This window comes from Streptomyces sp. NPDC033177, assembly GCF_055577715.1.
The window spans coordinates 228,877-286,075 of sequence record NZ_JBVIPS010000012.1; the positions used below are offsets into that span (position 1 = coordinate 228,877).

Annotated in this window: 51 protein-coding genes and 1 tRNA gene (1 of these 52 cut by a window edge); 32 read left to right on the top strand and 20 right to left on the bottom strand. The window is 70.2% G+C overall.

Translation table 11 applies throughout. The features are described from left to right. Nucleotides 1-125: 125 nt before the first annotated feature. The 4 genes from ACZ5U5_RS35790 to ACZ5U5_RS35805 form a co-directional block, all read right to left on the bottom strand. Nucleotides 126-3,914, bottom strand: coding sequence for a multifunctional oxoglutarate decarboxylase/oxoglutarate dehydrogenase thiamine pyrophosphate-binding subunit/dihydrolipoyllysine-residue succinyltransferase subunit (locus tag ACZ5U5_RS35790; protein ID WP_469030296.1), 3,789 nt, complete (start codon nt 3,912-3,914; stop codon nt 126-128). 259 nt (nt 3,915-4,173) lie between these two features. Next, a complete protein-coding gene (locus ACZ5U5_RS35795; RefSeq protein ID WP_469030298.1) occupies nt 4,174-5,259 on the bottom strand; it encodes a sensor histidine kinase in 1,086 nt (361 codons plus the stop codon). 13 nt (nt 5,260-5,272) lie between these two features. Continuing rightward, nucleotides 5,273-6,013, bottom strand: a complete 741-nt coding sequence (locus tag ACZ5U5_RS35800) for a response regulator transcription factor (RefSeq protein WP_363209230.1) — start codon at nt 6,011-6,013, stop codon at nt 5,273-5,275. A 65-nt stretch (nt 6,014-6,078) separates the two neighbouring features. Continuing rightward, the gene (locus tag ACZ5U5_RS35805; RefSeq protein WP_469030302.1) at nt 6,079-6,786 is read right to left on the bottom strand and encodes a spermidine synthase family protein; all 708 of its coding nucleotides are present in this window, start codon (nt 6,784-6,786) and stop codon (nt 6,079-6,081) included. 152 nt (nt 6,787-6,938) lie between these two features. On the opposite strand from ACZ5U5_RS35805, the gene ACZ5U5_RS35810 reads away from it, so the two are divergent. Both ACZ5U5_RS35810 and lon read left to right on the top strand, forming a co-directional pair. Then, entirely contained in the window at nt 6,939-7,691 is a 753-nt protein-coding gene (locus ACZ5U5_RS35810; protein ID WP_469030305.1) for a rhomboid-like protein, read from the top strand. Nucleotides 7,692-7,787: 96 nt separating this feature from the next. Continuing rightward, on the top strand, nt 7,788-10,217 hold the full coding sequence (gene lon / locus ACZ5U5_RS35815) for an endopeptidase La (RefSeq protein ID WP_469030307.1): 2,430 nt from the start codon (nt 7,788-7,790) through the stop codon (nt 10,215-10,217). A 71-nt stretch (nt 10,218-10,288) separates the two neighbouring features. Here the strand turns inward: lon and ACZ5U5_RS35820 are convergent, their stop codons facing one another. Next, nucleotides 10,289-11,131 (bottom strand): lysozyme, encoded by an 843-nt coding sequence (locus ACZ5U5_RS35820; RefSeq protein ID WP_469030311.1) that lies wholly within the window; start codon nt 11,129-11,131, stop codon nt 10,289-10,291. Nucleotides 11,132-11,410: 279 nt separating this feature from the next. Here ACZ5U5_RS35820 and ACZ5U5_RS35825 point away from each other — a divergent pair, with 279 nt between their 5' ends. Further along, nucleotides 11,411-11,944 carry a MarR family winged helix-turn-helix transcriptional regulator gene (locus tag ACZ5U5_RS35825; RefSeq protein ID WP_469030314.1) on the top strand — a complete coding sequence of 178 codons (534 nt, stop codon included), beginning with the start codon at nt 11,411-11,413 and terminating at the stop codon, nt 11,942-11,944. 163 nt (nt 11,945-12,107) lie between these two features. On the opposite strand, the gene ACZ5U5_RS35830 is transcribed toward ACZ5U5_RS35825, so the two are convergent. Continuing rightward, on the bottom strand, nt 12,108-12,953 hold the full coding sequence (locus ACZ5U5_RS35830; RefSeq protein WP_469030317.1) for a protein phosphatase 2C domain-containing protein: 846 nt from the start codon (nt 12,951-12,953) through the stop codon (nt 12,108-12,110). Between the two features lie 368 nt (nt 12,954-13,321). On the opposite strand from ACZ5U5_RS35830, the gene ACZ5U5_RS35835 reads away from it, so the two are divergent. The 5 genes from ACZ5U5_RS35835 to ACZ5U5_RS35855 are packed head-to-tail and all read left to right on the top strand — an operon-like array spanning nt 13,322 to nt 19,010. Next, a complete protein-coding gene (locus tag ACZ5U5_RS35835; RefSeq protein ID WP_469030320.1) occupies nt 13,322-16,183 on the top strand; it encodes a sensor histidine kinase in 2,862 nt (953 codons plus the stop codon). Between the two features lie 8 nt (nt 16,184-16,191). Continuing rightward, nucleotides 16,192-16,725: a roadblock/LC7 domain-containing protein gene (locus tag ACZ5U5_RS35840; protein WP_469030323.1), complete on the top strand. Its 534-nt coding sequence runs from the start codon at nt 16,192-16,194 to the stop codon at nt 16,723-16,725. Continuing rightward, nucleotides 16,722-17,123 carry a DUF742 domain-containing protein gene (locus ACZ5U5_RS35845; RefSeq protein WP_399394845.1) on the top strand — a complete coding sequence of 134 codons (402 nt, stop codon included), beginning with the start codon at nt 16,722-16,724 and terminating at the stop codon, nt 17,121-17,123. Before ACZ5U5_RS35840 ends, ACZ5U5_RS35845 begins: the two co-directional genes overlap by 4 nt. Further along, nucleotides 17,104-17,733: a GTP-binding protein gene (locus ACZ5U5_RS35850; RefSeq protein WP_469030327.1), complete on the top strand. Its 630-nt coding sequence runs from the start codon at nt 17,104-17,106 to the stop codon at nt 17,731-17,733. Before ACZ5U5_RS35845 ends, ACZ5U5_RS35850 begins: the two co-directional genes overlap by 20 nt. Nucleotides 17,734-17,774: 41 nt before the next feature. Next, nucleotides 17,775-19,010 (top strand): styrene monooxygenase/indole monooxygenase family protein, encoded by a 1,236-nt coding sequence (locus ACZ5U5_RS35855; protein WP_469030330.1) that lies wholly within the window; start codon nt 17,775-17,777, stop codon nt 19,008-19,010. 257 nt (nt 19,011-19,267) lie between these two features. Here ACZ5U5_RS35855 and ACZ5U5_RS35860 read toward each other — a convergent pair whose 3' ends face one another. From ACZ5U5_RS35860 to ACZ5U5_RS35875, 4 genes are all read right to left on the bottom strand, one after another. Further along, nucleotides 19,268-20,446, bottom strand: coding sequence for a C40 family peptidase (locus tag ACZ5U5_RS35860; RefSeq protein WP_469030333.1), 1,179 nt, complete (start codon nt 20,444-20,446; stop codon nt 19,268-19,270). Nucleotides 20,447-20,608: 162 nt separating this feature from the next. Continuing rightward, on the bottom strand, nt 20,609-20,887 hold the full coding sequence (locus ACZ5U5_RS35865; RefSeq protein WP_469030336.1) for a hypothetical protein: 279 nt from the start codon (nt 20,885-20,887) through the stop codon (nt 20,609-20,611). A 33-nt stretch (nt 20,888-20,920) separates the two neighbouring features. Then, nucleotides 20,921-21,649, bottom strand: a complete 729-nt coding sequence (locus ACZ5U5_RS35870; protein ID WP_469030339.1) for a TetR/AcrR family transcriptional regulator — start codon at nt 21,647-21,649, stop codon at nt 20,921-20,923. 83 nt (nt 21,650-21,732) lie between these two features. Next, entirely contained in the window at nt 21,733-22,671 is a 939-nt protein-coding gene (locus ACZ5U5_RS35875; protein ID WP_469030342.1) for an AurF N-oxygenase family protein, read from the bottom strand. A 207-nt stretch (nt 22,672-22,878) separates the two neighbouring features. On the opposite strand from ACZ5U5_RS35875, the gene ACZ5U5_RS35880 reads away from it, so the two are divergent. Next, nucleotides 22,879-23,985: a ferritin-like domain-containing protein gene (locus tag ACZ5U5_RS35880; RefSeq protein WP_469030344.1), complete on the top strand. Its 1,107-nt coding sequence runs from the start codon at nt 22,879-22,881 to the stop codon at nt 23,983-23,985. A 37-nt stretch (nt 23,986-24,022) separates the two neighbouring features. Next, entirely contained in the window at nt 24,023-24,928 is a 906-nt protein-coding gene (locus tag ACZ5U5_RS35885) for an ADP-ribosylglycohydrolase family protein (protein WP_469030347.1), read from the top strand. Between the two features lie 33 nt (nt 24,929-24,961). On the opposite strand, the gene ACZ5U5_RS35890 is transcribed toward ACZ5U5_RS35885, so the two are convergent. The 7 genes from ACZ5U5_RS35890 to ACZ5U5_RS35920 all read right to left on the bottom strand — a co-directional run bounded on the left by ACZ5U5_RS35890 (nt 24,962) and on the right by ACZ5U5_RS35920 (nt 31,555). After that, the gene (locus ACZ5U5_RS35890) at nt 24,962-26,422 is read right to left on the bottom strand and encodes a penicillin-binding transpeptidase domain-containing protein (protein WP_469030350.1); all 1,461 of its coding nucleotides are present in this window, start codon (nt 26,420-26,422) and stop codon (nt 24,962-24,964) included. Beyond that, on the bottom strand, nt 26,419-27,783 hold the full coding sequence (locus ACZ5U5_RS35895; protein ID WP_469030352.1) for an FtsW/RodA/SpoVE family cell cycle protein: 1,365 nt from the start codon (nt 27,781-27,783) through the stop codon (nt 26,419-26,421). Before ACZ5U5_RS35895 ends, ACZ5U5_RS35890 begins: the two co-directional genes overlap by 4 nt. A 63-nt stretch (nt 27,784-27,846) precedes the next feature. Then, nucleotides 27,847-28,209 carry an SH3 domain-containing protein gene (locus tag ACZ5U5_RS35900; RefSeq protein WP_469030355.1) on the bottom strand — a complete coding sequence of 121 codons (363 nt, stop codon included), beginning with the start codon at nt 28,207-28,209 and terminating at the stop codon, nt 27,847-27,849. A gap of 160 nt (nt 28,210-28,369) precedes the next feature. Further along, nucleotides 28,370-29,671, bottom strand: a complete 1,302-nt coding sequence (locus tag ACZ5U5_RS35905; protein WP_469030357.1) for an ATP-binding protein — start codon at nt 29,669-29,671, stop codon at nt 28,370-28,372. Continuing rightward, complete coding sequence (locus ACZ5U5_RS35910; RefSeq protein ID WP_469030359.1) at nt 29,668-30,459, bottom strand: hypothetical protein; 792 nt, start codon at nt 30,457-30,459, stop codon at nt 29,668-29,670. Before ACZ5U5_RS35910 ends, ACZ5U5_RS35905 begins: the two co-directional genes overlap by 4 nt. Nucleotides 30,460-30,559: 100 nt before the next feature. Then, the gene (locus tag ACZ5U5_RS35915; RefSeq protein WP_469030362.1) at nt 30,560-31,234 is read right to left on the bottom strand and encodes a class F sortase; all 675 of its coding nucleotides are present in this window, start codon (nt 31,232-31,234) and stop codon (nt 30,560-30,562) included. A 36-nt stretch (nt 31,235-31,270) separates the two neighbouring features. Then, nucleotides 31,271-31,555 carry a hypothetical protein gene (locus ACZ5U5_RS35920; RefSeq protein WP_469030365.1) on the bottom strand — a complete coding sequence of 95 codons (285 nt, stop codon included), beginning with the start codon at nt 31,553-31,555 and terminating at the stop codon, nt 31,271-31,273. 234 nt (nt 31,556-31,789) lie between these two features. On the opposite strand from ACZ5U5_RS35920, the gene ACZ5U5_RS35925 reads away from it, so the two are divergent. Continuing rightward, nucleotides 31,790-32,593 carry a nuclease-related domain-containing protein gene (locus ACZ5U5_RS35925; protein WP_469030367.1) on the top strand — a complete coding sequence of 268 codons (804 nt, stop codon included), beginning with the start codon at nt 31,790-31,792 and terminating at the stop codon, nt 32,591-32,593. Nucleotides 32,594-32,611: 18 nt separating this feature from the next. On the opposite strand, the gene ligD is transcribed toward ACZ5U5_RS35925, so the two are convergent. Then, nucleotides 32,612-33,517 (bottom strand): non-homologous end-joining DNA ligase, encoded by a 906-nt coding sequence (gene ligD / locus ACZ5U5_RS35930; RefSeq protein WP_469030370.1) that lies wholly within the window; start codon nt 33,515-33,517, stop codon nt 32,612-32,614. A 69-nt stretch (nt 33,518-33,586) separates the two neighbouring features. Here ligD and ku point away from each other — a divergent pair, with 69 nt between their 5' ends. From ku to ACZ5U5_RS35945, 3 genes are all read left to right on the top strand, one after another. Further along, complete coding sequence (ku, locus tag ACZ5U5_RS35935; protein ID WP_469030372.1) at nt 33,587-34,657, top strand: non-homologous end joining protein Ku; 1,071 nt, start codon at nt 33,587-33,589, stop codon at nt 34,655-34,657. Between the two features lie 80 nt (nt 34,658-34,737). Beyond that, nucleotides 34,738-35,004, top strand: a complete 267-nt coding sequence (locus ACZ5U5_RS35940; RefSeq protein WP_451206174.1) for a type B 50S ribosomal protein L31 — start codon at nt 34,738-34,740, stop codon at nt 35,002-35,004. A gap of 167 nt (nt 35,005-35,171) precedes the next feature. Next, entirely contained in the window at nt 35,172-36,569 is a 1,398-nt protein-coding gene (locus ACZ5U5_RS35945) for a DUF1254 domain-containing protein (RefSeq protein WP_469030376.1), read from the top strand. Here the strand turns inward: ACZ5U5_RS35945 and ACZ5U5_RS35950 are convergent. Together ACZ5U5_RS35950 and ACZ5U5_RS35955 are read right to left on the bottom strand one after the other, a co-directional pair. Beyond that, entirely contained in the window at nt 36,566-37,147 is a 582-nt protein-coding gene (locus ACZ5U5_RS35950; protein WP_469030378.1) for a dihydrofolate reductase family protein, read from the bottom strand. The two genes, ACZ5U5_RS35945 and ACZ5U5_RS35950, sit on opposite strands and share 4 nt — an antisense overlap. 174 nt (nt 37,148-37,321) lie before the next feature. After that, a tRNA-Arg gene (locus ACZ5U5_RS35955) sits at nt 37,322-37,393 on the bottom strand. A gap of 165 nt (nt 37,394-37,558) precedes the next feature. On the opposite strand from ACZ5U5_RS35955, the gene ACZ5U5_RS35960 reads away from it, so the two are divergent. The 18 genes from ACZ5U5_RS35960 to atpB all read left to right on the top strand — a co-directional run. Continuing rightward, nucleotides 37,559-38,077 carry a response regulator gene (locus ACZ5U5_RS35960; RefSeq protein ID WP_469030381.1) on the top strand — a complete coding sequence of 173 codons (519 nt, stop codon included), beginning with the start codon at nt 37,559-37,561 and terminating at the stop codon, nt 38,075-38,077. Nucleotides 38,078-38,665: 588 nt separating this feature from the next. Continuing rightward, nucleotides 38,666-39,775, top strand: coding sequence for an ArgS-related anticodon-binding protein NrtL (gene nrtL / locus ACZ5U5_RS35965; RefSeq protein ID WP_469030384.1), 1,110 nt, complete (start codon nt 38,666-38,668; stop codon nt 39,773-39,775). 20 nt (nt 39,776-39,795) lie between these two features. Beyond that, nucleotides 39,796-39,918 carry a hypothetical protein gene (locus ACZ5U5_RS35970; RefSeq protein ID WP_469030387.1) on the top strand — a complete coding sequence of 41 codons (123 nt, stop codon included), beginning with the start codon at nt 39,796-39,798 and terminating at the stop codon, nt 39,916-39,918. Continuing rightward, nucleotides 39,915-41,306 (top strand): diaminopimelate decarboxylase, encoded by a 1,392-nt coding sequence (gene lysA, locus ACZ5U5_RS35975; protein ID WP_469030390.1) that lies wholly within the window; start codon nt 39,915-39,917, stop codon nt 41,304-41,306. The genes ACZ5U5_RS35970 and lysA overlap by 4 nt, the downstream gene beginning before the upstream one ends. A gap of 159 nt (nt 41,307-41,465) precedes the next feature. Beyond that, complete coding sequence (locus ACZ5U5_RS35980) at nt 41,466-42,758, top strand: homoserine dehydrogenase (protein WP_469030393.1); 1,293 nt, start codon at nt 41,466-41,468, stop codon at nt 42,756-42,758. A gap of 6 nt (nt 42,759-42,764) precedes the next feature. After that, the gene (gene thrC, locus ACZ5U5_RS35985; RefSeq protein WP_383269386.1) at nt 42,765-43,823 is read left to right on the top strand and encodes a threonine synthase; all 1,059 of its coding nucleotides are present in this window, start codon (nt 42,765-42,767) and stop codon (nt 43,821-43,823) included. Nucleotides 43,824-44,111: 288 nt separating this feature from the next. Next, on the top strand, nt 44,112-45,029 hold the full coding sequence (thrB, locus tag ACZ5U5_RS35990; protein WP_469030397.1) for a homoserine kinase: 918 nt from the start codon (nt 44,112-44,114) through the stop codon (nt 45,027-45,029). 372 nt (nt 45,030-45,401) lie between these two features. Next, nucleotides 45,402-47,456, top strand: coding sequence for a transcription termination factor Rho (rho, locus tag ACZ5U5_RS35995; protein WP_469030399.1), 2,055 nt, complete (start codon nt 45,402-45,404; stop codon nt 47,454-47,456). A gap of 328 nt (nt 47,457-47,784) precedes the next feature. Beyond that, nucleotides 47,785-48,909 (top strand): LCP family protein, encoded by a 1,125-nt coding sequence (locus ACZ5U5_RS36000; protein ID WP_469030401.1) that lies wholly within the window; start codon nt 47,785-47,787, stop codon nt 48,907-48,909. 160 nt (nt 48,910-49,069) lie between these two features. Then, a complete protein-coding gene (gene rpmE, locus ACZ5U5_RS36005; protein WP_367044975.1) occupies nt 49,070-49,288 on the top strand; it encodes a 50S ribosomal protein L31 in 219 nt (72 codons plus the stop codon). Between the two features lie 135 nt (nt 49,289-49,423). Next, nucleotides 49,424-50,500 (top strand): peptide chain release factor 1, encoded by a 1,077-nt coding sequence (gene prfA, locus ACZ5U5_RS36010; protein ID WP_365820548.1) that lies wholly within the window; start codon nt 49,424-49,426, stop codon nt 50,498-50,500. A 36-nt stretch (nt 50,501-50,536) separates the two neighbouring features. Beyond that, on the top strand, nt 50,537-51,382 hold the full coding sequence (prmC, locus tag ACZ5U5_RS36015; protein WP_160507228.1) for a peptide chain release factor N(5)-glutamine methyltransferase: 846 nt from the start codon (nt 50,537-50,539) through the stop codon (nt 51,380-51,382). Between the two features lie 47 nt (nt 51,383-51,429). Next, nucleotides 51,430-52,077: an L-threonylcarbamoyladenylate synthase gene (locus ACZ5U5_RS36020; RefSeq protein ID WP_363209285.1), complete on the top strand. Its 648-nt coding sequence runs from the start codon at nt 51,430-51,432 to the stop codon at nt 52,075-52,077. Further along, nucleotides 52,074-52,715 carry an arsenate reductase/protein-tyrosine-phosphatase family protein gene (locus ACZ5U5_RS36025; protein ID WP_363209286.1) on the top strand — a complete coding sequence of 214 codons (642 nt, stop codon included), beginning with the start codon at nt 52,074-52,076 and terminating at the stop codon, nt 52,713-52,715. Before ACZ5U5_RS36020 ends, ACZ5U5_RS36025 begins: the two co-directional genes overlap by 4 nt. 108 nt (nt 52,716-52,823) lie before the next feature. Beyond that, nucleotides 52,824-54,095, top strand: a complete 1,272-nt coding sequence (locus ACZ5U5_RS36030; RefSeq protein ID WP_469030407.1) for a serine hydroxymethyltransferase — start codon at nt 52,824-52,826, stop codon at nt 54,093-54,095. Nucleotides 54,096-54,225: 130 nt separating this feature from the next. After that, nucleotides 54,226-55,548 carry an MraY family glycosyltransferase gene (locus tag ACZ5U5_RS36035; protein WP_469030410.1) on the top strand — a complete coding sequence of 441 codons (1,323 nt, stop codon included), beginning with the start codon at nt 54,226-54,228 and terminating at the stop codon, nt 55,546-55,548. A gap of 261 nt (nt 55,549-55,809) precedes the next feature. Next, nucleotides 55,810-56,247 carry a hypothetical protein gene (locus ACZ5U5_RS36040; protein ID WP_469030412.1) on the top strand — a complete coding sequence of 146 codons (438 nt, stop codon included), beginning with the start codon at nt 55,810-55,812 and terminating at the stop codon, nt 56,245-56,247. 276 nt (nt 56,248-56,523) lie between these two features. Beyond that, nucleotides 56,524-57,199, top strand: partial view of a F0F1 ATP synthase subunit A gene (atpB, locus tag ACZ5U5_RS36045; protein WP_469030632.1) — the 5' portion only. Its footprint extends 95 nt past the window's final position; 676 of the gene's 771 nt are visible here — the first part of the coding sequence; its start codon is at nt 56,524-56,526; its stop codon lies off the right edge, out of view.

Consider the following 57,199-nt stretch of genomic DNA (forward strand, 5'->3'; position numbering starts at 1 on the left):
CCGCATAGGCAGCGGGAAGGGCACTCCCCCCCTTCTTCCCCCCCCCCCCCCCCACCCCCCCCCCCCCCCCCCCCCCACCGCCGTACGAACCGCCCGTACGAACCGCCCGGACGGACCGCTCAGGCCTACGCCTCGAAGACCTCGCTCAGGAGCTGTTCCTGCTCCTGCTCGTGGCGCTTCTTCGAGCCGACCGCCGGGGACGAGCCGTGCGGCCGCGAGATGCGGCGCAGGCGCTCGCCGTGCGGGATGTCCGCGCCGACCGCCAGGTCCAGGTGGTCGATGAGGTTGAGGGCGATGAAGGGCCACGCGCCCTGGTTCGCCGGCTCCTCCTGCGCCCACAGGTACTTCTCGGCGTTCGGGTACTTGGCGATCTCCGCCTGGAGCTCGGCACCCGGCAGCGGGTACAGACGCTCGATGCGGATGATCGCGGTGTCCGTGACCTCGCGCTTCTTCCGCTCGGCCTCGAGGTCGTAGTACAGCTTGCCGGCGCAGAAGACGACCTTGCGGACCGCCGACGCCTCGACCGTGTCGTCGCCGATGACCGGGCGGAAGCCACCCGTCGTGAACTCCTCCGTCTTCGAGGCCGCCGCCTTCAGGCGCAGCATCGACTTCGGGGTGAAGACCACCAGCGGCTTGTGGTGCGGGTTGTGCACCTGCCACCGCAGGAGGTGGAAGTAGTTCGACGGAAGGGTCGGCATCGCGACCGTCATGTTGTTCTGCGCGCACAGCTGGAGGAAGCGCTCGATGCGGGCGGAACTGTGGTCAGGGCCCTGGCCCTCGTAGCCGTGCGGAAGCAGCAGCGTGACGCCGGAGTGCTGGTTCCACTTCTGCTCGGCGGCCGAGATGTACTCGTCCACCACCGTCTGCGCGCCGTTGACGAAGTCACCGAACTGCGCTTCCCACATGACGAGGGACTCGGGGCGGGCCAGCGAGTAGCCGTACTCGAAGCCCATCACCGCGTACTCGGAGAGCAGCGAGTCGTAGACGTTGTAGCGAGCCTGGTCCTCGGAGAGGTACAGGAGCGGCGTGAAGTCCTCGCCCGTCTCACGGTCGATGAGGACCGCGTGGCGCTGACCGAACGTGCCACGGCGCGAGTCCTGGCCCGAGAGGCGGACCGGCGTGCCCTCGAGGAGCAGCGAGCCGATGGCGAGGGTCTCGCCCATGCCCCAGTCGATCGTGCCTTCCTCGACCATCGACATGCGGCGCTGCAGCTGCGGCAGCAGACGCGGGTGGACGGTGACCCGGTCGGGGATGTTGACCTGGGACTCGGCGATCCGCTTGACGACCTCCTGGGAGATCGAGGTGTCGACGTTCACCGGGAACTCGGCCTCGGGGGCCGGGACCTCGGCCTCGGCGGGCTGCGAGATGGCCTCGCGGACCTCCGTGAAGACCTTCTCCAGCTGCCCCTGGAAGTCCTGCAGAGCCTGCTCGGCCTCTTCCAGGGTGATGTCGCCGCGACCGATGAGGGACTCGGTGTAGAGCTTGCGCACCGAGCGCTTCTTGTCGATCAGGTCGTACATCAGCGGCTGCGTGAACGCCGGGTTGTCCGACTCGTTGTGACCGCGGCGGCGGTAGCAGATGAGGTCGATCACGACGTCCTTGTTGAACGCCTGACGGAACTCGAACGCGAGCCGCGCGATGCGGACGACGGCCTCGGGGTCGTCGCCGTTCACGTGGAAGATCGGCGCCTCGATCATGCGGGCCACGTCCGTGGCGTACATGGAGGAGCGCGACGACTCCGGAGCGGCGGTGAAGCCGACCTGGTTGTTGATGACGATGTGGACCGTGCCGCCCGTGCGGTAACCCCGCAGCTGCGACATGTTCAGCGTCTCGGCGACCACACCCTGGCCCGCGAAGGCCGCGTCACCGTGCAGGGCGACCGGCAGGACCGTGAAGTCCGTGCCGCCCTTGTTGATGATGTCCTGCTTGGCGCGGACGATGCCCTCGATGATCGGGTCGACCGTCTCCAGGTGGGAGGGGTTCGCCGCGAGCGAGACGTTGATCTGCTCGCCGTCCAGACCGGTGAAGGTGCCCTCGGCGCCCAGGTGGTACTTCACGTCGCCGGAGCCGTGCATGGACTTGGGGTCCATGTTGCCCTCGAACTCGCGGAAGATCTGGGCGTACGACTTGCCCACGATGTTCGCGAGGACGTTCAGGCGGCCGCGGTGGGCCATGCCGATGACGACCTCGTCCAGGCGCGACTCGGCGGCGCTGTCGATGACGGCGTCGAGCAGCGGGATGACGGACTCGCCGCCCTCCAGGGAGAAGCGCTTCTGGCCGACGTACTTCGTCTGCAGGAACGTCTCGAAGGCCTCGGCGGCGTTCAGCCTGCGCAGGATGCGCAGCTGCTCCTCGCGCTCGGGCTTCGTGGCGTGAGTGCGCTCGATGCGGTCCTGGAGCCACTTGCGCTGCTTCGGGTCCTGGATGTGCATGAACTCGATGCCGGTGGTGCGGCAGTACGAGTCGCGCAGGACGCCGAGGACGTCGCGCAGCTTCATCATCGACTTGCCGGCGAAGCCGCCGACCGCGAACTCGCGCTCCAGGTCCCACAGGGTGAGGCCGTGCTCGGTGATGTCCAGGTCGGGGTGCTTGCGCTGCTTGTACTCCAGCGGGTCCGTGTCGGCCATGACGTGGCCGCGGACGCGGTAGGAGTGGATCAGCTCGAAGACGCGGGCGGCCTTCGTGACGTCGTCGTCGTGCGAGGCGTCGATGTCCTTGAGCCAGCGAACCGGCTCGTACGGGATCCGCAGCGCCTTGAAGATCTCGTCGTAGAAGTCGTTCTCGCCGAGCAGCAGGTTCGCGACGATGCGCAGGAACTCGCCGGAGGCGGCGCCCTGGATCACCCGGTGGTCGTAGGTCGACGTGAGCGTCATGACCTTCGAGATGCCGAGCTTGTTCAGGGTGTCCTGGGAGGTGCCCTGGAACTCCGCGGGGTAGTCCATCGAGCCGACGCCCATGATGACCGACTGTCCGGGCATCAGGCGGGGGACCGAGTGGACGGTGCCGAGGCCACCGGGGTTGGTCAGCGAGACCGTGACGCCGGTGAAGTCGTCCATGCCGAGCTTGCCGTCGCGGGCGCGGCGGACGATGTCCTCGTAGGCCTGCCAGAACTCGAAGAAGTTCAGCGTCTCGGCCTTCTTGATGCCCGCGACGACCAGCTGACGGTCGCCGTTGGGCTTCACGAGGTCGATGGCGAGGCCGAAGTTCACGTGCTCCGGCTTGACCAGCGTCGGCTTGCCGTCCTTCTGCACGAAGGAGTAGTTCATCGACGGCATGGCCTTGATGGCCTGCACCATCGCGTACCCGATGAGGTGCGTGAAGGAGATCTTCCCGCCGCGGGCGCGCTTGAGGTGGTTGTTGATGACGATGCGGTTGTCGAAGAGCAGCTTCACCGGGACCGCGCGGACCGACGTCGCCGTCGGGACCTCCACGGAGGCGTTCATGTTCTTCGCAACGGCGGCGGCGGGGCCGCGCAGCGTCACGTACTCGGGTCCTGCCGGGGCCTCCGTCGCGGGCTCCGCCTTGGCGGCGGGCTTCGCGGCAGCGGGCTTCGCGGCGGGGGCCGGAGCGGCGGCCGCGGGCTTCGCGGCCGGAGCTGCGGGCGCGGCAGGGGCGGCGGGCGCGGCTGGGGCCGCGGGCTTCGCCGGTTCGGCGGGAGCACTGGTGGCCGCAGCCCCCGCGGCTGCGTCACCCGCCGGCTTGGCCGGGGCAGCGGCAGGTGACGCGCCCGCTCCTGGCTTGTAGTCGGCGAAGAAGTCCCACCAGGCTCGGTCGACCGAATTCGGGTCCTGGAGGTACTGCTGATAGATCTCGTCGACGAGCCACTCATTGGGACCGAAGGCAGCAGCAGGGCTCTTGCCTTGCCCGTCTTGGTCGGTCGAGATGCTCGAGCTACTGGGGGACTGTGACGACACGGCGGTAACCGCCCTCTTCCGCTTCACAAGGTGATGGACAGCGGGAATCAAGGCTACGCCTCCATCGCCGCCAGGTGCAGGCCGGGCCCGTCATCCGTCGCGTAAGTCACATTGGACGGATGGTTTCGGCGGCGTAAATGGCGGGAAACAAGCGAGGTTCCGGAACGCAGGATTGCCGCGCGGGCCTTGCCCTGCGCGGCGGCTTCACCCGGGCGCGCTTCCGATGCGCCCGCGAATCGCTTCCGTTTCGAACGATACGTCAACTTCGCAGTTCGGGCAGGCCCGGAAGAGTGACCTGGATCCGGCAGCCGCGAGGGGATTCAGCCACCCCGATGTGACCGCCGTGTAGATCGACAGCCCAGCGCGCGATGGCGAGCCCGAGTCCGGTGCCGCCGTCGCTGCCGGGTCCCTGGGGCGGGGTGTTGGCGTGACTGCCGCGGTTGAAGCGCTCGAAGACGCGGTGCCACTCCGACTCCGGGATGCCGGGGCCCTCGTCGAGGACCTCCAGGTCGAGGGACTCGGGGTAGAGGCCGCGCCGGGCGCGCACGGTGACGCGGCCGTGCGGCGGGCTGTGCTTGACCGCGTTGTCGATGAGGTTGGCCACGACCTGGTGCAGGCGCTCGGCGTCCGCGTGCGCGGTCAGCTCGGGCGGCGTCACGTCCAGGTGCAGATGCACGTCCGTACGCGTGTGGCTGCCGGAGCCCGACGCGATGCCCGCGCGCGCGGAGGCCACCATGTTGGCCTCCTTCAGGACGCCCGAGAGATAGGGCCACACCTCGAAGCGGCGGGCGTGCAGCGGCACGACGCCGTTGTCCAGGCGGGAGAGGTCGAGCAGCGTCTCCACGAGCCGCCCGAGCCGCTCCGTCTGCTTCAGGGCCGTACGCATGGTCTCCGGGTCGGCGGCGGACACTCCGTCGACGACGTTCTCCAGGACCGCGCGCAGCGCCGCGATGGGGGTGCGCAGCTCGTGCGAGACGTTGGCGACCAGCTCCTTGCGCTGCTGGTCCTGCGCCTCCAGGTCGTCCGCCATGCGGTTGATCGTGGTGGCCACGTCGCCCAGCTCGTCACGGCGGTCGGCGCCGCGCACCCGGCGCGTGTAGTCGCCGTGCGAGACGGCGCGCGCCACGGAGTTCATCTCGTCGAGCGGCGCGGTGAGGCTGTGCGCCACGAACTGCGTGATCAGCAGCGTGGCGATCACGGAGAAGACGGTGATGAAGCGCAGCTCCGTCTCCGTCTTCATCGCCACCATCAGCAGACCCGTGGTGATGAAGACCGAGACGACCACCAGGGTGCCGAGCTTGGTCTTGATGGAGAACGGCCGCAGCCCGCCGAAGGGACCTGTCATCGGAGCGGTCACCTCAGGGGGTCGGGGTCTCCAGGGCGTACCCGACGCCGTGCACCGTACGGATGCGCTCGGCGCCGATCTTCCGGCGCAGCGCCTTGATGTGGCTGTCGACGGTCCGGGTGCCCGACGCGTCCGCCCAGTCCCACACCTCGGCGAGCAGCTGCTCGCGCGAGAGCACCGCACGCGGCGTGTTGGCCAGGCAGACGAGCAGGTCGAACTCCGTCGGCGTCAGATGGACGTCCTCGCTGCGGACCCTGACCCGCCGCTGGGCGTGGTCGATCTCCAGCTCGCCGAGCCGCAGGATGCCGCTGCGCGGAGTGGTCGCGGCCAGGGCGGCCCGCTCGACCCTGCGCAGCAGGACGTGCACGCGGGCCGCGAGCTCCCGCATGGAGAACGGCTTGGTCATGTAGTCGTCCGCGCCGACGCCGAGCCCGACCAGCATGTCCGTCTCGTCGTCGCGTGCCGTCAGCATGAGGACGGGTACCGGCCGCTGGGCCTGCACCCGACGGCACACTTCGAGCCCGTCGAAGCCCGGCAGCATGATGTCCAGGATCAGCAGATCGGGCTGCCAAGCCTGCGCGGTGTCGACCGCCGAAGGACCGTCCATCGCCGTTTGCACTACGAAACCCTCGGCGCGTAGCCGGGCGGCGATGGCGTCGACGATCGTCGCGTCGTCCTCGACCACCAGAACCCGTCGCTGGGCGCCTGGCATCGCCGCCGTCGCGCCGTTGTGGGAGGTGTGTGTCTGCTCCATCGCCCGCCCCTGACACTGATCGCTTGTGTTCGACCAGCAGGGTACGGGTCGCGAAGGCACCTCGGCTACGCAGCGCTTACGCCGAGATGAACCACGTCGGGTACGCCTCGGGCAACGGGGATCTCTTCCGTCCGTACCGACTGGAATCCGGCATTCCGTAGAGCGAAGTCGAAAGCGGACGAGGGCTTGGCGGACCACACGGCGAGCACTCCGCCCGGGTTGAGACGAGCCTGACAGGCCGCCAGACCGGCCGGAGAATAGAGGGAGTTGTTGTCCTCCGTCACGGTCCAGTCCGGCCCGTTGTCGATGTCCAGACAGAGCGCGTCGTACGTCCTCGGGGTGCCCGCAGAGGCGTCGGCGCCGGAAAGATGCGCCACCAGGTCTGTGTGCAGGATCTCCGTGCGCGGATCGGCGAGCGCGGCGCCGGAGAGCGCGGCCAGCGGGGCGTCCGTGCCCGAGAGGTGCCAGTCGATGATGGCCTGCTCGCGCTCGACGACCGTGATGCGGCCCCAGCGCGGGTCGGCCGCCGCGTGGGCGAGGGAGAAGCCGACGCCCAGGCCGCCGATGAGCAGGGCGGGCTCCCGGGGGCCGTCGAGCGCGTCGTACGCCGCGTCGACGAGCCGCCGCTCCGAGCGGCCGTCCGAAGTGTCCATCAGGAAACAGCCGTTCGCGATGATCTGCAGAAGCGCGCCATGGCGCCGCAGTACGACTTCGCCGTACGGCCCCTCGCGCCGGTCGATGACGACGGGGGCGGTGGTGTGGGTGCTCTGCATGACGGTCAGGGTATGACCGGGGGAGGCGCGATCCGGGGTGGACGCGAACACGCCCTTCCGGGTTGCTGTGATTCGCGTCTCACGTGGCGCGGGTCATAGACAGTGCCGGAAAGATCGGCAAAGGGTGGACATGACGGAAGGAGCGTCTCACCTTGGACCTGAGCGCGTCGGCCGCCCCCACGGCGCCCGAGGAGACGGCCCCGCCCGGCCTGGAAGGCATCCCGCGACAACGGGACCGCGCGTCCGAGGTGACCACCCCCGCGGTGGCCGCGCCCGGTTGGTGCACGCGCCTGCGGCGCCTCCTGCCGACCCCCACGGGCACGCCCTTCACGTTCGGCTATGCCGCGGTCCTCGCGTTGACGTCGCTCCTGGCGCAGTACGCGGACCCGTCCCTGATCTCGGACCTGCACCGGCACTCCAGCACGGACGTCGCGCACCTGACGCAGCAGCCGCTGCTCGTTCTGGTGGCCAGCGCGCTGTGGATCGCGGGCGGCATCGCGTCGCCGTACGCGATCGGCTTCCTGCTGGTCCTCACCGCCCTGGAGCGCCGCATCGGCGCGCTGCGCACGGCGGGCGTCTTCCTGCTCGGCCATGTCGTGGCCACCCTCGCGACCGAGGTCCCCGTCGGCCTCTCGGTCCTCGCGGGTCATCTGCCCGACAGCTCCCTGCACCGCCTCGACTACGGCATCAGCTTCGGTGTCGCGGCGAGCGTCGGCGCGCTGGCCGGGCTCTTCAGGCCGTGGCTGCGGTGTCTTGTGCTCGCCGGCTTCGGCGGCATGCTGATCGACGACCTGATCGCGTTCGCGGACCCGATGACGAACTGGGGCCACCTGCTCGCGCTGTCGATCGGCGTCGCCACCTGGCCTCTGGTACGTCGGTGGCGCCGCACCCCGTCCGATCGCTGAGCGCTGATCGCTCACAGCGAACACCCCTTGGGGAACATTCAAGCACTCACAAGCATTGAGCCCACATAGCTCAACTTGAATGCCGAAGGGGAGATCATGACTACTGAGTCCGCCGAGTCGAAGCCGTCCACACCGCTGACACTGCCCGTGCTGCCGCTCGACGACGAGGTTGTCCTGCCCGGCATGGTGGTTCCGTTCGACCTGTCCGACACCGAGGTGCGAGCCGCGGTCGAGGCGGCGCAGGCTGCCGCCCGCTCCGATGGGAGCAGCAAGCCGCAGGTCCTTCTTGTTCCGCGCATCGACGGGACGTACGCCGCGACCGGCGTGCTCGGCACCGTCGAGCAGGTCGGCCGGCTCTCCGACGGCGACCCCGGCGCCCTGATCCGCGGCCGTGGCCGCGTGCGGATCGGCGCCGGTACGACCGGTCCCGGTGCCGCGCTCTGGGTGGAGGGCGTCAAGGTCGACGAGACCGTGCCCGACCCCCTGCCGGGAGCCGTGTCCGAGCTGGTCAAGGAGTACAAGGCGCTCGCCACCAGCTGGCTCAAGAAGCGCGGCGCCTGGCAGGTCGTGGACCGCGTGACGCAGATCGACGACGTCTCGGCGCTCGCCGACAACTCCGGATACTCACCCTTCCTCTCCACCGACCAGAAGATCGAGCTCCTGGAGACCGGCGACCCGGTCGCCCGCCTCAAGCTCGCCACCGAGCAGCTGCGCGAGCACCTCGCCGAGCAGGACGTCGCCGAGTCCATCGCCAAGGACGTCCAGGAAGGCGTCGACAAGCAGCAGCGGGAGTTCCTGCTCCGGCGTCAGCTCGACGCCGTGCGCAAGGAGCTGCGCGAGATCAACGGCGACAGCAAGGACACAGCGGAGGAGTCCGACGACTACCGCACCCGCGTCGAGGCCGCCGATCTCCCCGAGAACGTACGGGAGGCCGCCCTCAAGGAGGTCGACAAGCTGGAGCGTTCCAGCGACCAGTCGCCCGAGGGCTCCTGGATCAGGACCTGGCTCGACACCGTCCTCGAACTGCCGTGGAACGAACGGACCGAGGACGAGTACGACATCAAGGGCGCCCAGGAGATCCTGGACGCCGAGCACGCGGGTCTCCAGGACGTGAAGGAGCGCATCACCGAGTACCTCGCGGTGCGCAAGCGCCGCGCGGACCGTGGCCTCGGGGTCGTCGGCGGCCGTCGGGGTGGTGCCGTGCTCGCCCTGGTCGGGCCTCCTGGCGTCGGAAAGACCAGCCTCGGCGAGAGCGTCGCGCACGCCATGGGCCGCAAGTTCGTGCGGGTCGCGCTCGGCGGCGTACGCGACGAGGCGGAGATCCGCGGACACCGGCGTACGTACGTCGGGGCGCTGCCCGGACGCATCGTGCGGGCCATCAAGGAGGCCGGGTCCATGAACCCGGTCGTGCTCCTCGACGAGATCGACAAGGTGGGCTCCGACTTCCGCGGCGACCCGGCCGCCGCCCTCCTCGAAGTCCTCGACCCGGCGCAGAACCACACCTTCCGCGACCACTACCTGGAGGTCGAGCTCGACCTGAGCGACGTGGTGTTCCTGGCGACGGCGAACGTCCTCGAATCCATCCCCGAGGCGCTGCTCGACCGCATGGAGCTGGTCAGGCTCGACGGCTACACCGAGGACGAGAAGGTCGTCATCGCCCGCGACCACCTGCTCCCGCGCCAGCTGGAGCGGGCCGGTCTCCAGACGGACGAGGTGACCCTGGACGAGAGCGCGCTGCGCAAGCTCGCGGGGGAGTACACCCGGGAAGCGGGTGTACGGAACCTGGAGCGGTCCGTGGCTCGGCTGCTCCGCAAGGTCGCCGCGCAACACGAACTGGGCGAGCGGGAGCTGCCGTTCACCGTCGGCGACGACGATCTGCGTGGCCTCATCGGGCGCCCGCACCATGTGCCCGAGTCGGCGCAGGACCCGGCCGAGCGGCGCACGGCGGTGCCGGGTGTGGCGACCGGGCTCGCGGTCACCGGCGCGGGTGGCGACGTCCTGTTCGTCGAGGCGTCGCTGGCCGATCCGGAGACGGGAGCCTCCGGGCTCACGCTCACCGGCCAGCTCGGCGACGTCATGAAGGAGTCGGCGCAGATCGCGCTGAGCTTCCTGCGCTCGCACGGCGCGGAACTGGAACTGCCCGTCGCCGACCTGAAGGAACGCGGCGTGCACATCCACTTCCCGGCGGGCTCGGTCCCCAAGGACGGGCCGAGTGCGGGCGTCACCATGACGACTGCCCTCGCGTCGCTGCTCAGCGGCCGTCTGGTCCGTACGGATGTGGCCATGACCGGTGAGGTCTCGCTGACCGGGCGCGTCCTGCCGATCGGCGGCGTCAAGCAGAAGCTGCTCGCCGCGCACCGCGCCGGGATCACCACGGTGATCATCCCGAAGCGGAACGAGGCCGACCTGGACGACGTCCCGGAGGAGATCCTGCAGAAGCTGGACGTGCACCCGGTGACGGACGTCCGCCAGGTCCTCGAACTGGCCCTGACGGAGGCCGAGGTGAGGGTTCCGGCCGCCGCGTGACGGAGGTGGCCGGTGAGTGCGGGCCCGGGACCCCGAAAGGGGTTCCGGGCCCGCGTGCTCGGTGGGTCCGCTCAGCCGTTGGCGAGCGCCACGACCCTGTCGAGCGCGCCGTTGAACTTGTTGTGGTCCCCGACCGTCGGGCCCGTCGAGGTGTACTGCCACATCGTCTGGACGCCCCAGCCCGCGGGCAGCTCACCCGGAGAGGTGTTGTACCGCGCGATCCACAGCGGGTTGTTGACGGCGAAGCCGCCGTAGTTGCCGGTGCACTGCTTCCACCAGCTGGTGGCCGTGTAGATCACCGCGTGCCGGCCGGTGCGCGCCCTGTACTGGTTCAGGAAGTCCCGGATCCAGGTCACCATCGCGGACTGGGACTTGCCGAAGCAGGCCGCCCCGTACGGATTCCACTCGATGTCCAGCGCGCCCGGCAGCGTCTTGCCGTCGCGGGACCAGCCACCGCCGTTGTCCACGAAGTAGTTGGCCTGGGTGGCGCCGCTCGTGGTGTCGGGTGTGGCGAAGTGATAGGCGCCGCGGATCATGCCCACGTTGTACGAACCGTTGTACTGCTGGGCGAAGTACGGGTTCTTGTAGTACGTGCCCTCGGTGGCCTTCACGTAGGACCACTTCACGCCGCTGTTCCAGAGCGTCGCCCAGGCGACGTTGCCCTGATGGCTGCTGACGTCGACGCCTTCGGTCTGTACGGCGTCGCCGCTGGGCGGCAGACTGCCCTGCCCGTCGTGCTCGACGACGCCCTGGCCCATGCGGGCGGAGCCGCGGGCGGGGGTGTCGTCGCCGCCGGCGGCCTGTGCGGCGCCCGGCAGCGTGAGGAGGAGGGAGAGGGCGGAGAGGACTGAGAGCAGGACTGCGGCCGCTGACCAGCGCGAGCGGCGGGGCGTTCCGGGTCTGTGCACGGGCATGTGCGTGCCTCCGTAGGCCTCGATTGAGCTCGATGGAGCTCGTGGGGGGACCTGTCGACATGCTTCTGGTGTGAACATGTCACGTACGACGCTACGCACGTAGACCCGGGGCTGGGAAGGGGGTCCGGTGTCTGCCGTTGGTCTACTCCAGCGGCGGTGTCCTCGGCGTGGGCCGTCGGGGCGTTACGAAATACTGGTCGAGCTGCGGCGATGGGCCGACGCGGATGTCTGCCGCCGTGCGGGGCGGAAAACTTCTCTGATCCGGAAAGAAAGCGTGCCATGGGTGCTGAAGTGCACGAGGGCGGGAACGACGGTGGAGTCGACGTGAACAGGCCGGGCGTGAGCGGGCCGGGAGTGGGCGGGCCGGACGTCGGCAGCGGGACCGACCGTGAGTTCCTCTCCCTGGAGCGGGAGTTGTCGCTGCTCCTGCGCCGGGCGCGTGCCTCGTCCGGCGAGATGGCGCGTCAGGTCCACCCCGACCTGGAGCCCGCCGCGTACGGACTCCTGGTCTGCCTCGACGACTCGGGCCCGCAGCGGGCCACCGACCTCGCCGCGTACATCGGCGTCGGCAAGGCCACGATGAGCCGCCAGTTGCGGGCCCTGGAGGAGCTGGGGCTCGTCGCCCGCGAGCCCGACCCCGCCGATGGCCGGGCCTGGCTGGTCCACCTCACGACGGAGGGGGCGACACGGTTCCGTACGGTGCGGGCGGGGCGGCGGGAGCGGTACGTGCGGAAGCTGGCCGGGTGGGACCGTACGGAGGTGGCGGAACTGGCCCGCTTGCTGCGGCAGCTGAACGAGTCCCCGGAGTCCTGAGGGGCGGGGCGTTGCTGTGGGCGCGATTCTGTCTGCGGGTGGCCTGTGGCTTGTCGCGCAGTTCCCCGCGCCCCTTGGGGGGACGTCCGTCCACTGCCGTCTGCGGGCGGGTTGTGGTTGCTCGCGCCGTTCCCCGCGCCCCTTCGGGGTGCCCCCGGCTCCGTCACAGCTCCGCGTACACCACCGCCGCGTCGTCATGCAGCTTGCCCCGTGGGAACACGGCACCCTCGGGGTCCGCGCGCTCCAGTTCCCGTACCCGGTCGACAAGGCGCTGCGGGCCCTCCTTGCGCAGCAGCGCGAAGCACTCCGCCCAGTCGCCCTCGCGGAACGTCTCGACCCAGCGGCCGACGCCGTCCGTGAGCGCCGCCACCGCTGTCACCTCGGCGCGCGGCCAGGTGCCGGTGAGCGCACGCGCGGCCGCCGACGGATCGGCGGCCGCGGTGAAGAAGCCGTCCTCCGCGTTCCGCAGGGCCTCGACGGCGGCGCCGTACACCCGCCCCGCCTCCTCGCGCTCGGCGCTGCCGCGCGGCAGCGCGCGGACCGCGTCGCGCAGGGCGCGGATCCTCGGGGGCAGTTCCGCGAGGCGTGCGTCGAGCACCGGCGTGACGTGGCCGTCCGGGCCCGCCATCAGGAGCGCGGAGTCGGACAGGACGAGGTGCTCGACCCGCTCCTCGTCCCAACGCACCAGAATCACGGTTGCCTGAGGCGTACGCGGGTGAGAAAGGTCACAAGTCCGGCCATGGGCCTCCGCGGTGCGCGCGATCGCTGCCGCGAGAATCTCGGAGAGCGTCATATCCCGTCGCGAAACGGACAGTTCCCCCAGTGCGCCGCCGAGTCGCGCCGTGAACCAAGGGACGGAATGCAGACAGCCGTCATCTCCGACAGGCGGAGTCACCCCATCCAGCAGGACGAGCGATCCGCCTTGTCCGGCTGCGGGAAGGATCACCGCGGCATAGTCCTCGTTGGGCCGCGCGGGGTCTCCGGGCTCGGTGGCGAGTTCGATACGCATCCGGCCAGTCTGCACGAGGCCTTCACAACGCCCTCCGGGTGGCGCAAAACAACGGGGGGTGGCCCGGACCAGCAGGTCAGGCGCCGGATTTCAGTCGGAATGATCGCTTCCGGCGGCGTGTGGCGGCGCATCCTGCCAAAGCCTGCGGTCGACGTCCAACCGGCGCTCCGTGGCCGGGACTTTCGGCCCGCGGCGGGACTTGCTCGCCAACTCCCCGCCGATGTTCACTCCTTCGGGTGGCCAGGCATGTGATGCACGACTGCCACCCATCGGCACTGGAAGGGTCTGGAGCCGTACCGGGGGGCGCGTGTGTTGACGGATCGTCACCCGGGCCCATGGGCAGACGAAAAACAAGAATGCGAGCACCGGTGCAGAAGATGCGGCCTGGGCGCAAGGGCAAGCAGACGGCTCCCGAAGGGGCCACGCCGGGCGCGACCACCCCTACGGAGCGTTCGCCCGAGCCCGCAGCGGGCGAGAACCCCGAGCACTCGGGGGGAGAGCGCACCGCCCCCGCGGTGACGTCTCCTGACGGCTCGAAGCCCGCGAAGCCCGTGAAGTCGGTCAACTCCAAGCCCACCGCACGCGTGCGCAACCGGCTGATCGTCGCCGTCGCCGTCGTGGCCGCCGCGATCGCCGGTGCCGGAGCGCCCGCCGTCGTCGCCGCCTCCGGGCAACTGAGCGACGCGCAGCAGCTGGTGACCCTGGCCGAGCGCACCCAGGACGCGGTGTCCCTGGGGCACTCGCTGGCCGACGAGCGCGACGAGGTCACGTCGTTCATCGCCGCGGGCCGCCCGCAGGGCAAGGGGCTCTCCGAGAGCCGCAGTGCCCGCGTGGACCGCCAGATCGAGGAGCTGCGCACGGCCGACGCCCCGGCCGGGCTGCGCAAGGACCTCGCCGACATCGGCGCCGTGCGCAGAGCGGCGCTCACCGGCAAGAGCAGCGCTCTCCAAGCCCACATGGCGTACTCGGACGTCATCACCGAGCTGCACGGCCTCACCCGCGAACTCGCAGAGAAGACCCCGCCCCGCGCGGGCTCCGGGGCCTACGCCCTCGCCGACCTGGACCACGCCGTCGAACAGGCGGCGAGCGCCCGCGGCCTGCTCCTCGCCGCCCTTGCCGTCCCGCGCTCCACGGAGACGAGCACGGCCATCGACCCCGTGACCGGCCTTCCCACCACAGTGGTCGACGAGTCGCCCGCCGCGGGCAAGAGCCGCGACGCCCTCAGCGCCGCGGGCCAGCAGGCCCACGTGCGCGCGCAGGCCTCCCTCGCCGACTTCCGGGACGCGACCACGGACCGCGCCCGCACGACGTACGACTCGACCGTCACGGGCCACGAGGTGACCGCGGCCGAGAAGTACCTCACCCGCCTCACCGACCAGCCCACGCTCTCGACGGCCGAGCTCGGCTTCGACCGCAAGAAGCTCGACGCGGCGCTCTCCGCCCGCATCGAGATGATGCGCGGCGCCGAGTCCGCGCTCACGGTGCAGCGCACCAAGAACCTCACCGACCTGCGCGACGACGACGTGACGGCCCTGGAGATCCGCGTCGCGCTCCTCGGCGTCACGCTGCTCGTCGCCGTCGGCGTGTCCATGGCCATGGCCCGCAGCCTGACCCGCCCGCTCGCCGTCCTGCGTATCGGCTCAGCCCGCCTCGCCCACGAGCCCGCGCCCCAGGAGCCGATCCGCTTCACGGGCCGCGACGACGAGTTCGCCCAGGTCGTACGGTCCGTGAACGCGCTCCACGAGCATGCGGCGGCCCTCACCGAGCGCCTCACCACGCTCGAAGCCGACCGCAAGCACCTCATCGGGCAGCGTCAGTCCATGGCCGACGAGCGCGAGACGCTGCGCACGGAACTGGCCGAGGCGGCGGCCCACTTGGAGCGGGTCCGGCAGTCCATCCATGGCACGTTCGTCAACCTGGCCCTGCGCACCCTCGGCCTCGTCGAGCGGCAGCTCGCCGTCATCGAGAACCTGGAGGACCGCGAGCAGGACCCCGACCGCCTCGCCACGCTCTTCAAGCTCGACCACTTCGCCACGGTCATGCGCCGCCACAGCGAGAACCTCCTGGTCCTCGCCGGCGCCGAGCACGGCCACCAGCACCCGGGTCCTGTCCCGCTGGTCGACGTCGTACGCGCCGCCGTCAGCGAGATCGAGCGGTACGAGCGGGTGCGCATCGCCACGCTGCCGCCGCACGCGCATGTCGCGGGCTTCGCCGCGGACGACATCAGCCACCTCGTCGCCGAGCTCCTGGAGAACGCGACCTCGTTCTCGCCCCCGGACGCCTCCGTGGAGGTCTCGGGCTGGCTCCTGGAGAGCGGCGAGGTCATGCTCTCCGTGCAGGACGAGGGCATAGGGGTCACCGAGGACCGCATGGAGGAGCTCAACTCCCGCCTCGCGGACTTCCGTCCCGACGACGCGTACGACCAGGAGAGCGGCGACGGCCTGGGGCTCGGCCTCTATGTCGTGGCCCGGCTCGCCGCGCGGCACGGGGCGCGGGTCCGGCTGCGCGAGCAGAAGCAGGGCGGCGTCGCGGCGGTCGTGGTCCTGCCGAAGGCGATCCTCGCCGCGGCGCCCGCGGTGAGCGCCCCGCCGGTCGGCGTTCCGGTGGCCGGGGCGGCGCCCGCGGTGCATCTGCCCGGCTCGGAGGCCGAGGCGAACTCCAACGTGCTTCCGGGGCGTTCGGCGGGGTCCGCCGCCTCGGTGGTGGCCACGCCTGCCGACGAGGACCCGCTGATCGCGGCTGCCGAGCGGACGGTGCGGGACGCGGGGGCCGCTCCTGAGGCCGCGCCCGAGGTTTCGGCGGAGGCCACGCCCGAGGTTTCGGCAGAGGACGTACCCGAGGTTTCGGCCGAGACGACCATGGAACTCGCTGTCCCGCCCACCCCGGAGGAGCCGGAGGTCCCGGAAGCTCCGGAGGTCCCGCAAACCGCGACTCCCGAGACCGAGACCGAAGCCGAGTCCGAGCCCGAAACCGAGCCCGCCCCCACCCCCAAGTGGGAGCGCGTCACCGACAAGGGGCTGCCCAAGCGCACGCCGAAGATCACCGCGCCCGAGCCCACCGTGCCCAAGGCACGCAGCGGCTCCGTCGACGCCGAAGCGCTGCGCAAGCGCCTCGGAGGGTTTCACCAGGGGGCCATCAGCGGCCGTCGCGACGTAGAGGCCGAGCTGACCGAACGTAACGAAGAGACCAAAAACAACATGGGGGACACAGTCGAGGAGGCAAGCAGTTGACTGCGCCCATGCGCTCACCCAGTTCTTCCACCGGCAGTAAATCCACCGGCAGCTCCGCCGCCGGCGGGAATCCCGCCGGATTCGGACTGAGCAGCGAAGCCCGCAACCTGCACTGGCTGCTGACGAATCTCGTGGAGGAGGTGCCGGGGCTGCTCTCGGTCGCGGTGGTCTCCTCCGACGGCCTGCTGCTGCTCTCGTCCGACCCCGCGCGGAACAACGCGCAGGCGGTGGACAACAGTTCGGGGCCCAAGGGCTCCAGCGCCGACCTCGCCACCATCGTGTCCGGCCTCGGCTCCCTCTGTATCGGCGCCGGCAAGCTGATGGACGCGGGAGCCGTCAAGCAGACTGTCGTCGCGATGGAGGAGGGCAGCCTCTTCGTCATGTCGATCAGCGACGGCTCGCTGCTCGGCGTGCACGCCACCCCGGACTGCGACATGAGTGTCGTCGCGTACCACATGGCGCTGTTCGTCGGCCGCGCCGGGCATGTCCTCACCCCCGAACTCCGCAGTGAGCTGCGCCAGTCGATGGAGAGCGTCCGATGAGCAAGCCCGGGAAGCTGCCGCAGCGCGGCGGCGATCGCAAACCCGCCCGCGTACGTCCGTACTCCCTCACCGGCGGACGCACCCGCTTCGGCCACGTCCTGCTCGTCGAGACGTTCGTGGCCGCCCTGGAGGCCCCCGAGGAGCGCCGTGAGCTGCCGCAGGGCAATGCCATTGCGCGGGTCATGCCGGAGATGCGGGCCATCGTCGAGATCTGCCGCCGCATGCGTACGGTCGCGGAGATCGCCGCGCTGTTGAAGATGCCGCTCGGCGTGGTCCGCGTCCTGCTCAGCGACCTCGCAGACCAGGGAAAGATCCGCGTGTACGGAACGGGCCACGGCCCGGGACAGCCGGACCGCGCACTGCTGGAAAGGGTGCTCAGTGGACTCCGCCGTCTCTGACCTCCGTATCCCGGGCCCCGACCCGGACGAGAACCTGCAAGCCTGGCAGACGGACCGCACCCGCGCCCCGATCGCGACGAAGATCGTGGTCGCGGGCGGGTTCGGCGTCGGCAAGACGACGTTGGTCACCGCCGTCTCCGAGATCACGCCCCTCCAGACGGAGGCGCTGATGACGCAGGCGAGCGAGGACACGGACGACCTCACGTCGACCCCGGACAAGACCACGACCACGGTCGCCATGGACTTCGGCCGGATCACGCTCGACGACGACCTCGTGCTCTACCTCTTCGGTACGCCGGGGCAGCAGCGCTTCTGGTTCATGTGGGACGACTTGGTGCGCGGCGCGATCGGCGCCGTCGTCCTCGCCGACACCCGCAGGCTGCCCGACTGCTTCCCCGCGCTCGACTACTTCGAGAGCTGCGGTCTGCCGTACGTCGTCGCCGTCAACCACTTCGACGGCACCGAGGAGTTCGAGCCCGCGGACGTCCGCGAGGCGCTGACGATCCCGGCGCACATACCCGTGCTCATCATGGACGCGAGGCAGCGGATCTCGGTGATCGAGTCGCTGCTCTCGCTGGTCGGCCACGCCCTCGCAGCAACCCCCGAATAGCTTTAACCTTAAGCTTTTCAGCACGTAGGAGAAGACGCCGCATGCGGAAGATACTCGTCGTCGGAGCCGGTCAGGCCGGGCTCCAGATCGCTCTCGGACTCCAGTCGCAGGGGTACGAGGTCACCCTGATGTCCAACCGCACGGCGGACGAGGTCCGGTCCGGGCGTGTGATGTCCACTCAGTGCATGTTCCACACGGCGCTGCAGCACGAGCGCGACCTCCAGCTGAACTTCTGGGAGTCGCAGGCGCCGAAGATCGAGGGTGTCGGCGTCTCGGTCGCCGGGCCCGACTCCTCCCGCGTCATCGACTGGGTCGGCAAGCTGGACGGCTTCGCCCAGTCCGTCGACCAGCGCGTGAAGATGGCGGGCTGGATGGAGACGTTCGCGCAGCGGGGCGGCCAGCTGGTCATCCACGGCGCGGCGGTCTCCGACCTCGACTACTTCTCCCGCACGTACGACCTGGTGCTCGTCTCCGCGGGCAAGGGCGAGCTCGTCTCGATGTTCGAGCGCGACGCGTCCCGCTCCCCGTACGACACCCCCCAGCGCGCGCTGGCCGTCGCCTACGTCCACGGGATGGGGCCCCGGCCCGAGCACCCCGAGTTCGACGCGGTGCGGTGCAACCTCGTGCCGGGCGTCGGCGAACTCTTCGTCATGCCGACCCTCACCACGTCCGGGCGCGCGGACATCCTGTTCTGGGAGGGCGTCCCGGGCGGCCCGCTGGACGTCTTCCAGGGCGTCAAGGACCCCTCGGAACACCTCGCGCTGACCCTCGAACTCCTGGAGAAGTACACCCCGTGGGAGTACGCGCGGGCGACGAAGGTCGAACTCACGGACGCGGGCGGCACGCTGTCCGGCCGCTACGCCCCGACGGTGCGCAAGCCGATCGGCCGGCTGCCGGGCGGCGGCCTCGTGCTCGGCGTCGCGGACGTGGTGGTCGCGAACGACCCGATCACCGGGCAGGGCTCCAACTCGGCCTCGAAGTGCGCGGCCTCGTACCTCTCCTCGATCGTCTCGCACGGCGACAAGCCGTTCGACGAGGAGTGGATGCAGTCCGCGTTCGACCGCTACTGGGAGACGGCTCAGCACGTCACCAAGTGGACGAACGCGATGCTCTCGCCCCCGCCGGAGCACGTCCTGAACCTGATCGGCGCCGCAGGCCAGCTCCAGCCGGCCGCAGACCGCTTCGCCAACGGCTTCAACGACCCGTCGGACTTCGAGAACTTCTTCTATGAGCCGGAGAAGACGGGCGCGTACCTGGGGTCGCTCTCCGGCGCCTGACGGCTTGGCCGCTGCTGGGCGGGCGGGGGCCGGAAGGGCAGGGAGCCGCGGCTTACCGGCACGGCGCCTGCCCCGCCCTGCCCCGCACCGTCGGGCGGAGTGCGCGGGTGGCGCCCGACGGTCCCGTGTCTTGGGGCGGCTGGCGGCCTCGCCCACCCGTTTGCCGAGCTGATCGCAGAAAAGTCCCACCGTGCACGCACGAAGGGCGGGGGCCATGGGAGTTTCCTGCAGCCCGCGCCGCCCCCCCCGGGCGCGACTCAAGCCCTCGGCGCCTCCGACGACCCGTACCCCGCATCGCTCCCCGCGTCGCCGCCCTTCAGTGCCCCGCGCGGCAGCTTCGGCGGTTCGTACCCCTTCATGGGCTTCGCCGAAGGGTCGGGGCGTACCGCTCCCCGCACGGGGTTCGCGGCGATGGGGGAGACCTTGACCTTGGCACCCGGGCGCGGGGCCTGGATGACCATGCCGTCGCCCAGGTAGAGGGCCACGTGCGTGGCCTTGGGGAAGTAGACGATCAGGTCGCCCGGGCGCAGTTTTCGGAGGGAGACACGGCGTAGCTGGGCCCACTGCTCCTGTGAGGTGCGGGGGATCGACTTCCCTGCCGCCGCCCACGCCTGGGACGTCAGGCCCGAGCAATCGAAGGCCTTGGGCCCCTCCGCGCCCCACTTGTACGGCTTCCCGATCTGTTTCACGGCGTATCCGAGCGCCGTCTCGCCCTTCCGGGAAGGCGCGCGGGTCGGTGCGGGCCCAGGGGACCCCGCGGCCCCGCTCAGCGAGCCCGAGTCCAGGAACTTCCGCTGTGCCGCCGCCATCCCCTCCTCCTCGGCCCGCGCGAGATCCGCCAGCTGCTCCGTGCTCAGCGAGGCGAGCAGTTCCTCGACCTCCTTCAGCTGCCCCTTGACCGTGTCCCGCGCCTCCTTCTGCCGGGCCGCGAGAGACAGTTGGGTCTCCAGGGCCCTCTTCGCCGTGGCCGCGAGCTCGGACGCCTCCCTCTCGCCGCCGATCAGCCGGTCCACCGTCGCGGCGCGCTCCGCCGCCGCTCGCCCGATCACATGCCCCTGGTCGAGGGCCCGCTCCGGGTCGCGGGCGAGGAGGAGGCGTACGTAGGGGGAGATCTCCGTCGTGCCCTGGTACTGCTGGCGGGCGAAGCGGCCCGCCGCGCCCCGGCTGTCGTGGACCGAGGCGCGGGCTCGGGCCAGGCGCTTGTCCAGGCGGGTGACCTCGGTGCGCTGCTCCTTCAGCTTCTCCGCGGTCGCGTTGTACGTCTCCGTCGACTCCTCGGCCTTCCGGTACAGCTCCTGAAGGTCCCTCAGGAGCTCGGCCACCGGGCGCTCGGTGGTGTCGTCCGGCTGTGGAACGGCGTACGCCGGGGCTGCGGGCGCCAGCAGAGCGCCGACCACCGCACCCGTACCGACCCATCGCAGCAGCCTGCCTGACATGCCATCACCTCCGGCGCGCGGGCGGCGGCTCCGCCCCGCACCGTGAGCATCAGCGGCCCCGGCGCGGCCCGCCTGCTGAAGGTGCGCGGGTTGGCGCAATGCGGTCACTCGTCCAGGGTCCGACGGCGCGCCGCCCTTGCGGAGGCCGCGCTCAAGCTGCGCTCAGGCCGCCCCGCCCGGCTTCGACCACGGCCACTTCAGGCCGGGCCCCGCCTTGTCGCCCTCCGGGTCGTACTCGTACGTCCAGCCCTGGTGCAGGCCGAGCCGCTTGCCCCCTGTCTTGGCCACCCTGCGGTACACGAGCACGGTCGCCGGTCCGCCTGCCTCGTCCGGCACCGGGACCCGGTACACCTTCGGGGGGTGACCGGTCGGGCCGAGCAGGATGGGCAGGACGCGGCCGTCCAGGGGGCCACCCACGAACGGGGTCTCTTCGCTCTTCACCCGGCCAGTGTCACAGCAGCCGGCCGCCACGCTTCACAGCAGGTGTGCCGCGTCGCTCACCACGGGGAGGACTCGCCGGGCGAGCGAGCCCGCGGGTCCTTCGGACGTCTCCATGGCAAGGGCGCCCCGTACGGCCTCCGCGGTCTGCGGGTCGCGGCCCGCAGAGGCCACGAGAACCGCCATGAACTGCTCGACCAGCCAGTCCCGCAACTCGTCCAGCGGCGGCTGCTTCTCCTCGTCCAGCCAGATCAGGGACGCCGCCTCGACGGAGGTGATCCACATCCGCACGGTCATCCGCAGCCGGGGACCCGTCGCCCCCACGACCTCCAGGTGGGCCAGGATGTGCTCGGCGGCCGTCCTGCGCACCTCGTCCACGATGGCGGTGGTCCGCGACGTCTCCACGACGCTGCCGCCCTGGAGCAGCGCGCTGAACCCCGCGTCGTGCTGGTCCACGAAGGCGAGGTACCGGTCGAGCGCGTTGGCGAGGCGCTGGGTGAGCGGACCCTCGGGCGGCTCGGCGAAGCACTGCTCCAGCTCGTCGGCGGCGGAGCGCAGCGCCGCCTCGTACAACTGCTGCTTGCCGCCCGGGAAGTAGCGGTAGACGAGCGGCCGGGAGACTCCGGCCGCCTCCGCGACGTCGTCGAGGGAGACCTCGTCGGGTGCGCGCACCGCGAAGAGGGACAGGGCGGCCTCCTTGAGCTGCCGCTGCCGCTCTTCGACACTGAGACGCCGGTACGCGCGGGTGGGAGCAGGCGAGGTCATGCCTCGCAGCGTATCCGCCCTTTCGAACAAGCGCGCCGGAACCCTGCGTACCCTCTTCGCTACGCCAGAAGGCAGGCCAGGAATCAGGCCAGAAGTCCAGAGCTCTTCCACAGCCGCCGCCCCGCGCCCCGCAGCACCCCGATGTCGTCCAAGAAGTCCGCCAGGCGCTTGGCCCCGGTCTGCATGATCTCTCGGCGGTGGGCGCTCGCCTTGACCTGGGCCATGGCCTCGCGCTTGTCCAGGCCGACGTTCGTGTAGACGTCGGGGTTGATGAAGGCGATGGAGAAGACGCGGGCGAACTCACCCGAGGTGAGGCGGGTGAACTCCTGGGACCAGCGCGGGGCCGTCACCATCTGGCGGCGCAGCTCCTCACGGGCGTACCGCACATGGCGCGCCTCCTCCACGACGTGGATCCGCGTGACGCCGCGCACCAGGGTCTGGACGCGCTCGTCCGGGAACGTCAGGCGCTGCATCCAGTCGAGGATCTCCTCGCCGAGCAGCGTCGCCGTGAACGAACCGGGCGTCGTCGAGATGGTCTTGAAGAGGCGGCCCAGGTTCCGGTGCACGGCGCTGACCGGGTAGTACGGGGTGTCCCCGCGGGTGATCAGGCGCGCGAACATCTTCGAGTGCCGGCACTCGTCCTCGATCTCGGTCAGGGCGTACCGCACGTGCGCGCTCGTGGCCGGCTTGTCGTAGATGTGCCGTACGAGCAGCTGCATCAGGATCAGCTCGAACCAGATGCCGAGCGAGGCGAGCGCGGCGGCCTCGTGCTGGGAGAGCGCGATGCGCTGCTCCTCGCTCATCCGCCGCCACATCGGCGTGCCGTACAGGGAAAGCAGCTCCGGGGGCCAGAACCACTTGCCCTCCTCGAAGGGCGCCTCCCAGTCGAGCTCCTTGTCGGGGTCGAAGGAGTGCCTGGCGGAGGAGTCGAGCAGCCGCTCGGCCACCTGCTCCCGGTCCTTGAGCGCTCCGAGCGCGTCCCGCAGCCCTTCGATCGCCGCGTCCTCCGTGGTGGTCGTCATGACTCTGCCCCTGCCTCGTCGTCAGAGTTACCGGCGGTCACGCATTATGAGACTGCTTGTCAGCAAGGGCGTCAATCCCTTGTGCGTGACTTGTTGACCCGACGTCTACGAACGTGTGAGCCTTCCAACTACCAACCGGTACAGAGCAGTCGAAAGCAGCACGGGGGGACTACGGAGAGAACGAGGCCACTTATCTAGGAGCCGTCAGTGTCCACGCATGAGCTCTATACGCACGCCCCGGACGGAAACATCTGGCAGATACCGGCGAACGGCGCGGCCCGCTTCAGCTGGGAGTACGACGAAGGCCGTGCCCGGCTGCTCGCCCTCTACCAGAAGGGCAAGGACAAGCAGTGGGACGGTGCCAAGCGCATCGCCTGGGATCTGGAGGTCGACCCGTACGACCCGCTGGGCACCCCCGACGAGTCCATGTCGCTCTACGGCACCCGTCACTGGGACAAGATGACCGACCGTGACAAGGGCGAACTGCGCAAGCACTACGCCTCCTGGCAGTTCAGCCAGTTCCTGCACGGCGAGCAGGGCGCGATGGTGTGCGCGGCGCGCATCGTGGAGTCCGTGCCCGACCTGGATGCGAAGTTCTACTCCGCGACCCAGACCATGGACGAGGCGCGGCACGCCGAGGTCTACGGCCGCTTCCTGCACGACAAGATCGGCATGCTCTACCCGATCAACGACAACCTGCAGTCCCTGCTCGGCGACACCCTGCGCGACTCCCGCTGGGACATGCCCTACCTGGGCATGCAGGTCCTCATCGAGGGTCTCGCGCTGGCCGCCTTCGGCATGATCCGCGACACGACGGACAAGCCGCTGCCCAAGCAGATCCTCGCCTACGTCATGCAGGACGAGGCCCGGCACGTGGCCTTCGGCCGCATGGCCCTTCGGGACTACTACAAGCAACTCTCCGACGCGGAACTGCGCGAGCGCGAGGAATTCGTCATCGAGGGCTGCTACTTGATGCGTGACCGGCTGCGCGGTGTCGAGGTCCTGGAGAACTTCGGCATCCCGAAGGCGGAGGCCGAGGAGGCCAGCGAGAACTCCGAGTTCCTCGCCCTCTTCCGGCAGTTGCTCTTCAGCCGCATCGTGCCGTGCGTCAAGGACATCGGCCTGTGGGGCAAGCGTCTCCAGGAGGCGTACGTCGACATGGGCGTCTTCGAGATGGGCAACGCCAACCTCGACCAGCTGATGGCCCAGGACGAGGAGATCGCCGAGAAACTGGACGCGGAACGCTTCGCGGCGGAGGAGAGCGAACGGGTGGCGGAGGTCGAGGACATGATCACCGCCGGCGACGGAAAATAAGGTCTCGGGCCGTCGTCCCGCACGGCAGCATGGCCCCATGACTTCCGTGACCTCCGCATCCGCCGACCGCGCCGCCGCCCGCCGGAGCCTCGAAGGGCTCGCCCTCGGCGACGCCTTCGGCGAGCGGTGGTTCCCGCTGTTCCGCGCGCCACGCGTCGCGTACACGCAGATCCATGCGCGCCAGTTGCCCGAGGAGCCGCTCTGGCACTGGACCGACGACACCGCGATGGCGCTTGGCGTGCAACGGGTGCTCGACGAGTACGGGGAGATCCGGCAGACCGAGCTGGCTGCCGCCTTCGCGCTGCTGCACGACGCCGACGCGGGGCGCGGATACGGCAGCGGCATGCACGAGCTGCTGCCCCGGCTGGTCGAGGAGCCGCAGCGCTGGCCGGAGCTGGCGCGCGAACTGTTCGACGGGCAGGGCAGCCTCGGCAACGGAGCCGCGATGCGGGTCGCGCCGCTGGGCGCGTGGTTCTCCCGTGACCTCGAACTCGCGGCGGAACAAGCCGAGTTGTCGGCCCAGGTCACGCACGCGCACCCGGAGGGCGTCGCGGGCGCGGTGGCTGTGGCCGTGGCGGCGGCGCTTTCCGCGCGCGAAGAACTGACCCTGGCCGCCGTCGCGGAGCGCACCCCGCCCGGAGCGGTCCGCGACGGCGTGCTGCGCGCCGCGGCCCTGCCCTTCGACACCGAACCGTGGAAGGCCGCCGACGCGCTCGGTAACGGTCAGCGCATCCGGGCCACGGACACCGTTCCGTTCGCCCTGTGGTCGGCCGCGCGGCACCACGACGACCTGGTCGGGGCGCTGTGGACCACGGCGGAGGGGCTCGGTGACGTGGACACCACGTGTGCGATCACAGGCGGAGTGGTCGGCGCGCGCACGGGGGTCGACGCGGTCCCGGAGGCCTGGCTGCGACGGCGGGAGGCACTGCCGGGAGCCAAATGACACCCGGCATCCGCACCCTGCGTAAGCCTCCGCTCAGGAACCCGCAAGCACCGCCTCCATCACCGCCCTCGCGACCGGCGCCGCGCTCCCGCCCCCGCTGATGTCGCCCCGGTCCGCCGCCGCGTCCTCCACCACCACCGCGACCGCCACCGACGGCTGGGCGTCGCCGGAGTTCTGGGCCCAGGAGATGAACCAGGCGTACGGCGTGCCGGTGTTGTCGATGCCGTGCTGGGCCGTGCCCGTCTTGCCGCCGACCGTCACGCCGGGGATCGCCGCGTTGCCGCCGGTGCCCTTCTCGACGACGTCGGTCATCATCTCCCGCAGTTGCATGGCCGTGGCCGGGTTCATGGCCTGGTGGAGGGAGCTGGTGCCGGTGTTGCGCACCACGTCGCCGTCGTCGGTCGTGGTCTCGTCCACCAGGTGCGGGGACTGGAGCTGGCCGTTGTTCGCCACCGCCGCCGAGACCATCGCCATCTGCAGCGGCGTCGCCCGCGTGTTGAACTGGCCGATCGAGGACAGCGCCAGTTGCGCCTTGTCCATCGAGGAGTCGAAGTTGCTCGCCGCCACCGACGACGGGATCTTCAGGCCGCCGTCGTTGAAGCCGAAGTTCCTCGCCGTGTCCAGCATGTCGCCGAGCCCGGTGTCCACGCCCAGCTTGGCGAAGACCGTGTTGCAGGACCACTCGAAGGCGTAACGCAGAGGTGCGTTCTTGCAGCCCTCGACCTCGTTCGTCAGCTGGGTGCTCGTGCCGGGCAGCGTGTAGGGGGTGGGGGACTTGGTTGCGGCGTCCAGGTCCGTGACCGTGCCGGAGTCGAGGGCGGCCGCCGCCGTCACCACCTTGAACGTCGACCCCGGCGGATACGTCTGGCGGATCGCCCGGTTCAGCATCGGCTTGTCCGCGCTGCCGTTCAGCGACGCCCAGGACTTCGCCACCGCCTTGTTGGTGCCGGAGAGCCGTTCGGGGTCGTACGACGGGGTGCTGACCAGGGCGAGGATCTTCCCGGTCGACGGCTCGATGGCCGCGACCGCGCCCTTCTTGCCGCCGAGCCCTGCGTACGCGGCCTGCTGCGCCGCGGCCCTGATGGTGGTCCGCACCATGCCGCCGGGGTTCTGCGCGCGGCTGATGTCGTTCCACAGGGGGAGCGGGGCGAGCATCGGATCGGTGCCGGAGAGGATGTCGTCCTCGGCGTTCTCCAGGAGGGTCGTGCCGTAGACCTGCGAGGCGTACCCGGTCACCGGCGCGTACAACGGGCCGTTCTTGTACGTCCGTTCATAGCGGAGCTGCTCCCCGGTGTCCTGGGAGCCGGTGACCGCGCGCCCGTCGACCATGATGTCGCCGCGCGGCTGGCCGAAGCGTGCGATGGCCTGGCGGCGGTTGGCGGAGTTCTTGTCGAAGTGCTCGGACTGGACGACCTGGACGCGGGTGGCGTTCACCAGCAGGGCGATCAGGAGCAGCGCGCAGAACGCGGCGGCATGCCGGATGTACCTCGTCACGCGTCCTCCCTGGGAGGCCCCACCGGCTGGCTCCGTGCCGAGTCGCTGACCCGGATGAGCAGCGCCACGATGATCCAGTTGGTGACGACCGACGAGCCGCCCTGCGCGAGGAACGGCATCGCCATGCCGGTCAGCGGGATCAGCCCGCTCACCCCGCCCGCGATCACGAACACCTGGAGCGCGACGATCGAGGCGAGCCCCACCGCGAGCAGCCGCCCGAAGACGTCCCGCAGCGCGAGCCCCGCCCGGTAGCCGCGCTCCACCAGGAGGGCGTAAAGGAGGAAGATCGCGGCGAGCCCCGCGAGGCCGAGTTCCTCGCCCGCCGTCGCCAGGATGAAGTCGGACTTGGCGGCGAAGCCGATGAGGATGGAGTGGCCGAGCCCGAGGCCGGTCCCGAGCATCCCGCCGGCCGCGAACGCGAAGAGGGATTGGGCCAGTTGGTTGGGCCCCTCGCCCGCGTCGATGGAGGCGAAGGGGTGCAGCCAGTCCTCGACCCGGCTGTGCACGTGGGGTTCGAGCGAGCCGACCGTGTACGCCCCGACAGCGGCAAGGACCAGGCCGACCGCGATCCAGCCGGTGCGCCCGGTGGCGACGTACAGCAGGATCACGAAGAGCCCGAAGAACAGCAGCGAGGTACCGAGATCGCGCTCCAGGACGAGGACGCCGACGCTGAGCAGCCAGATCGCCACGATCGGGCCGAGCACACGGCCGGTGGGCAGCTGGAGCTTCGTCAGCTTCCAGACCGTACGGCCGGTGTAGGCGAGCGCGTTGCGGTTGGCGGCGAGATAGCTGGCGAAGAAGATCGCGAGCAGGATCTTCGCGAACTCGCCGGGCTGGATGGAGAATCCGCCGACCCGGATCCAGATGCGGGCGCCGTTCACGGCCGGGAAGAAGATCGGCACGATCATCAGGACCAGCGCGGCGACGACACAGATGTACGCGTACCGCTGGAGCACCCGGTGGTCGCGCAGGAAGATCACGACGGCGATGAAGAGCGCCACGCCGACGGTGGACCAGACGAGTTGCGTGGGTGCCGCCTCGTCGCCGGGGGTCTCCAGGTCGAGCCGGTAGATCAGGACGAGACCCAGACCGTTGAGGAGCACGGCGATCGGCAGGAGCAGCGGATCGGCGTAGGGCGCGCGGAAGCGGACCGCGAGATGCGCGAGGAGCGCGAGCACGCCGAGCCCGGCGCCGTAACCGGCGGCGCCGGGCGGGACGGTGCCGTTCTTGGCGAGGCCGACGGCGCAGTAGCCGTAGACCGAGAGCAGGACGGCCACGACGATCAGTGCGACCTCGGTGCCACGGCGCCGGGGCACACGAACAGCGGGTACGGAGGGAGGCGCCGTCGCTGTTCCGGTCATGCCCGGAACGTAGCAAGCGATAGGCCCCAATGTCCGCTTATGTCACCGTGTGCTTGTGGTGCGTCAGCACCAGCGCGGGGCGGGCCCGATGTTGGAGATGTAGTGCGCGGCACCCCAGGCCCAGGTCCCGTTGGTGAGCAGGTACCAGCGGTTGTTGCCGGACACGTGGTCACCGGTCGTCTTGCAGTAGATGTTGACGACCTTGCCGTACGGCACGCTCCGGATCACCTTGGCGCCCCGGTGCGGGGAGGTGCGGAGCAGCAGACCGGACTTGGCGATGACGCGGCCCTTGTAGATGCGCGGGTGGCCGTTGGTGCCGGTGTCGTCGGCCGCGACGGCGGTACCGGTGAGGGTGCAGGCGGCGAGCGCGCCGCCGGCGACGAGTATGCCGAGCCGGGTGCCGATGGCGGTGGACCGAAGGGACATGGGGTCTCCTCTGGAAAGCGCGGATGCGATACGGCCCGCAGACCCCTGAAGCGTCGAGCCCCGGGAGCATCAAGCCCCTGAAGCGTGGGTCATAGGCCGCAATTCACACTAAAATCGGCACGCTGACCGCGCAAAAGGTCACACGGCGTCAAACCGCCCGTCAGACCGCCCCGTCGGCACCCCCGCACCCCGCTTCCCCGGTCTCCTCGTACGGCAGCGTCAGCGTCGCCACCGCCCCGCCGTCCGCCGCGTTGGCGAACGTGAGGCGTGCGCCGAGCACCGCCGTCTGGCCCAACGCGATCGTCAGGCCAAGCCCGTGGCCCCTGGTCGTGCCCTCCGTGCGGAACCGCTGCGGGCCGTGCGCCACCAGGTAATCCGGGTATCCGTCGCCGTGGTCGCGCACCGAGAGCATGGGTCCGTCGACGGTCAGCACGACGGGCCCGCGCCCGTGTTTGTCCGCGTTGGCGATGAGATTCCCGAGCACCCGCTCCAGGCGCCGCCGGTCGGTCACCACACAGACGTCGCGTACGACGACCAGCTCGGCATCGATGCCCGAACCCCGCACGGCGCGCTCGGCCAGTGGGGCGAGATGGTGGTCGTCCAGCTCGACGCGCTCGCTCTTCGCGTCGAGGCGGGAGATCTCCAGGAGGTCCTCGGTGAGGGTGCGCAGCGCGGCGACCCGGTCGCGCACCAGCTCCGTCGGGCGGCCCGGCGGCAGCAGTTCCGCCGCCGCGTGCAGACCGGTCAGCGGCGTGCGCAGCTCGTGCGCCACGTCCGCGGTGAACCGCTGCTCGCTCTGGAGCTTGCCCTGCATCGAGGACGCCATCGTGTCGAGCGCGCCGGAGACCGCGGCCACCTCGTCCTGGCTGCGCGAGGGCTCGCGGGTGCGCGGATCGTTCACGCGGGCGTCGAGGTCACCCGCGCTGATCCGGCGGGCCACCGTCGCCGTCTGGTGCAGGCGCCGCGTCACGCGGGTCACGGAGAACGCCCCGACCAGCAGCGTCGCCCCGATGGCAAGCACCGAGGAGCCCAGGATCGCCCGGTCGAGTCCGTCGATGGTGCGGGCACCCTGGGCGTAGTCGACCCGGACGGCGATCGCGCGCCGGTCCGTCGCGGGCCCCGCGGCCCACATCGTCGGCCGGGAGTCCTGCGCGGCGACCATCGTCCCGCGCTCCCCGCCCACCGCGAGATCCCGCAGCCGCCCGGGAAGGCCCTCGGGGTCGACCCCCGCGCCGGGGCCGAGGTCGTCGCCCGCCTCGAACGCCTTGGTGGCGTCGTCGAGCCGGGTGAGGGCGTGCTCGCGGGCCTGGCCCACGGTCTGGTTGGTCACCGAGACGTGCACGAGCGCGCCGAGCAGCGCGGCGAGCGCGCAGCACATGACGGTGATGAAGACCCCGGCCTTCCAGGTCAGGGTCGCCGTCCAGGCGGGGAGCCGCGGTCCGCGCGGCAGCCGGTGGCTCATCGGCCTCCGCTCGGGGACGCGCCGGGGGTCGCACCCGGTGAATCGCTGGGGGAGGGCACGGGGCGGCTGCTCGCCGCGGGCTCCGGCTTGCGCGACGGCTTGCCCTTCGGCGCGTTCGGGGAGCGCACGATCTCGTCGGTCGTCGGCAGCATGACCCTCTGGTGGGAGTCCCACGACCAGACGGTGCGGTACTCGTACCCCGGCATGCCCGAGACGGCGCGGACGATCACCTCGTGGCCGGCCAGTTCGACGCCGAGCACCGCGTCCCCCATCTCCATGATCTGCGTCAACTGCCGCTTCTCCATGGCGTAGGCGCGTATGTCGAGGTTCTCGGCGTGCCCGCGGGCCAGCCGGATGCCGATGATGAGGTCGTCCCTGCCGTCACCGGTGAGGTCCCGGTAGTAGGCCTTCAGGACGGGGCACTCGGCGTCGTCGGCGTCCTTGGTGTCGCACGCGTCGAGCTTCTCGGCCGTCTGCTTGTAGACCGCGTCCGAACGGCTGTACAGCCCCGGGTTCTTGTCGAAGTCGGCCTTGGCGACCGTCACCGGGTTCACCTTGTGCAGGTCGCCGCCCGGTACGTCCACGCCCTTGACCGGCAGGCTCTCTATCGTGCCGTAGTCCTCGGCCGGCGCCGACGGGGGCGGCAGCTTCGGCCACAGGCGGGTGGGGGCCTCGGCGGTCGGCGTGGAGCCCGCGCCGCGCAGGTCACCGGGGTCGCCGCAGCCGCCGGCCAGCAGGACGGCGGGCAGCACGAGTCCTGCGGCGAGCGCGAGACGGCTCCGGTGCACTGCACTCCTGCCTGCCGGTGGAGCGGCCCGGGGCTGCTCGGCTGCGGCGCGAGGTTCGGTTGCGGCGCCGCGGGGTCCGGGTCCCGTTGCCCGGGTCCGGCTACGGCGCGAGGTCGGCGTAGAGAATGATGTTGTCGGTGCGGTGACCGTCCTTGATCGGGCCGCCACAGGTCAGCAGGCGCAGCTCGGGACGGTCGGTCGCCCCGTACACCTTATGGGTGGGGAAGTTCTTTTTGTCCACCTGTTCCATCTCGCGCACCTTGAACGTCGCCGTACTCCCGTCCGCTCGCGGCACCGAGATCGTGTCCCCCATTCTCACCTTTCCCACGTGCCGCATCAGCGCGGGCCCCTCCGCGGTGTCGTAGTGCGCGACCAGGACGGCCGCCCCCTTCTCGCCGGGGGTGACGCCCCCGGTCCACCAGCCAGGTTCGTCCGCCTTGTCGACCGGCGGCACCTCCAGTGCGTCGTCCGCGCCCACGCCGAGGTCGAGCATCGACTTCGCGTCGACACCGGCCGCCGGTATGCGCAGCCCCGTCGGGCGGGACCTCTCCAGCGGGGCGTGCGGTTCGGCCGCCGGTGCGGCGGCGGCGTTGTCGACCTTGACGTCCGGCGCGGGGCTGCCGCCGGAGCCCTGGCCGCAGGCAATGAGGCCGACGCCGAGGGCTGCGGTCAGCGTGGCGGCGGCCGCGATGCGGGTGGTGTGACGGCGCTTGGCGGGGGCGGGGGCGGACGACGCGGGGGCGGGTGCTTCGTCGGCGGGGGTGCTCGTGCTCACAGCGGCTCCTGCGGGTGGGGCGTGGGGGAGGGGGGCTCAGGCGTCGGTGCGGCCGCGGCGCAGCATGGCGTACCCGAGACCGGCCGCACCGGCGGCCGCCATGGCCCCACCGGCGGCGATGAACACCGGGTCACCGCTGTGGAACCCCTCGGTGCCCGCCTTGACCCCGCCCTCGGGGGCGGCCGGCGCCACTGTGCGGGTTTCCTCGGCCTGGGAGGGCGTATCCGCGACGGCGGCCACGGCCGGCGTGAGGAGCGCGCCGCCGACGACGACGGTCACGGCGGCGGAACGGAGGGCGGTGCGGCGGAGGAGGCTGCTCATGGGGGGACGGTCCTTATGGCTGAGGGCTGGGCTGGGGAGGGTGAGGGAAGGGACACCCCTGAAGCTATGTGTCCGTTATTGCGGCAATTAGTCAGCAATGTAACGACGGCCCATCACTGCCGAGGCGGCGCTGCCACGAGCACGGTCAGGAGTGGCTCAACTTCTCTCCGTGGTGCCCTGGTTCTTGCCCAAGGCATGTCCTTGCTGTTCCCATGGTCCGTGGGGTGATGGTGCATGAGCGGATTGCGCGTCATACCGGCCTGGCGGCACGGACAGGAGCGGCTCTACGTCTGCCGTACGGACGGCAGGAATGTGGGGTGGTACGAGAGGGAGTCGTCCCGCGTGACCCTCCTCGCCGACGACCACAGGGAAGCGGTCCTGCGCGCCCTCGCCCCCTTCATCACGGGCGGCGTCTCGATCGGCCCGCCGCCCGTCCCCACCCCCGCCGAACTGGCCCGCCTCGCCCTCCACCCGGACGACGACCTCGCACCGAACCGCCCCGGCGAAGCCCTCCTGATCGCCCTGGACCGAGACCCGGCCCCCGCCCGCAGGCTGCGCGCCGACCCGCGGCAGCGGGCACTCACCGCCGAGCAGGCCATCGGCGAGGTGCTCGACGGGCTCGAAGGCGCGGGCTGGCACACCCTGCACTCGGTGCCGCTGCCGGGCGGCGCCCGCATCCACCACCTCGTGATCGGCCCCGGCGGTCTGTTCAGCGTGCACACCCTCCCCGCCCGCAAGCAGCGGGTGCGCGTCGCCGACCCGATGGTCACGGTCGGCCGCGCGGACCCGCGTCCACTCGTGAGGGAGATCCGCGCCGACGCCGACCGGGCGTCCTTCGCGCTGACCGCGGAGATCCGCCCGGTCCTCGCCCTCTCCGGGGCGTCGGGCCTCGACGTGACGGCTCCGCCGCGCGAGGTGCGGATCGTGCGCGACGGGGAGGTGTCGGCCCTCGCGGGCACCGGCGGCGTACTGAAGCCGGCCGATGTGGAGGCCCTGCACGCGATGGCCCGCGACCGTCACACGTGGCGGCGCGTCTAGGGCCCCTTCTGATGGATCTCACTCCCCCGGCTGGGGGAGCCCGTGCGGCAGCGGACGGCCCTGGTCCGGCTCGGTGAGCGGACCCAGCAGATCCCCGTACCGCTGCAGGCGGGGTGCGATGTCGGTGGCCAGGAAGACGAGGTCCGCCGGGTCGTCGCACCCCTCGACCTCCTCCCAGGTCACGGGTGCGGAGACCGTCGGTTCCTGGCGGGCGCGCAGGGTGTAGGGGGTGGCGGTGGTCTTCGCCGCGGCGTTCTGGCTGAAGTCGACGAAGACCTTGCGGGGGCGCAGGCTGCGGGTCATCCGGTGGACGACGAGGTCGGGCAGTTCGGCCTCGGCTTCCTGGGCGAGCGCCTTCGCGTACGCGGTGACCTGCTCGGAGGGCGTCGGCTCCAAGGGGCAGAGCAGATGCAGGCCCTTGGAGCCCGAGGTCTTCGCGTAGACCTCCAGACCGTCCGCCTGGAGGCGCTCGCGCAGCCAGAGCCCCGCCCGGCAGCACTCGACGACGGTGGCGGGGGCGCCCGGGTCCAGGTCGAGCACGAGCCGGTCGGCCATGGCGGGAGCGTCCGCCTGCCACTGGGGAGTGTGGAACTCGGTCACGAGATTGCCCGCCCACATCAGGCTCGCCAGGTCGTTCACGACGATCTGCCGGGTGTTGCCGTCCGAGCGCTGCACCTCGGCGGTGTGCACCCAGTCGGGGGTGCCCGGGGGCACGTTCTTGGCGAAGAACTGCTGGCCGTCGGGCCCGTCAGGGAAGCGGAGGAAGGAGAGGGGCCGGTTGCGCAGATGGGGGAGGAGGGCGTCGGCCGTGCTGGCGTAGTAGTGCAGCATCTCGCCCTTGGTGAAGCCGGATGCGGCGTAGAGGACCTTGTCGAGATTGCTGAGGGAGATCCGCCGCCCCTCCACCTCGGTGATCGGCGTCATACGATGAGAATCCCACGAATGTGGATGAACCACCCTGAAACGGTGCTCGGCTGCTGAGAGGTGCCTGACGTGCGATCCATATGGAACGGGGCGATCTCCTTCGGCTTGGTCAGCATCCCGATCAAGCTCATGAACGCCACCGAGAACCACTCGGTCTCCTTCCGGCAGATCCACACGGAGGACGGCGGCCGGGTCCGCTACCGCAAGGTGTGCGAGCTGGAGGAGCGGGAGGTGACGTCCGCCGAGATCGGCAAGGGGTACGAGGACCCGGACGGCTCGGTCATCCCGATCACCGACGAGGATCTGGCGAGTCTGCCGCTTCCGACCGCCAAGACGATCGAGATCGTGGCCTTCGTGCCGGCGGGCGGGGTCGACCCGATGCAGATGGACACGGCGTACTACCTGTCGGCCAACGGGGTGCCCGCCACCAAGCCGTACACGCTGCTGCGCGAGGCGCTGAAGCGGAGCGAGAAGGTGGCGATCGCGCGGTACGCGCTACGGGGGCGGGAGCGGCTGGGGATGCTGCGCGTCGTGGACGACGTGATCGCGATGCACGCGCTGTTGTGGCCGGACGAGATCCGGGCGCCGGAGGGCGTGGCTCCGGACACCCAGGTCAAGGTCAGGGACGCGGAACTCGACCTTGCGGACGCCCTGATGGACACGCTGGGAGAGGTCGACGTCTCCACCCTCCACGACGACTACCGCGCGGCGCTGGAGGAACTCCTCACCGCCAAGGCCGAGGGCACGAGCCCCGCGCCGCCGGCCGCCGACGCGGACTCCGGCGGGGGCAAGGTGATCGATCTGGTGGCGGCACTGGAGAAGAGCGTGCGCGCGGCGAAGACGGCGCGGGATGACGGAACGGTGGCGGAGGTGACTCCGCTGGAGCGGGGCGGGCGGAAGAAGGCCGCGGCCGCACCGAAGCGGACGGCCGCGTCGTCAGCTTCCTCGTCTGCCCGCTCGTCTGCCGGCTCGTCCGGCCGGGCGAAGACGACCCCGAAGGACGTGGGCGGCAAGAAGTCGACGGCGAAGAAGGCGTCGGCGAAGAAGGCGACGGGCGCGACGGCGAAGAAAGCGACGGCGACGGCGGCGAAGAAGACCCCCGCGAAAAAGGCGACCACGAAGAACCGGGCCCGCGCCTAGAGCTGCGGCGACGCCGGCGCCGTAGCTCGCGTGGCGTCCTCGGGGTCGCCGTCGTGTTCGCGCGCGGGGAACCTGGGGGCATGACCCAGGACAAGGACAGCAATTACCGGCCCGTCGTCTTCCGGGACCGCTCGGCGGGTTACGCCTTCCTCACCCGCTCCACCGCTGAGAGCGACCAGACCATCGAGTGGGACGACGGCGAGACGTACCCGCTGGTGGAGGTGGAGATCTCCTCCGAGAGCCACCCCTTCTACACGGGCCGCGCCCGGGTCGTGGACTCCGAGGGCCAGGTCGCCAAGTTCGAACGCCGCTACGGCGACCAGGCACCCCCGGGCACGCCGGAGTGATCCGCCGCCTCACCGATCGCCCCACCCGGCCGCGCCACGCCGCGGGTGCGGCAGGAGTGGCAGGAGGGGCAGGGCGGCCCGACGATGGCCCTAGAACCTTGATCACGAACGACGAACGAGTTTGATCACGAACGACGGACGAGCTTGATCACGAGAAGGCGGCGGGCATGACCGACGGCACGACCGATCTCCAGGCGCTGGCGGCCGAGGCGTACATCTACGGCCACCCGATGGTGCTCAACCTCGACGAAGTCGACCGCGTCTCCCGCAACGGCATGGGCGCGGTGCCCCCCGCGCCGTTCAACGAGTTCAGCCACGGCAGCAGGCCCGCGGCCCCCCGGAACCAGCCGGCGCATGCCGACGAAGACATCGACGCCGACACCGAGGCCGGCACCCACATCGACGCCGACGACCCCGACACCATCTGCTCCCTGGCACAGCTGGACCTCTCCGGCGGCGCCCTGCTCCTGACCGTCCCGGACACCGGCGACCGCTACTACGTCCTGCAGTTCGTGGACGCGTGGACCAACAACTTCGCCTACGTGGGCCGCCGCGCCACCGGTACCGGCGAGGCCAGTTACCTGCTCACGCCCCCCGGCTGGGACGAGGAGGTCCCGCTGGGCGCCACCCGGATCGCCGTGCCGACGGAGATGGCGACGATCGTCGGGCGGTGGGCATGCACGGGCCCGGATGACGTGGCGGCGGTGCGGGAGCTCCAGGAGGACACCCTCCTTGAGCCGTACTGGACGGCATCCGGCGAGCCCCGCGGGCTGCCGACCCACACATACGTCCCCGACGGTGAGCCGGAGATCCTCTTCTACGAGAAACTGCGGGCCCGCATGGCCGCCTTCCCGCCCGCGCAGCCCGACCTCGCCTATCAGCAACGGTTCGCGCCGCTGGGCCTGTTGGACGCGCAGAGCCCGTACACGCAGCCCGAGCCGGAACTCGCCGAAGCGCTGCGCGCGGGATTCGCGGCGGGCCAGGAGCGGGTCGAGCAGGCGGCCGTGGACGGGAGCGGACCGCAGCAGAACGGCTGGAAACTCGCGTATCACGCCTTCGACTACAACGCCGACCACTTCGAGACCGGCACGCTCAAGGACCCCCAATGGATCTGCGCGGACCGGGAGTTGGGCCGCATGATGCGCGCCGCCTCGGCGCGCACCGCACTCTGGGGCCTGCACGGCTACGAAGCGGCGTGCGCGCTGGCGTGGGACGACGGCGACGGCCGCCCGCTGGAGGGCGAGCAGTCGTACACCCTGCGCTTCGAGAAGCCGCCGCCGGTGGACGCGTTCTGGTCGGTGACGATGGACGGCCTACCGGACCGGCAACCGGCCGCGAACCCTGTGGAGCCCCACTCCATCAGCGACCGCACCCCGGGCCTGAGCTACGACGACGACGGCTCCCTCACCCTCCTCCTCCAGCCACAACGCCCCGCCGACGACAAGACGGCGGCAAACTGGCTGCCCACCCCGGAGGGCCGCTTCCGCCCGATCCTGCGCATGTACACGCCTCGCGCCGCGGTCTTCGACGGGACGTACGAACTGCCGCCGATCCGCCGGAGTTAGGCGGCGTGCAGTGAGGGCCGATAGATGAGCTCGTGAGTACGACCGTCGAGCACACGGCTTTCGATCAACTCAAGGTCGAAATCGTCCGCACCCCGGAAGATCGGGTCAAGACCGCTCCGCCCGGTGATCACGGGAAAGAGCGTGACCTGGACCCGATCCACCAGGCCGGCAGCCATCAGGGCCCGGTTCATCGACAGGCTGCCGTGCGAGCGCAACGGCACGGCGGACTCCTCTTTGAGCCGAGCGACGACCTCGACGGCGTCACCGCTCGCAACGGCCGCATCCGCCCAGTCGAGAGGCTCTTCCAAGGTGGTGGACACCACCGTCGCCGGCAGATTGATCATCCGCGTGACCCACGGATCGCGAACCTCGGACTCCTCGGTACTGGCAGCCAGCATCTGAGAGAAGGCCCGATACGTAGTGGCTCCAAAAACCATCCGCTGATCCGCGCGATAAAGACCAAGGCGATGATCGAGAAGCTCGGGCCCTTGCTTGCCCCAGTACCCGGTCCAGTCACCACCGGCGGCCCCGAAACCGTCAAGGCTGGAGAAGACGTCAAAGGTGTAGGTAACGGCCATGGTGATCCCCAAGTCCCGGGCTGATCGAACAGGTCACCAATACAGACCGCCCCCCACAACCAAACTCATCGCCCCAACCCCAACCCCACCCCATATGGCATCACCAGCACATACGCGAAGACCCCGGCCTCAGCGTTTCCGCTGGTGACGGGGTCTTGGGCACCTACTACAAGGTGCCCCCGGCAGGATTCGAACCTGCGCACACGGCTCCGGAGGCCGTTGCTCTATCCCCTGAGCTACGGGGGCGTGTCGGCCGGTTTGCGCGGCGACGTGTAGAACCCTACCAGCTCCTAACGGCTCCCCATGAACAGGTATTTCCGCACTCCGTGGCCGTGAGGGCGGGTGCATCCGCACCCTGTGTCCCAGAGGTCACCCCCGGCTTCGCCGTGCGATCCCCCGTGCGGGGCGGAAGTGGGGAAAACCCGGACGCGGTGGTGGGCACGGACCTACTCTCGAGTTGTGTCAGGCGTGTCAGGCCGCGTGCTTGTTGTGGACGACAACAAGGTCATCCGGCAGCTGATCAGGGTCAACCTCGAGCTGGAGGGCTTCGAGGTCGTGACCGCCGCTGATGGTGCCGAATGCCTGGATGTGGTCGATCAGGTCAGACCCGATGTCGTCACGCTCGACGTGGTGATGCCCCGCCTCGACGGGCTGCGTACCGCCGCTCGGCTGCGGTCCGATCCGCGGACCCGCGATCTGCCCGTCGTCATCGTCAGCGCCTGCACCCAGTACGAGGTGGAGAGCGGGCTTGAAGTCGGCGTGGACGCCTTCCTGGCCAAGCCCTTCGAACCTTCCGAACTGGTCGGCATCGTAAGGCAGTTGATGGAGAGCGGCGGGCGCGGCGGGGCCGCGAACGGCGGTGGGGCACTCGGTGGTGAGCTCGGCTCTGCCACCGGTGAAGCCGAGCGCGCCGGCCGCTCCGGCGGCTGACCCCGAGCGGTTCGTCGGCGGACCCGAGCCAGCCCATCGGCTGACCCAGCCAGCTCGGCGGCGGACCCGACCGGCTTGGCCCGACCGCTGACCTTCTCAACCTGGCCCCGCGTTGCCCCCACCGTCTTCGGCCTGCCTTCGGCCCAGCGTCCTGCCGGTTCACCCCAGCAGTGGCCCTAGCCGGAGCCCGCCGGGCCGTCGCCCCTCCCGGGCAGCAGCCCAGCAGCCCCAGTCGCGTGTCGCCGGGCAGCGCTCCCCGGCAGCAGGGCCAGTCACCGTCCGCCGGGTCGTCGCCCCCCGGCAGCAGCCCAGCAGCCCCAGTCGCGTGTCGCCGGGCAGCCCTCCCCAGCAGCAGGCTCAGTCACCGCCCGCCGGGTCGTCGCCCCCCCGGGCAGCAGCCCAGCAGCCCCAGTCGCGTGCCGCCGGGCAGCGCCCCCCAGCAGCAGCGCCAGTCACCGCCCGCCGGGCCGTCGCCCCCCCGGGGCAGCCGCCCCAGCCGCCGCCTTCCGGCCCACCCCCCGTCCACATCCCGGACCATCAGGGAAACCAGGTCGCGTCCCCACCCCCCTCCTCCCATACGCTTGACCCGTGACCCCCGTCGAGCTCTCCCGCACCGTGCTGCGCGCCATGCGCCGTGCCGTCGATGACGGCGAGCTCTGTGGCCTCGGCGAGCTCAGTGGCGGTGCCCCCTTGCGGGTTCTCGTCGAGCGGCCCCGTCCCGGTGGGTGTGGGGATTACGCCACCAATGTCGCCCTGCAGATCGCCCGCGCCGCAGGGCGTTCGCCCCGGCAGGTCGCCGAGGTGCTCTCCCCGCGGCTCGCCACGGAGCCCGGCATCGCGGCCATCGACATCACCGGGCCCGGGTTCCTCAACATCACCCTCGATCGCGGCACCCCCGCCCCCCGCCGGGGGAGCGACGGCAGCGCCGCCCTCGTGCGTGACGTCCTCGATCACGGCGCCCGCTACGGCCACGTCCTCACCGACCCCGTCACCCCCCTCACCCTCCACTTCCCCCGCGAACCCCGCGCCGCCGTCCTCGCCGACTCCCTCCGCCGCATCCTCCGCACCCAGGGCGTCCCCGTCCGCCTCACCTGCGACGAAGGCCCCGAAGACGAAGCCCCCGACCCAAGCTGGATGGCCGCCGGCGAACTCGGCGTACGCGTCGACGCCTGCGAGAAGCCCCCGGCGGATGCCGAAATCCTGCGGCCCCACCCCGCCCCCACCAGCCCCACCCCCCTCGGCCCCGACGCCGCCCGCTGGGCCCTGCTCAGTCCCGCCGGTCACGATCGGCCCCGTATCGGCGACGAGCACCTGGTCCAGCGTGCGAGCAATCCCCTGTTCCGTGTGCGGTACGCCCACTCCCGCGCCCGTGCCCTCACCCGCAACGCCGCCGCCCTCGGTTTCACCTCCGAGCCCGGGGACATAGCCGGGCCGGAGGCGTGGGAGCTGCTCGACGCCCTTGTCGACCATCCCCGCATCCTCGCCGCAGCCGCCCGGCACCGTGCGCCCGATCGGCTTGCCCGGCATCTCGTCGTCATCGCTGATGCCCTGCTCGCCTTTCAGCCTGACGTTCTGCCGCTCGGTGACGAGAAACCCTTGGCCGCCCACCGCGCCCGGCTCGCGCTCGCCGAAGCCGCCGGGACGGTGCTCGCAGGCGGCCTGTCCCTGCTCGGCATCAGCGCCCCCGAGTACTTGTGACACGTAGAGACGCGACTGACGTGACGGACATCGACGCAGCGGCCGACGCGCCACGCATCAACGACGCGCCACACATCGACGCCGCGCCCGCCGCGCCCTACGTGCACGACGTGACCGAAGTGAGAGAGACGACCGCGACATGAGCCGTTCCGCCCACCCCGCCGGGCCCCGCCACGCCGACGTAGTGCCCGAAGGGCACTACACCGCCCCGGCCGACGACCTGAACTCCCTCGACCCGAAGGTCTGGTCCCAGACCGTCGGGCGCAGCGCCGACGGTGTCGTCACCGTCGGCGGCATCGAGGTGACCCGGCTCGCCGAGGAGTTCGGCACCCCCGCCTACTTCCTCGACGAGGCCGACTTCCGCGCCCGCTGCCACGCCTGGCGCGGCGCCTTCGGCTCCGACGCCGACGTCTTCTACGCCGGGAAGGCCTTCCTCTCGCGCGCCATCGTGAGGTGGCTGCACGAGGAGGGACTCAACCTCGACGTCTGCAGCGGCGGCGAGCTCGCCACCGCCCTCGCCGCCGGCATGCCCGCCGACCGCATCGCCTTCCACGGCAACAACAAGACCGAGGGCGAGATCGAGCGGGCGATCGAAACCGGTGTCGGGCGCATCGTGCTCGACTCCTTCCAGGAGATCGTGCGCGTCGCTCACATCGCCGACCGGCTCGGCGTACGTCAGCGTGTGCAGATCCGCGTGACCGTCGGCGTCGAGGCCCACACCCACGAGTTCATCGCCACCGCGCACGAGGACCAGAAGTTCGGCATCGCCCTCGCCGGGGGGCAGGCCGCCGAAGCCGTGCGCAGGGCCCTGCGGCTGGATGGGCTCGAGCTCATCGGCGTGCACTCGCACATCGGGTCGCAGATCTTCGACATGGCCGGCTTCGAGGTCAGTGCCCGGCGCGTGGTCCAGTTGCTCGCCGAGGTGCGGGACGAGCACGGCATCGAGCTTCCCGAGATCGACCTCGGCGGCGGCCTCGGCATCGCCTACACATCCGAGGACGACCCCCGCGAGCCGCACGAGATCGCCAAGGCGCTCAGCGAGATCGTCACGCGTGAGTGCGAGGCCGCCAATCTGCGGACGCCGCGCATCTCCGTCGAGCCCGGTCGCGCCATCGTCGGGCCCACCGCCTTCACCCTCTACGAGGTCGGCACCGTCAAGCCCCTCGAAGGACTGCGTACGTACGTCTCCGTCGACGGCGGCATGTCCGACAACATCCGTACGGCTCTCTACGACGCCGAGTACAGCGTCGCGCTCGTCTCGCGTGAGTCCGACGCCGAGCCCATGCTCGTGCGCGTCGTCGGCAAGCACTGCGAGAGCGGGGACATCGTGGTGAAGGACGCGTTCCTTCCGGCGGACCTCGCGCCGGGTGACCTGATCGCCGTGCCCGCGACCGGGGCGTACTGCCGCTCGATGGCGAGCAACTACAACCACGCCCTGCGTCCGCCGGTCGTCGCCGTTCGGGACGGAGAGGCGCGGGTCATCGTCCGGCGCGAGACGGAGGAGGATCTCCTGCGTCTCGATGTCGGCTGAGCACGGGATAACGTCGAGAACAGCGACTGGCGCGGGTCGACGAGTTAACGTCGAATATCGGCCAGTGAAATAGATGTCTCACAGTCCGGACAGCGGACAGAAACCGCGATCCGGTGGGTGAGACTGGTCCCACTGTAGATGTATGAGAAGTGAGGTCGGATGATGCGTACGCGTCCGCTGAAGGTGGCGCTGCTGGGCTGTGGGGTTGTCGGCTCAGAGGTGGCGCGCATCATGACGACGCACGCCGACGACCTCACGGCCAGGATCGGCGCCCCGGTGGAACTCGCCGGGGTGGCCGTGCGCCGGCCGTCGAAGGTGCGCGAGGGAATCGATCCTTCCCTGGTCACCACCGACGCGACCGCCCTGGTCAAACGCGGTGACATTGATGTCGTGGTGGAAGTCATCGGGGGCATCGAGCCCGCCAAGACCCTCATCACCACCGCTTTCGAGCACGGTGCGTCCGTCGTCTCCGCCAACAAGGCGCTCATCGCGCAGGACGGCGCCGCGCTGCACGCCGCCGCCGAGGAGCACGGGCGGGATCTCTACTACGAGGCTGCCGTCGCCGGTGCCATTCCGCTCATCCGGCCGCTGCGCGAGTCCCTGGTCGGGGACAAGGTCAATCGTGTCCTGGGGATCGTGAACGGAACCACCAACTTCATCCTCGACGCCATGGACACCACCGGTGCCGGGTATCAGGAAGCCCTCGACGAGGCCACCGCGCTCGGGTACGCGGAAGCCGACCCGACCGCCGATGTCGAAGGGTTCGACGCCGCCGCCAAGGCCGCGATCCTCGCCGGTATCGCCTTCCACACGCGCGTGCGTCTCGACGACGTCTACCGCGAGGGCATGAGCGAGGTGACCGCCGCCGACTTCGCGTCCGCGAAGCGCATGGGCTGCACCATCAAGCTCCTCGCCATCTGCGAGCGGGCCGCCCACGGCGGGTCCGTCACCGCGCGCGTGCACCCCGCGATGATTCCGCTCAGCCATCCGCTGGCGTCGGTCCGCGAGGCGTACAACGCCGTCTTCGTGGAAGCGGAGGCCGCCGGTCAGCTCATGTTCTACGGGCCCGGCGCGGGCGGCGCTCCCACCGCGTCGGCGGTTCTCGGCGACCTCGTCGCCGTCTGCCGCAACAAGCTCGGCGAGTCCACCGGGCCCGGCGAGTCCGCGTACACCCAGCTGCCCGTGGGTTCCATGGGCGAGGTCGTCACGCGCTATCACATCAGCCTCGACGTAGCCGACAAGCCGGGTGTCCTCGCCCAGGTCGCGACGGTCTTCGCCGAGCACGGCGTATCGATCGATACGGTCCGTCAGACGGGCAAGGACGGCGAGGCCTCCCTCGTCGTCGTCACCCACCGCGCGCCCGACGCCGCCCTCACCGGCACCGTCGAGGCGCTGCGGAATCTCGACACCGTGCGTGGTGTCGCCAGCATCATGCGGGTTGAAGGGGAGTAGGCAGCAATGACCCACCAATGGCGCGGAATCATCGAGGAGTACCGGGATCGTCTTCCCGTCTCCGACACGACGCCGGTCGTGACGCTCCGCGAGGGCGGCACGCCGCTCGTGCCCGCGCAGGTGCTCTCCGAGCGCACGGGCTGCGAGGTACATCTCAAGGTCGAGGGCGCCAACCCGACCGGGTCCTTCAAGGACCGCGGCATGACGATGGCGATCACGAAGGCCAAGGAGGAGGGCGCCAAGGCCGTCATCTGCGCCTCCACCGGCAACACGTCGGCCTCGGCCGCCGCCTATGCCGTACGCGCCGGGATGGTCTGCGCGGTCCTCGTGCCGCAGGGCAAGATCGCGCTCGGCAAGATGGGCCAGGCGCTCGTCTACGGCTCGAAGATCCTCCAGGTCGACGGCAACTTCGACGACTGCCTGAACCTCGCCCGCGCCCTCTCCGAGAACTACCCGGTGGCGCTGGTCAATTCGGTCAACCCGTTCCGCATCGAGGGCCAGAAGACGGGCGCGTTCGAGATCGTGGACGCGCTCGGCGACGCCCCCGACATCCACGTGCTCCCGGTGGGCAACGCGGGCAACATCACGGCCTACTGGAAGGGCTACAAGGAGTACGCCGCCGACTCGATCTCGACGCGCACTCCTCGAATGTGGGGCTTCCAGGCCTCCGGTTCCGCGCCCATCGTGCGCGGCGAGATCGTCAAGGACCCGTCGACCATCGCCACCGCGATTCGCATCGGCAACCCCGCGTCGTGGCAGTACGCCCTCGACGCGCGCGACGAGTCGGACGGTTTCATCGACGAGGTGACGGACCGTGAGATCCTGCGCGCCTACAAGCTGTTGGCGTCCCAGGAGGGTGTCTTCGTCGAGCCGGCGTCGGCCGCTTCCGTCGCCGGTCTGCTGAAGGCGGCCGAGCAGGGCAAGGTCGACAAGGGGCAGCGCATCGTCTGCACCGTCACCGGCAACGGCCTCAAGGACCCGGACTGGGCCGTCGCCGGCGCACCGCAGCCGGTCACGGTGCCGGTCGACTCGGCCGCCGCGGCCGAGCGTCTCGGACTGGCGTAACGGTCTCCGGCATGGCATAGCCATGCCGGTCCGGGATACACACAGCAGTACGGCGGGCATAACCGCCTGGAAAACCCGCAACTCCGCATAGGGGGTGCACAGGGGGCTTACGACACGCATCGTGCGCCTCCTGTGCGCCCTATGTCGCCACAGAACCTTCCTTCGATAGGCTGTACCGAACCCGCCCCGCCGCATATGCCGCGGTGCTGCCGCAGAGCGGCCTTCGGGTAGTGCCTCATCACGTGGCAAGTCCTCAAAAGATCGCAGCTCAAGGAGAGTCATCGAGCGATGGCCGGTCCCGCGTTCCGCGCCGCCGCCGTCCGGGTGCGCGTCCCCGCCACCAGCGCCAACCTCGGCCCGGGCTTCGACGCCCTCGGCCTGTCGCTGGGTCTGTACGACGACGTCGTCGTGCGGGTGGCCGACACCGGACTGAACATCGACATCGCAGGTGAGGGCGGCGAGACGCTCCCACGCGACGAGTCGCATCTGCTGGTGCGTTCCCTGCGCACCGCCTTCGACCTGCTCGGCGGACAGCCGCGCGGGCTGGAAATCGTCTGCGCCAACCGCATTCCGCACGGCCGGGGCCTCGGCTCCTCGTCCGCCGCCATCTGCGCGGGCATCGTCGCCGCGCGCGCCGTGACGATAGGCGGTGACGCCCGGCTCGACGACAACGCCCTGCTCGAGCTCGCCACCGAGATCGAGGGCCACCCCGACAACGTCGCCGCCTGTCTGCTCGGCGGCTTCACGCTCTCCTGGATGGACGGGGGAGCGGCACGGGCGATCCGTATGGAGCCTGCGGATTCCGTCGTTCCGGTGGTCTTCGTCCCCGGAAAGCCCGTCCTCACCGAAACCGCGCGCGGACTGCTCCCGCGCACCGTCCCGCATGTCGACGCGGCCGCCAACGCGGGCCGGGCCGCGCTGCTCGTAGAGGCCCTGACCAGGCGCCCCGAGCTGCTGCTCCCCGCGACCGAGGACCGGCTCCACCAGGACTACCGCGCGCCCGCCATGCCCGAGAGCGCCGCCCTGGTCGAGCGCCTGCGCGCGGACGGCGTCCCGGCGATGATCTCCGGCGCGGGACCCACGGTCCTCGCGCTGGCCGACGAGAGTGCGGCGGACAAGGTCGCACGCCTTGCCGGCGAAGGCTGGGCGGCCAACCGCCTGGCGCTCGACGCGTCCGGCGCGAGCGTGTTGCCGCTTGCGCCCTGACACCCGTTAGCCGGTTAGAAGAGGGGGAATGTTTGTTGGATCCGGTAGTGTTAACCTCAAGTCTGCACCCGACCCCACCATGGCGAGGTGCTTCGTGTCCCCGTCCGGGACATCCATCCTTCCGGGAGCCTCCCAAACTGCTCTGTGCCTCGCATTGAGCGGTGCCGAGCACGCTCCGGAACCGGCGTGACCGAGCCGAGTGACACCGCACCTCAGTGACACCTCACCGGGAATCGCCATCACCAGTGAATTCTTCCGCCGCGCGTTGGCGGACCACCGCCCCGGCACGGTCCACACACCAAAGGACCTCCGGACAGCACAACCGGTCGCCGAGCCAGACAGGCCGACGTCCGCTCCAGGGAAGGACCCTTCGTGAGCGACACCACCGATCTGATGGGCGTGACTGCCGACACGCCCGCCACGGACGCCTCTGCGGCGCCTGCCACCGGTGCTTCGGCCGGGTCCCGGCGGCGCCGCGGCACCGGCCTCGATGGCATGGTGCTGGCGGAACTGCAGCAGGTCGCATCCGGCCTCGGTATCAAGGGCACCGCGCGCATGCGCAAGAGCCAGCTGATCGAGGTCATCAAGGAGGCGCAGGCCGGGGGCGGTGCCCCCGCGAAGAGCGCCGCGCCCGCTTCGTCCGCGGACACCGAGACGAAGCCCAAGCGCCGCGCCACCTCGAAGGCCCGGACGGGCGAGGACACCGCAGCGAGCGCCGACAAGGCCACCAAGGCGAGCAAGGCCGACAAGGCCGAGCAGCCGGCCAAGGCCGATGACGCCGCCCAGCAGCAGATCGACATCCCGGGCCAGCCCGCGGGTGCCGACAAGGGCGAGCGCCGCCGTCGCCGTGCCACCGCCGACGCGGGCAGCCCCGAGACGGTCACCGCCGAGGCGAAGAGCGAGCCGAAGAACGACGCCAAGAGCGAGGCCAAGACGGACGCGCCGTCCGAGGCCAAGGGCGACGGCTCCGGCGACAACAGCGCCGACGGCCGCCGTGACCGCCGTGACCGCCAGGGCCGTGGCCGCGACCGCGACCGCCGTGGCAACAAGGGCGACGAGCAGCAGGGCGGCAACCGTCAGCAGGGCGGCGGCCGTCAGGACCGCCAGGACCGCGGCGACCGCCAGGACCGTCAGCAGCGGGACCAGCGCGACAACGGACCGCAGGACGACTTCGACGACGAGGCGGGTGGCCGTCGCGGCCGCCGCGGCCGTTACCGCGACCGCCGTGGCCGTCGTGGCCGCGACGAGTTCGGCGGCGCGAGCGAGCCGCAGGTCGCCGACGACGACGTACTGATCCCCGTCGCGGGCATCCTGGACATCCTCGACAACTACGCGTTCATCCGGACCTCGGGTTACCTCCCGGGCCCGAACGACGTGTACGTGTCGCTCGCCCAGGTCCGCAAGAACGGTCTGCGCAAGGGTGACCACGTCACCGGCGCCGTCCGCCAGCCCAAGGACGGCGAGCGCCGCGAGAAGTTCAACGCGCTCGTCCGCCTCGACTCGGCGAACGGCATGGCGGCCGAATCCGGGCGCGGGCGCCCGGAGTTCAACAAGCTGACGCCCCTTTACCCGCAGGACAGGCTCCGTCTGGAGACCGACCCGGGCGTGCTGACGACCCGCATCATCGACCTCGTCGCACCGATCGGAAAGGGCCAGCGAGGCCTGATCGTGGCCCCGCCGAAGACCGGCAAGACCATGATCCTGCAGGCGGTCGCCAACGCGATCACCGTCAACAGCCCCGAGTGCCACCTGATGGTCGTCCTGGTCGACGAGCGTCCGGAAGAGGTCACCGACATGCAGCGGTCGGTGAAGGGCGAGGTCATCTCCTCGACCTTCGACCGTCCGGCCGAGGACCACACCACGGTCGCCGAGCTGGCCATCGAGCGCGCCAAGCGTCTCGTGGAGCTGGGTCACGACGTGGTCGTGCTGCTCGACTCGATCACCCGCCTGGGCCGTGCGTACAACCTGGCGGCCCCGGCCTCCGGCCGCATCCTGTCCGGTGGTGTCGACTCGACCGCGCTCTACCCGCCGAAGCGCTTCTTCGGTGCCGCGCGCAACATCGAGGACGGCGGCTCGCTGACCATCCTCGCCACCGCGCTCGTCGACACCGGTTCGCGCATGGACGAGGTGATCTTCGAGGAGTTCAAGGGCACCGGCAACATGGAGCTCAAGCTCGACCGGAAGCTCTCCGACAAGCGCATCTTCCCGGCGGTGGACGTCGACGCGTCCTCCACCCGCAAGGAAGAGATCCTGCTCAACAGCGAAGAGCTGGCGATCGTCTGGAAGCTGCGCCGGGTGCTGCACGCGCTCGACTCGCAGCAGGCCATCGAGCTGCTTCTCGACAAGATGAAGCAGACGAAGTCGAACGCCGAGTTCCTCATGCAGATCGCGAAGACGACCCCGACGCCGGGCAACGGCAACGACTAGTCACCGCGGCATCGCGAAAGGGCCGCCCCCGTCATCCGACGGGGGCGGCCCTTTCGCGTTGTGGGGGCGCGCGAAGGGCGGGGAATGACCTTGGCCACAGGACTAAGAGATCCTTATGGTCACGGGCAGTAGCCCCGCGGCGGGAGAAACCGCAGGTGAGAGGCCAAAAGGGTGGGGGAGGAGTGCACGATGCGTCACAAGTGCGCGCCGGGGCGCTCACAAAGCGCTGTGCAACCCTTCTTTCGGTTTGCACGTCTGACCAGTGACGCCAGACCACGCCTGACCCTGAAAGCAGGGGGTAACCGACCCGACGAGGACTGAGGAGCACATGACCGACGAGAGCGCACCCGCGGCGGATACGGCACCGAAGCGCGCCCGAGGCGGCGGCGGTCGGCGTCGCAAGCCGCGCGAGAAGCGCAGCAAGGTCCTCGTTGTCACCGCGTGGACCGCGGCATCGGTGGTCGTCCTCGGCGGTACGGGCCTCGGCTTCGTGTACTTCAAGCTCAACGGCAACATCAAGGGCGTCGACATCAACCAGGCGCTCGGCACCGACCGCCCCAAGAACGTCGACAACGGCTCGCAGGACATCCTCGTCCTCGGCTCCGACTCCCGCTCCGGCGACAACGCCAAGTACGGCAAGGACGAGGGCGCAGCCCGCTCGGACACGGCGATGGTCGTGCACGTGAACAAGGGCCACAAGACGGCCAGCGTCGTCTCCATACCCCGCGACACGCTCATATCCCGCCCCGAGTGCAAGACGGACGACGGCGAGACGGACCCGGGCGGACAGCGGCAGATGTTCAACACGGCGTACGAGGTCGGTGGCCCCGCCTGTGCCGTCAAGACCGTGGAGAAGATGTCCGGCATCCGGATGGACCACTACGTCGAAGTGGACTTCTCCGGCTTCAAGAAGCTCATCAACACCCTCGGCGGCGTCGAGATCACCACCAAGAAGGCCATCCGTGACAAGGACAGCCATCTGAACCTCAAGGCCGGCAAGCACCAGCTCACCGGCGAGCAGGCCCTCGGCCTCGTCCGTACCCGGCACGGCGTCGGCGACGGCAGCGACCTCGGCCGCATCCAGCTGCAGCAGGCCTTCATCAAGGCCCTGATCAACCAGGTCAAGGACGTCGGCGTCTTCAGCAACCCCAAGAAGCTCTACGACCTGGCGAACGACGCGACCAGCGCCATCACGACCGACTCCGAGCTGAACGACGTCAAGAGCCTCGCGGGCTTCGCGGACGGACTCAAGGGCATCGGCGCGGGCGACATGAAGATGGTCACGATGCCCATCCAGTACGACCCGGCGGACCCCAACCGCGTCCTGCCCCTGGAGAAGGCCGACCAGCAGGTCTGGGACGCGCTCAAGGCCGACAAGCCCATCCCCAAGTCCGCCACCGAGAAGTCCGCGGGCGACAAGGGCGACGCGAGCGACGTGGTGACCAGCAACTGACGGCGATCTCGGTCCGCCGCACAGCCCGCCGGGAATAGAACAGAACCCACCCCGGTTTGGGCAGATGCGACCCGTCCTGGCAGACTGGTACGTCGGCCCCGGTTCACGTACGAGCAATCCGCGCGTACGACCCGGCGCCCTCCCGAAACTAGGAGACACCTTGAAGCGCGACATCCACCCCGAGTACTTCGAGACCCAGGTCAGCTGCACCTGCGGCGCGGAGTTCACCACCCGCAGCACGATCTCCAGCGGCCGCGTCCGTGCCGAGGTCTGCTCCGAGTGCCACCCGTTCTACACGGGCAAGCAGAAGATCCTCGACACCGGTGGCCGCGTGGCCCGCTTCGAGGCCCGCTTCGGCAAGGCTGCAGCCAACAAGTAGCGAGCCACTGCGCCGGTCTTCGGCCGCCCCCGGGAGGGGGCGGTTGGGACCGGCGCTTTGCCGTCTGATCGCAGCAGCCACCTTCGCGTAGAACCCTTGCGCAGTACCTTCGCGTAGAAAACTCAGGAGACCCCGATGTTCGAGGCGGTCGAGGAACTGATCGGCGAGCACGCCGATCTGGAGACGAAGCTCGCGGACCCCTCGGTCCACGCCGACCAGGCCAACGCGCGCAAGCTCAACAAGCGCTACGCCGAGCTGACCCCGATCGTCTCGACGTACCGCGCCTGGAAGCAGACCGGCGACGACATCGCGACGGCCCGTGAACTGGCCGCGGAGGACCCGGAGTTCGCCGCGGAGGTCAAGGAGCTGGACAAGCAGCGCGAGGAGATCACCGAGAAGCTGCGGCTTCTCCTGGTGCCCCGCGACCCCAGCGACGACAAGGACGTCATCCTCGAGGTCAAGGCGGGCGCGGGCGGCGACGAGTCGGCGCTCTTCGCCGGTGACCTGCTGCGCATGTATCTGCGGTACGCGGAGCGCGTGGGCTGGAAGACCGAGATCATCGACGCCACCGAGTCCGAGCTCGGCGGTTACAAGGACGTCCAGGTCGCGGTGAAGACCAAGGGCGGCAACGGCGCGACCGAGCCCGGCCAGGGCGTTTGGGCGCGGCTGAAGTACGAGGGCGGCGTGCACCGCGTGCAGCGGGTGCCCTCCACCGAGTCCCAGGGCCGGATCCACACCTCCGCGGCCGGCGTCCTGGTGACGCCGGAGGCCGAGGAGGTCGACGTCGAGATCCACGCGAACGACCTGCGCATCGACGTCTACCGCTCGTCGGGTCCCGGCGGCCAGTCCGTCAACACGACCGACTCCGCGGTGCGCATCACACACCTGCCCACCGGCGTCGTGGCCTCCTGCCAGAACGAGAAGAGCCAGCTGCAGAACAAGGAGCAGGCGATGCGTATTCTGCGCTCCAGGCTCCTTGCCGCGGCGCAGGAGGAAGCGGAGAGCAAGGCCGCGGACGCCCGCCGCAGCCAGGTCCGCACCGTTGACCGCTCCGAGAAGATCCGCACGTACAACTTCCCGGAAAACCGGATCTCGGACCACCGCGTCGGCTTCAAGGCGTACAACTTGGACCAGGTGCTCGACGGAGACCTCGACGCGGTCATCCAGGCCTGCGTCGACGCGGACTCCGCAGCCAAGCTCGCGGCCGCGTAAGCACCCGACAACCGCACTGCCCCCCGGAGGACCAGCGTGAACCTGCTGCTCGCGGAAGTGGCTCAGGCCACCCAGCGGCTGGCCGACGCCGGCGTGCCCTCGCCGCGCAACGACGCGGAGGAGCTCGCGGCCTTCGTGCACGGCGTGAAGCGGGGCGAGCTGCACTCCGTCAAGGACTCGGACTTCGACGCCCGCTACTGGGAGACGATCGCGCGCCGTGAGGCCCGCGAGCCGCTCCAGCACATCACCGGGCGCGCGTTCTTCCGCTACCTCGAACTTCAGGTCGGGCCCGGCGTCTTCGTGCCGCGGCCCGAGACCGAGTCCGTCGTGGGGTGGGCCATAGACGCCGTGCGTGCGATGGACGTCGTCGAGCCGCTCATCGTCGACCTCTGCACGGGGTCAGGGGCCATCGCCCTGGCCATGGCACAGGAGGTCCCGCGCTCGCGCGTACACGCCGTGGAGCTCTCCGAGGACGCCCTGAAGTGGACACGGAAGAACGTCGAGGGGTCCAGGGTCAAGCTCTCCCAGGGCGACGCGCGTGACGCCCTTCCGGAGCTGGAAGGCCAGGTCGACCTCCTCATCTCGAACCCGCCGTACATCCCGCTCACCGAGTGGGAGTACGTCGCTCCGGAAGCCCGCGACTACGACCCCGAGCTGTCCCTGTTCTCCGGCGAGGACGGCCTCGACCTGATCCGCGGCATCGAGCGCACCGCCCACCGCCTCCTGCGGCCCGGTGGCGTCGTCGTCATCGAGCACGCTGACACCCAGGGCGGCCAGGTGCCGTGGATCTTCACCGAGGAGCGGGGCTGGGCCGACGCGGCCGACCACCCCGACCTCAACAACAGGCCGAGGTTCGCGACCGCCCGCAAGGCGATGCCGTGAGCCCCACCACTTCAAGCCAGCAGTACGTGTACGAGGAGGCCCGCTAGATGGCACGGCGATACGACACCAACGACGCTACCGACCGTACGACCGGTCTGCGCGAGGCCGCGTCGGCCGTCCGCCGTGGCGAGCTGGTCGTCCTGCCCACCGACACCGTCTACGGCATCGGTGCCGACGCCTTCACGCCGGAGGCGTGCGCCGACCTGCTCGACGCCAAGGGCCGTGGCCGCAACATGCCCACGCCCGTCCTCATCGGCTCCCCGAACACGCTGCACGGCCTGGTCACCGACTTCTCCGAGTCGGCCTGGGAACTCGTCGACGCCTTCTGGCCCGGGGCCCTGACCCTGGTCGCCAAGCAGCAGCCGTCGCTCCAGTGGGACCTCGGGGACACCCGTGGGACCGTCGCGATCCGGATGCCGCTGCACCCCGTCGCCATCGAACTGCTCACCGAGGTCGGCCCCATGGCGGTCTCCTCGGCGAACCTCACGGGACACCCGTCCCCCGAGGACTGCGACGCCGCGCAGGAGATGCTCGGCGACTCCGTCTCCGTGTACCTGGACGGCGGCCCGACGCCGGGCATCGTCCCCTCCTCGATCGTGGACGTCACCGGGCAGGTTCCGGTACTGCTGCGTGCGGGCGCCCTGACCGCGGAGGAGCTCCGCAAGGTGGTACCCGACCTCGAGGTGGCGAATTGACAGCCCCTGAGACGGGGCGTGGCATAGCGGCTTATCCCGATTCGTTCCGCATCCTCCACGTCAGCACCGGCAATGTGTGCCGCTCGCCGATCACTGAGCGGCTGACCAGGCATGCCCTGGCCGACCGCCTGGGTGATCCCTTCACCGGCGGCCTGATCGTGGAGAGCGCGGGCACGTGGGGGCACGAGGGCGCCCCCATGGAGACCAACGCCGAGGCGGTGCTCGCCGACTTCGGCGCGGACGCCTCCGGCTTCAAGGGGCGCGAGCTCCTCGACGAGCACGTCATCCGCGCCGACCTCGTCCTGACGGCCACCCGGGACCACCGGGCGCAGGTCATCTCGATGGGCCACTCCGCGGGGCTCCGTACGTTCACGCTCAAGGAGTTCACGCGGCTCGTGCGGGCCATAGACCCGGCGACGCTGCCGCACCCCGACGGGGGAGTGGTGGAGCGGGCCAGGGCCCTCGTGCGGGCCGCGGCGGCGCTGCGGGGCTGGCTCCTGGCGCCCACGGCCGAGGCGGACGAGGTGTACGACCCCTACGGGGCGCCGCTGCCGTTCTTCCGCTCGGTGGGCGACGAGATCAACGAGGCGCTCGACCCGGTGGTGACGGCGCTGACGGGCGTGCGGGCGAAGGCGTAAACCTTTCTCTTCGCATCGCCCCGAGAGATCGGGCCGACGCCGCGCGGGCACCGTGTGGCGGGCCTACATTGGAGGGACCCGCACCCCTCGCGAGGCCCGGAGCCCAAGATGCCGGTCAGCACCGCACCCACCGCCGCCCCGACGGCCCCCGCTGACTTCGACGCGCTCCGCCGCGCGGACCCCCAGATGGCGGAGGTCCTCCTCGCCGAGCAGGACCGGCAGGCGTCCGGCCTCCAGCTCATCGCCGCGGAGAACTTCACCTCGCCGGCGGTGCTCGCCGCGCTGGGCTCACCGCTCGCCAACAAGTACGCCGAGGGATACCCCGGCGCCCGTCACCACGGCGGCTGCGAGCTGGTGGACGTCGCCGAGCGCATCGCCGTCGACCGCGCCAAGGCACTCTTCGGCGCCGAGCACGCCAATGTGCAGCCGCACTCCGGCTCCTCCGCGGTCCTCGCCGCGTACGCCGCGCTGCTGCGCCCCGGTGACACCGTCCTCGCCATGGGCCTGCCGTACGGCGGACACCTCACGCACGGCTCGCCCGCGAACTTCTCGGGCCGCTGGTTCGACTTCGTGGGATACGGCGTCGACGCGGAGAGCGGCCTCATCGACTACGACGAGGTCCACGCCCTGGCCCGCGCGCACCAGCCGAAGGCGATCGTCTGCGGCTCCATCGCCTACCCCCGGCACATCGACTACGCGGCGTTCCGCGACATCGCCGACGACGTCGGCGCATACCTCATCGCGGATGCCGCCCACCCGATCGGCCTGATCGCCGGGGGAGCGGCCCCCAGCCCCGTGCCGTACGCCGACGTCGTCTGCGCCACGACCCACAAGGTGCTCCGCGGCCCGCGCGGCGGCCTGATCCTCTGCGGCTCCGAGCTCGCGTCACGCATCGACCGGGCGGTGTTCCCCTTCACGCAGGGCGGCGCCCAGATGCACACGATCGCCGCCAAGGCCGTCGCGTTCGGCGAGGCGGAAACCCCGTCCTTCACCGCGTACGCCCACCAGGTCATCGCCAACGCACGCACCCTCGCCCAGGCCCTTGCCGCCGCGGGCTGCGCGATCACCACCGGCGGAACGGACACGCACCTGATCCTGGCCGACCCCGCGCCCCTGGGCGTCGACGCGCACACCGCCCGCGGCAGACTCGCCGCCCACGGCCTCGTCCTCGACACCTGCGCCCTGCCCTACGCCGATGGACGAGGCCTGCGCCTCGGCACCGCGGCCGTCACCACACAGGGCATGCGCGACGCGGAGATGGTGCACATCGCCCGCCTCTTCGCCGATGCGGTGCGTGACCCGTCCAAGGAGGCGAACGACTCGAAAGTACGAGAGGACGTGCGGGAACTGGTGGGCAGATTTCCGCCGTATACGGCCTAGGTCGGGGTAGCGGCGTCAGGGGAAGGCGCGTACTCGTGCAACCATCGTCGCTACCCGGAAGTCCCCCACCATATGCACGCAGAGCTAGGGTGTGGGGCTGAGATGGCCAGCGATACCTGTGGGGAAGCCCGTGCGTGAATACCTGCTGACGCTCTGCATCACGGCCGCGGTCACTTACCTGCTGACCGGCCCGGTGCGGAAGTTCGCGATCGTGGCCGGCGCCATGCCGGAGATCCGCGCCCGCGACGTGCACCGGGAGCCAACGCCCCGGCTCGGCGGTATCGCGATGTTCTTCGGGTTGTGCGCCGGACTCCTCGTCGCCGACCACCTGCCGAATCTGAACGACGTCTTCGAGCGGTCCAACGAACCGCGCGCGCTGCTCTCCGGCGCCGCACTGATCTGGCTGATCGGTGTCCTGGACGACAAGTTCGAGATCGACGCCCTGATCAAGCTGGGCGGCCAGATGATCGCCGCCGGTGTCATGGTCCTGCAGGGCCTGACGATCCTGTGGATCCCGGTCCCGGGCTACGGCATGGTCCTCCTCGACCAGGGCCAGGGCACGCTCCTGACGGTCGCGCTCGTCGTCATCACGATCAACGCCGTGAACTTCGTGGACGGCCTGGACGGCCTCGCCGCGGGCATGGTCTGCATCGCGGCCACGGCGTTCTTCCTCTACGCCTACCGCATCTGGTACGGCTACGGCATCGAGGCCGCGGCCCCCGCCACGCTCTTCGCCGCGATCCTGATGGGCATGTGCCTGGGTTTCCTGCCGCACAACCTGCATCCCGCCCGGATCTTCATGGGGGACTCGGGCTCGATGCTGATCGGCCTGGTGCTCGCGGCCGGCGCGATCTCCGCCACGGGTCAGATCGACGGCGACGCCCTGAGCCTGAACTTCGGGGGCACCCGCGATGCCACGCACGCGATGCTCCCGGTCTTCATCCCGCTCCTGATGCCGCTGACGATCATCGCGATCCCGTTCGCCGACCTGGTCCTCGCGATCGTGCGGCGCACGTGGAACGGCAAGTCGCCGTTCGCCGCCGACCGCGGGCACCTGCACCACCGTCTCCTGGAGATCGGCCACTCCCACAGCCGCGCGGTGCTGATCATGTACTTCTGGTCGGCGCTGATCGGCTTCGGCACGGTGGCGTACTCGGTCCACTCGGCCAGCATGTGGATCCTGCTCGTCATCGTCGCCCTGAGCGCGGTGGGCCTCGTGCTGCTGATGCTGCCGCGCTTCAGGCCGCACATCCCGCGCTGGGCGGAGTCCTTCGTGCCGCCGCGGTACCGGCGGCGCAAGGGGGGCGCGACGGACGCCGCCGCGGACGGGACGGATGCGGCGGACGAGGCGACGGACGACCGTCCTCCGGTCGAGTCGGGCGTCAACGGAGCGACGGCCGTCGGCACCCGTTCGCACTTCGAGGACCGGCACAAGGCCGAGTCGTCGCGCTGACGGCGGTCGGCAAACTCGCCCAATACCAGACAAGTCGCCGCGCCGCGTGCACATACGCGCGGATTAACTCTCATGTGTGACGGCGAGCACACCTAGCAGGTAAAGACCTCATCAAATAGTTTGTGATACCGTTCACGAAACCAGGGGATAGAGCCGAAGGACCGTAGTGCGACGGTCTATTGGCCCGAGGGACACTCTCGACCCCCGGACTACGCTCGTCCATGACGACACCCTGCCCCCATCAGTTAGCGGAGCGCCGCCATGCCGTCTCAAGACACCCGAACTCTCCTTCAGTCCGCCGTACCCACTGCTGCCGTCGGCGCGATCGTCGCCGTGGTGAGTGGTGTGGTTGCGGGTGGCAAGGGGGCGCTCGGTGGAGTCGTCGGCACTCTGGTGGTCATCGCTTTCATGGGGCTCGGGATGTTCGCGCTGCAGCGAACGGCGAAGGCGCTCCCGCATCTGTTCCAGATGATGGGACTGCTGCTCTACGTCCTTCAACTCCTGCTGCTTCTCGTCTTCGTGGCCCTGTTCAAGGACACCACGCTGTTCAACCCCAAGACCTTCGCAGTGGCCCTTGTGGTGGCGACCGTCGCATGGATGGCGTCACAGGCGCGTGCGCACATGAAGGCCAAGATTCTTTACGTTGATCCCGAGCCCGAAAACCACGACAAGCCCGAGAAGTCGGGGTCGTCGCAGTGAACGGTAGGGCCGGGATAAATGCGCGTTCGAGATGCTGCTATCGTCCGGTGCCAACTGCGGCACTGCCGGCGCGGGCATCTGAGCTGACGCCTGCACGATCGCGAGGCTCGATGCCTGAACGCCGCGCCCACATCCGAAACACCAGTCTGGTGCCGAACCGCGGCTGCGCGCCGCGCCGACACGACAACGAGGTTGCCGTACCTATGCGTCACGCCGAAGGAGCCCGCGGTGAGTGCTGACCAAACTGAGCTCGCCTTTGACTGGAGCTGTCGGATCATGTCCGACAACGGCTGTGGCTTCCCGGCTCCTGGCCTGCACTCGTTCCTCTTCAAGCCGATTGCCACCGTCGGCGGGTTCGAGTTCAACAAGGTCATGCTGCTCGCCCTGCTGACGACTCTCGTCGTGGTCAGCTTCTTCTATCTGGCGTTCGGCAAGGCCAAGGTCGTTCCGGGCAAGCTGCAGATGATCGGTGAGGCCGGCTACGACTTCGTACGCCGCGGCATCGTCTACGAGACGATGGGCAAGAAGGAGGGCGAGAAGTACGTCCCCCTGATGGTCTCGATGTTCTTCTTCATCTGGATCATGAACATCTGGTCCGTGATCCCGCTGACCCAGTTCCCGGTCTCGTCGATCTTCGCGTACCCCGTGGTGCTCGCCGCGATCGTCTACTTCATCTGGGTGCCCCTGACCTTCAAGCGTCACGGGTTCGTCGGCGGCTGGAAGAACATCACCGGCTACGACAACTCGCTGGGCCCGATCAAGTGGCTCGTGTCGTTCATCGAGTTCTTCTCGAACCTGCTTGTTCGCCCGTTCACGCACTCGGTGCGACTGTTCGCGAACATGTTCGCGGGTCACCTGATGCTGGTGATGTTCACCGTCGCCTCCTGGTACCTGCTCAACAGCTTCATGATCCCGGCCGCTGGTGTGTCCTTCGTGATGACCATCGCCATGA

Coding starts and splice junctions, on each gene's coding strand:
- ACZ5U5_RS35855 (WP_469030330.1), top strand. CDS start 17,775: ATGCGGAAGATACTCGTCGTCGGAGCCGGTCAGGCCGGGCTCCAGATC.
- ACZ5U5_RS35920 (WP_469030365.1), bottom strand. CDS start 31,555: ATGAGCAGCCTCCTCCGCCGCACCGCCCTCCGTTCCGCCGCCGTGACC.
- ACZ5U5_RS35905 (WP_469030357.1), bottom strand. CDS start 29,671: ATGAGCCACCGGCTGCCGCGCGGACCGCGGCTCCCCGCCTGGACGGCG.
- ACZ5U5_RS35795 (WP_469030298.1), bottom strand. CDS start 5,259: ATGACAGGTCCCTTCGGCGGGCTGCGGCCGTTCTCCATCAAGACCAAG.
- ACZ5U5_RS36030 (WP_469030407.1), top strand. CDS start 52,824: ATGCCGGTCAGCACCGCACCCACCGCCGCCCCGACGGCCCCCGCTGAC.
- ACZ5U5_RS35870 (WP_469030339.1), bottom strand. CDS start 21,649: ATGACCTCGCCTGCTCCCACCCGCGCGTACCGGCGTCTCAGTGTCGAA.
- ACZ5U5_RS35840 (WP_469030323.1), top strand. CDS start 16,192: ATGCGCTCACCCAGTTCTTCCACCGGCAGTAAATCCACCGGCAGCTCC.
- ACZ5U5_RS35800 (WP_363209230.1), bottom strand. CDS start 6,013: ATGGAGCAGACACACACCTCCCACAACGGCGCGACGGCGGCGATGCCA.
- ACZ5U5_RS35900 (WP_469030355.1), bottom strand. CDS start 28,209: ATGTCCCTTCGGTCCACCGCCATCGGCACCCGGCTCGGCATACTCGTC.
- ACZ5U5_RS35805 (WP_469030302.1), bottom strand. CDS start 6,786: ATGCAGAGCACCCACACCACCGCCCCCGTCGTCATCGACCGGCGCGAG.
- ACZ5U5_RS35820 (WP_469030311.1), bottom strand. CDS start 11,131: ATGCCCGTGCACAGACCCGGAACGCCCCGCCGCTCGCGCTGGTCAGCG.
- ACZ5U5_RS35895 (WP_469030352.1), bottom strand. CDS start 27,783: ATGACCGGAACAGCGACGGCGCCTCCCTCCGTACCCGCTGTTCGTGTG.
- ACZ5U5_RS35825 (WP_469030314.1), top strand. CDS start 11,411: ATGGGTGCTGAAGTGCACGAGGGCGGGAACGACGGTGGAGTCGACGTG.
- ACZ5U5_RS35830 (WP_469030317.1), bottom strand. CDS start 12,953: ATGCGTATCGAACTCGCCACCGAGCCCGGAGACCCCGCGCGGCCCAAC.
- lon (WP_469030307.1), top strand. CDS start 7,788: ATGACTACTGAGTCCGCCGAGTCGAAGCCGTCCACACCGCTGACACTG.
- ACZ5U5_RS35860 (WP_469030333.1), bottom strand. CDS start 20,446: ATGTCAGGCAGGCTGCTGCGATGGGTCGGTACGGGTGCGGTGGTCGGC.
- ACZ5U5_RS35980 (WP_469030393.1), top strand. CDS start 41,466: ATGATGCGTACGCGTCCGCTGAAGGTGGCGCTGCTGGGCTGTGGGGTT.
- lysA (WP_469030390.1), top strand. CDS start 39,915: ATGAGCCGTTCCGCCCACCCCGCCGGGCCCCGCCACGCCGACGTAGTG.
- ACZ5U5_RS35845 (WP_399394845.1), top strand. CDS start 16,722: ATGAGCAAGCCCGGGAAGCTGCCGCAGCGCGGCGGCGATCGCAAACCC.
- ligD (WP_469030370.1), bottom strand. CDS start 33,517: ATGACGCCGATCACCGAGGTGGAGGGGCGGCGGATCTCCCTCAGCAAT.
- ACZ5U5_RS35940 (WP_451206174.1), top strand. CDS start 34,738: ATGACCCAGGACAAGGACAGCAATTACCGGCCCGTCGTCTTCCGGGAC.
- ACZ5U5_RS35945 (WP_469030376.1), top strand. CDS start 35,172: ATGACCGACGGCACGACCGATCTCCAGGCGCTGGCGGCCGAGGCGTAC.
- ACZ5U5_RS36020 (WP_363209285.1), top strand. CDS start 51,430: ATGGCACGGCGATACGACACCAACGACGCTACCGACCGTACGACCGGT.
- ACZ5U5_RS35875 (WP_469030342.1), bottom strand. CDS start 22,671: ATGACGACCACCACGGAGGACGCGGCGATCGAAGGGCTGCGGGACGCG.
- ACZ5U5_RS35885 (WP_469030347.1), top strand. CDS start 24,023: ATGACTTCCGTGACCTCCGCATCCGCCGACCGCGCCGCCGCCCGCCGG.
- ACZ5U5_RS35950 (WP_469030378.1), bottom strand. CDS start 37,147: ATGGCCGTTACCTACACCTTTGACGTCTTCTCCAGCCTTGACGGTTTC.
- ACZ5U5_RS36000 (WP_469030401.1), top strand. CDS start 47,785: ATGACCGACGAGAGCGCACCCGCGGCGGATACGGCACCGAAGCGCGCC.
- thrC (WP_383269386.1), top strand. CDS start 42,765: ATGACCCACCAATGGCGCGGAATCATCGAGGAGTACCGGGATCGTCTT.
- thrB (WP_469030397.1), top strand. CDS start 44,112: ATGGCCGGTCCCGCGTTCCGCGCCGCCGCCGTCCGGGTGCGCGTCCCC.
- ACZ5U5_RS36040 (WP_469030412.1), top strand. CDS start 55,810: ATGCCGTCTCAAGACACCCGAACTCTCCTTCAGTCCGCCGTACCCACT.
- prfA (WP_365820548.1), top strand. CDS start 49,424: ATGTTCGAGGCGGTCGAGGAACTGATCGGCGAGCACGCCGATCTGGAG.
- ACZ5U5_RS35925 (WP_469030367.1), top strand. CDS start 31,790: ATGAGCGGATTGCGCGTCATACCGGCCTGGCGGCACGGACAGGAGCGG.